We start from the raw sequence: 57671 nt of genomic DNA, 5'->3' as shown, positions 1-57671 counted from the left end.
CCTCCGACAGCATCATCACCGCCTACGGCTGCGAGCCGCAGAACCCGCTGATCCCGGGCAACACCAACGAGACCTGCGGCGGCAACCCGATCGATCTGCTGTTCGCCAAGCTCGTTGCCTTCGATGCCGAAGGCAACGCCGAGAACGAGGTCGCCGAGTCCATCGAGGCCAACGAGGACAACACCGAATACACCATCACCCTCGAGGACGGCTGGACCTTCACCGACGGCACTCCCGTCACCGCCGAGTCCTTCACCAAGGCCTGGAGCTACGTGGCCAACGCCGCCAACGGCCTGGTCAACTCCGGCTTCTTCAACATCATCGAAGGCTATGAGGCCCTGCAGGACACCGCGAACCTCACCGGCGACGAGCAGCTCTCCGGCCTGACCGTGGTGGACGACACCACCTTCACCGTCAAGCTCACCGAGCCGAGCTCCACCTTCCCGATTCAGGTGGGCTACACCGCCTTCGCCCCGCTGCCCGAGTCCTTCTACGACGACCCGGAGGCCTTCGGCGAGAACCCGGTGGGCAACGGCCAGTACAAGCTGGACCACTGGACGCACGACTCCGAAATCGCCCTCGTCAAGAACGACGACTACAAGGGTACGCAGCCCGCTCAGAACGACGGCGTGACCTTCAAGGTCTACACCGACGTCGAGGCCGGCTACGCCGACGTGCAGGCCGGCAACCTCGACGTGATGGAGACCGTGCCGTCCTCCGCCACCGCCACCTTCGAAACCGATGAGACCGTCCAGGCCTACAACGAGGCCGGCTCCGTGATCCAGACCTTCACCTTCCCGTCCGATCTGGAACACTTCGCCGACGACGAGGAAGGCCACCTGCGTCGCCAGGCCATCTCCCGCGCCATCGACCGTCAGAACATCGTCGACAAGGTGCTCAACGGCGTCGGCACCCCCGCCACCGACTTCACCGCTCCGGCGATGCCGGGCTACTCCGATTCCCTCGAAGGCAGCGAGGTGCTCACCTACGACGCCGACGCCGCCAAGGAGCTGTGGGAGCAGGCCAACGCCATCAACGCGTGGGACAACGACAACGACAAGCTCACCATCGCCTACAACGCCGATGGTGGTGCCAAGCCGATCTACGACGCGATCGTGAACTCCATCACCAACGCTCTGGGCATCCAGTGCGAGACCAACCCGATCGCCACCTTCTCCGAGTTCCGTGAGTCCATCTCCAACCGCACCATGGAATCCGCCTTCCGCACCGGTTGGCAGCCCGACTACCCGTCCGCCGAAAACTACCTCAAGCCGCTGTACACCACGTCCGCGGCCGACGGTCTGGGCTCGAACGACGGCGACTACAAGAACCCCGAGTTCGACGCGCTGATCACCGAGGCCGCCTCCGCGACCGACACCGAGTCCGCCAACGCCCTGTACCAGCAGGCCGAGCAGATCCTCTTCGAGGACATGCCCGCCGTCCCGCTGTACTACAGCAACGCCAACGGCGTCGCCGCCCTCGGCGTGAACGGCCTGGCCTTCAACTGGAAGAACCTGCCGATCTACTACCAGCTCACCAAGTGAGTTGAAGCCGTCTAGGCCCTGATTTCAAGGCCTGACGACAACCATCAGAAAACCAAAACGGGGAGATGAGGATTGTCCTTGTTTCCCCGTTTTGGGTTTTCGCAGTTTCATACGTCCTATGAACTGGTACACTTTCATGCAGTCAATGGCTGGCCGCCGTCATGCGGGTCACGCGTTCCATGGAGGAACGCGCGGCATGCATGGGACGGTCATCCGATCCACTTACGACATCATGTGAAAAGGAGAGGGCCCATGGGCAGATACCTCCTGCGGCGCATTCTGCAGATGATTCCGGTGGTGCTGGGCACCACGCTGCTGATCTACGCGCTGGTCTTCGCGCTTCCCGGCGATCCGGTGGCCGCGATGTTCGGCAGCAAGCCGGTGAACGAAGCCGTCGCCGCGCAGATTCGAGCCGAATACAATCTCGACAAGCCGTTCGTCATCCAATACCTGCTGTTCCTCAAGAACGCGCTGACGCTCGACTTCGGCAAGACGTTCTCCGGACAGCCGGTGATCAGCGAGATCGGCCGCGCGTTCCCCGTCACCATCAAGCTAGCGCTTATGGCCTTCGTCTTCGAGGCGATCTTCGGCGTGGTCTTCGGCATCATCTCCGGCCTGAAGAAGGGCAAGTGGTACGACACCGTCATCCTCGTCGTCTCCCTGCTGCTCATCTCCGTGCCGACCTTCGTCACCGGCTTCGTGCTGCAGTACTTCGTCGGCGTCAAGTGGGGCCTGCTGCCCGTGACCGCCGGCAGCGACCCGGGCTTCATCGACCTGCTCATGCCGGCCATGGTGCTCGGCTCCGTGTCGATGGCCTACATCATCCGACTGACCCGCACCGAGGTCTCCTCCAACATCGCCGAGGACTACGTGCGCACCGCCCGTGCCAAGGGCATGAGCAACAAAAGCGTGATCGCCCGCCATATCCTGCGCAACTCGCTGATTCCGGTCGTCACCTATCTGGGCGCCGACCTCGGCGCGTTGATGGGCGGCGCGATGATCTCGGAGACCATCTTCAACATCCATGGCGTCGGCTATCTGCTCTACCAGAGCATCCTCAAGGGCGAAAGCAACATCGTGGTCTCCACGGTGACCCTGCTGGTGCTCATCTTCGTGGTGTGCAACCTGATCGTCGATATGCTCTACGCGGTGCTCGACCCGCGCATCCGGTACGCGTGACAAGGGGAGGAACAATGACGGACGAAACCATGAACAATTCGACTTTCCCCTCCGCAAGCAAGGCTCTGCCCGGACAGGAGCGCTATGTGGCACCCATCGACGAGACCCCGCTGCAGCAGGTCGACTCCGTGGACGAGTCCGCGCCGGCCACCAGCATGTGGGCCGACGCGTGGCGCACGCTGCGTAAGAACCCGCTGTTCATCATCTCGGGCATCCTGATCATCTTCATCCTCATCGTGGCGCTGTTCCCGCAGCTGTTCACCAAGCAGGACCCGACCTACTGCGATCTGAACTTCTCGCAGGATCCGGCCTCGGCCGGTCATCCCTTCGGCTATGACCTGCAGGGCTGCGACGTGTACTCCCGCGTGATCTACGGCGCGCGCACCTCGGTGAGCGTCGGCATCCTGACCACGATCATCGTCGCCATCGTCGGCGGCGTCATCGGCGCCCTCGCCGGCTTCTTCGGCGGATGGGTCGACGCGCTGCTCAGCCGCATCACCGACATCTTCTACGCGATTCCGTTCCTGCTGGGCGCCATCGTCGTGCTGCAGATGTTCCGCACCTCCTCCTCGATCTGGAAGGTCGTGCTCGTGCTGGCGCTCTTCGGCTGGGTGTCGTTCGCCCGCATCGCCCGCGGCTCCGTGATGGAGGCGAAGAACCTCGAGTTCAACACGGCCTCCACGGCGCTCGGCTCCACGCCGCTGCGCAACCTCGCGCGCCATGTGGTGCCCAATTCGCTGGCGCCGGTCATCGTGATCGCCACCACCTCGCTCGGCTCCTACATCGTCTCCGAAGCCACGCTGAGCTTCCTCGGTCTGGGCCTGCCCACCACCGTGGTCAGCTGGGGCGCCGACATCTCCAGCGCCCGCAGCCTGCTGCGCACCAACCCCGCCGTGCTGTTCTACCCGTCCGCCGCGCTGGCCATCACCGTGCTCGCCTTCATTATGATGGGCGACGCCGTCAAGGACGCGCTGGATCCCAAGAGCCGTACGGCCTGATCGGAGGAAACGATGAGCGAAACAACACGCAACACCAAGAACGCCATCACCATCGAGGAGCTGCAGCGCCAGCAGGGCCCCCTGCTCGAGGTCAAGGACCTTCAGGTCGACTTCACCACCGACGACAAGCGCTCCGTGCACGCCGTGCGCAACGCCTCCTTCAGCGTCTATCCGGGCCAGTGGGTGGCCATTGTGGGCGAGTCCGGCTCGGGCAAGTCCACCTCGGCCATGGCCGTGCTGGGCCTGCTGCCCGGCACCGGCAAGGTGGTCGGCGGTTCCATCAAGCTCGACGGCCAGGAGATCTCCGGCTTCAAGCAGAAGGAATTCGACAAGCTGCGCGGTTCCAAAATGGGTCTGGTGCCCCAGGATCCGATGAGCAACCTTAACCCGGTGTGGCGCATCGGCACCCAGGTCAAGGAGGCGCTCACGGCCAACGGCATGGACGTGGCCCACGAGAAGCGCGCCGCCCTGGCCCAGGCGCTGGCCGGCGACGAGGTCGAGATCCAAGGCAACGACGACGAGACCTTCATCGGCTCCAAGGAGCTGCCCGCGCTGATGGAGGCCGCCAAGGCCGCCATCGCCGAAGTGGGCCTCACCGGTGAACGCGCCGAGAACTCGATGAAGTACTTCGCCGAGGAATGGGTTCCGGGCTCCGAAACCCGTTGGCGCGTGGCCGACGACCTCATCAAGGCCGGCGTGGCCGATGAGAAGGCCTGGGCCATCGCCAAGCAGTATGTGACCGGCTCCACCATGGAGGACCGCATCGCCGGCCTGCTCTCCGAGGCCGGCCTGCCCGACGCGGCCACCCGCGCGCGCCAGTTCCCGCACGAGTTCTCCGGTGGCATGCGCCAGCGCGCGCTGATCGCCATCGGCCTGGCCTGCCGCCCCGATCTGCTGATCGCCGACGAGCCGACCTCCGCGCTCGACGTGACCGTGCAGAAGCGCATCCTCGACCACCTGCACGATCTGACCGACTCGCTCGGCACCGCCGTGCTGTTCATCACCCACGATCTGGGACTCGCGGCCGAACGCGCCCAGCACATCGTCGTGATGTACAAGGGCCAGGTCGTCGAATCCGGCCCCTCCCTGGAGGTGCTGCAGCATCCGCAGCATCCCTACACCAAGCGTCTGGTCGCGGCCGCCCCCTCGCTCGCCTCGCAGCGCATCATCTCCGCGAAGGAACGCGGCGAGGACGCGTCGAAGCTAATGGAGCACCACGTCACCGACGAGGCCCAGCTCGAGAAGAGCGAGAACATCATCGTCGTCGACCATCTGACCAAGGAGTTCAAGCTTCCGCGCAAGAAGGAGCTGTTCAAGGCGGTGGACGACGTGTCGTTCTCCGTCAAGCGCGGCACCACCATGGCCATCGTGGGCGAGTCCGGCTCGGGCAAGTCCACCGTGGCGAACATGGTGCTGAAGCTGCTCGAGCCCACGGCCGGCACCGTGACCTACGAGGGACATGACATCGCCGGATTCAAAGGCAAGGAGCTGCTGGACTTCCGCCGCCACGTGCAGCCGGTGTTCCAGAACCCCTACGGCTCGCTCGACCCGATGTATTCGATCTACCGCTCCATCGAGGAGCCGTTGCGCATCCACGGCATCGGCGACAAGAAGAGCCGCCGCGACCGTGTTCGCGAGCTGCTCGACATGGTGGAGATGCCCGAGTCCGTGATGGGACGCTACCCCAACGAGCTGTCCGGCGGCCAGCGCCAGCGCATCGCCATCGCGCGCGCCATGGCGCTCGACCCGGATGTGATCGTGTGCGACGAGGCCGTCTCCGCCCTCGACGTGCTCGTGCAGGACCAGGTGCTGCGCCTGCTCAACGACCTGCAGGCCGAAAAGGGCCTGAGCTACCTGTTCATCACCCACGATCTGGCCGTGGTGCGCCAGATCGCCGATGAGGTCGTGGTGATGCAGCACGGCAAACTCGTCGAGCACGCCACCACCGACGAGGTCTTCGAACATCCGAAGATGCAGTACACGCAGGATCTGCTCGACGCCATCCCCGGCGGCAAGCTCCAGCTCGGTCTGGACTGATCCGCCCGGCCAGGCGTCTTCTGACGGACCCCGGTTCCTCGATTGGAGGAGCCGGGGTCCGCTCGTATCCGCGGCCGGTATCGCGTCTCGCTGCTAAGGTCGTGTGCCATGATCACCATCACCACTTCGAATGTGAACGGCATCCGCGCGGCCCGGCGCAAAGGCATCGAGGAATGGGCGGAGCGCAACACGCCCGACGTGTGGTGCATGCAGGAGGTGCGTGCGCCGCAGGAGGAGATTGATCCGATCTACGACGCCTTCGCCTTCGGATACATGGCTGCCGGGCGCATAGCCGCTCCCGGCGAACTCACGCGCGTCAACGAGGTGTGCCGCGTCAAAGGCCGCGCCGGAGTCGGCCTGCTGAGCGCCCTGCCCGTCACCGACACCCGGTACGGACTCGCCGGACTGGACGAGGATGTGGACTCCGGACGATGGATCGAGACGGACGTGACCACGCCGCAGGGCTATGGGCTGACCGTCGCCTGCGTGTACGTGCACGCCGGCAACACGGATGATCCGGTCAAAATGGAGCAGAAATACCGCTTCCTCGACGCGATGCTCGCGCGTCTGGGCGAACTGCGCGACGAGGCGGCCGGCGGCGGCAGGCAGGCCGTGCTGTGCGGTGACTTCAACATCGCCCACACGCCGCTCGACATCAAAAACGCGAAGGCCAACGAAAAGCACGCCGGATTCCTGCCCGAAGAGCGCGCCTATGTGGACCGTTGGCTGGGGGAGTACGAGTTCGTGGATGTGATGCGCGACCTTGCCGGCGAGATCCAAGGCCCGTACACGTGGTGGAGCCAACGCGGACGCGCCTTCGACAACAATGTGGGCTGGCGTCTCGACTACCAGTTCGCCACGCCGGAGCTCGCGCAGACCGCGCGCGGCTTCGTGATCGATAAGGCTCCCACCTACGAGGCCCGCTGGTCCGACCACGCGCCGTTGAGCGTCACCTACGACGTGTGAGAACCGTTCCCGACGACGCTGTAACCACATGGACCTTCAAACGTCGGGATTCCGTCGGCGGCGATGCCGAAATGGTCAAAGCGTTGTGACGATGGATGAATATTCAGGTGTTTCCAAGCGTAAGTGCTAGGCTTGTCACGGTTGCACCACACCGCCCTACTGAAACGAGGATAACCAATGGGACTGTTTGGATTCGGCAAGAAGAAGGCCAAGGATGACGCGGTCGTCGACGATGAGGTGAAGGCCGACGACGAACTGGCCGAGGACACCGAACCCGAAGGCGGCGAATCGGTCGACGGCATCGTCGTGCTGCCCGAGCCCTCCGCGTTCTACGAAGGCCGCGGCGAGACCCGGGGCCCATGGGACGTGAACGACGAGGACGTGCCCGACTACGACGACTACCTCGACTTGGGCGCCTACTATCTGCCGTTCCTCAAGGGCATCGAACTGCGCATCAAGGCCAACCGCTCCTCGAAGCAGATCCTCGGCGCCACCATCACCTACGGCTCCTCCAGCTTGGAGATCGAAGCCTTCGCCGCGCCCAAGAGCATGGGATTGTGGGACGAGGTGCGAGCCGACCTTCTGGAGGCCAACTCCACCGCCAGCGAGGCGGAGGGCGTATTCGGCACCGAACTGAAGCTTCCCGTCCATGTCAAGGGCGGACGCACCGTCACCACCCGCATCGTCGGCGTGGACGGCCCGCGTTGGATGCTGCGCGGCATCTTCTCCGGCAAGGCCGCCGTCGACGCTGACGCCGATGAGACCGAAGCCCTGAACCGTTTCTTCGCCGACATCGTGGTGGAGCGCGGCGAGGAGCCGCTCGCCCCGCGCGACCTCATCCCCATGCATCCGCCCGTCTCCCCGGCCGAACGCAAGGCTGCCAAAGCCAAGGCCGAAGGAGAGGAGGGCGAGAACGCGGACGACAAGCATCTCAAGAACATCCCCGACCAGCCCAAGGGCCCGTTCGACCAGGACCAGCAGACCGAAGTGAAAACCACCCTGTCCCGCGGTCCGATGTTCTCCGAAATCCGCTAGGCGATATGGCTGAAACGAAACGCACCGGCTTGGGCGCGTTGGCGAGCGCCGACGCCGACGAGGACTTCTCCGTTCTCGACGCGATCGGCGGCCCCCGCGGCGTCGTGGAGTCGATGCTGCCGGGATTCGTGTTCGTCGTGCTCTTCGTGGTGACCTCCGACCTGAATCTGACGATCGGCGTCTCCGCGGCTCTGGCCGTGGTGCAGGTGATCGTCCGTCTGATCCAACGCCAGTCCGTGATGGGCGCGGTCAGCGGCATGGTCGCGGTGGGCATCTGCCTGATTTGGGCGTGGCGCACGCATGAGGCGCGCGACTACTACATGTTCGGCTTTCTCACCAACGCGGTGTACGCCGTGCTGTTGGCGGCGTCGCTGATCGCCCGGGTTCCGGGACTTGGACTGGTGGTCGAATTCATCCGCCAGTTGCCCACCGAGCATTTCCGCGCGTGGTTCCACGACTGGATGGACGATGCCGCGCTCAAACGCGCGTATATGATCGTCACCGCCCTGTGGATGGGACTGTTCGTCGCACGGCTGGCGGTGCAGGTGCCGTTGTATCTGACGAATAACGTGGCGCTGCTGGGCACCGCCCGACTGCTGATGGGCATCCCCTTCTGGGCGTTGGCCATCTGGGTGTCCTATCTCATCATCGCCACGCCCCTGCATCGGCACAACGCCAAGGCATCGGCGGCGCCACCCGTCGCCGATGAGGCCGAGACCTCCGACTGACCACCACGACAAGACGCTTCCGCCTCATACGCATATGCGGCGAAGCGCTGAGAGGGAAAACCTATGGAAGCCGAAATCCGAATCGAACGATACGCCGATCAGGGCCGTTGCGTCGGCCATATCGATGGACGCGTGGTCTTCGTGCGTTTCGCCCTGCCCGGCGAACTGGTGCGGGTGAAACTCGACGAGCCCTGCGACCGCGACGAGCGGTTCTGGACCGGCGAGGTCGTCGACGTGATCGAAGCCAGCAAGGACCGCGTCGAACCGGTCTGGCCTTTGGCCGGGCCGTTGGCGATGGGCGGCGGCTGCGGCGGCGCGGATCTGGTGCATGTGGGTCTGGAAGGGCAGCTCACGTGGAAGGCCGTCACCGTGTCCGAGCAGATGAGCCGTCTTGGGCATGTGGAGGTGGCGGTGCCCATCGAACGCGCGGAAGGCGACGAGGAGCTGGGCGGACTGCATTGGCGCACTCGCATCGAAATGATCGCCGACGAGAACGGCATGCCCTCGATGCGCCGGCGAGGCACGCATGTGCGCGTGCCGTTGAACACCATGCCGTTGGCCACTAAAACGCTGCTCGACGTGGCCCAGGCGGAGCATGTGTGGGACGGCGGCTACGAGCCGGGCGCGCAGATCCGCCTCTCGGTGCCCGAACCGCGTATGGAGAACGCCGTGGTCGGGTCGAACTACGCCGTGCTCGTCGACGGCGAACTGGCCGCCGGATCGCGTACGCTCACCGAAATCGCCCGCATCGACGGGCATGACTTCGCCTATGAGGTCGACGCCAACGGCTTCTGGCAGGTGCACCGCCAGGCGCCGGTGGCGCTCGCCAACCATGTGATCGATCTGGTCAAGCGGGAGTTGGATGGCGCGACCGCCGCCTGCCTGTGGGATCTGTACTCCGGCTCCGGCCTGTTCACCCTTCCGCTGGCCACGCGCATCGCCGAACGCACGCGCGTGCTCAGCGTCGAAGGCGCGAAAACCGCGGTGAAGCATGCGCAACGCAACCTGCGTCGTATGAATCTTTCCGATGTCGACGCCCGATGCGGCGACGTGACGGCCACTCTGAACCGGGTCCCCGCGCATCTGGAACATCCGGATGTGGTGGTGCTCGACCCGCCGCGCGCCGGCGCGCGAGCCAAAGTCTGCCGGCAGATCGCCGCGGCCGGCCCACGGGCCATCGTCTACGTGGCCTGCGATCCGACCAGCCTCGCCCGCGACACCGCCACCCTGATCGAACAAGGCTACCGTCTGGCGGATATCCGCGCCTACGACATCTATCCGATGACGCACCATGTCGAAACCGTCGCCCTATTCCGCAGGTGATCATGCGTGCCATAGCAGCGATCAGACGAATCCTCGGAACATCGGCGTGCGCGGCCGCGGCGCTGTCGTTGGCCGCCTGCGTGCCGCCGAACGCCGCGGTCGGCGACGCCAAGGAAACGGAGCCTCGAGTGGAGCATGACGCGAACCGGCGGGCCGACACCAAAGCCGGACTGGTCGGCAGCGGCGACATCGCCACGGACCGGCTGGTGCTGGACGCGTTGGATACGGGCGGCATCGCCACCGCGTACGCCTCCGTGGAATCCGTGAACGACACCACCCAGACCGCGCAGGACGCCGTGCTCGATATGGTCGCCCGCGCGGTCGACGTGGTGGTGGTCAGCGGCTTGGCCGTCACCGACGAGACGGCGCAATCATGGGACGAGGTCTTAGGCCAGGCCCGCGAGGCCGGCATCCCCGTGGCCCTGCTCAACCCCCAGCAGCCGCCCGCCGACGAGACCCTGTACGCGGTCGCGTGGAAGGTCAACGACCGCGCCGCGGACGCCACGCCCATCGACGAGGCGCTGATGACCATCGTGCGTGACGATCCGCACGAACGCGAACTGATGGTCACCACAAATCTCGAGCAGTGATGCCCCTATCATGAGAATCCGCCCATAGGCTGATAGCTGAGACGTCCGACACACGCTAGGCTGGAGTCATGAGCGCAAGTCTTTCCATGCCCCAGACGGACCAGAGCGGCCTGAGCTCGGCCGAAGTCGCCTCCCGCGTCGAATCGGGACAGTCGAACAAGGTGAAAACCTCCACCTCGCGGTCGGTGCTCGACATCGTGCGGGCCAACGTGTTCACGCTGTTCAACGGCATCATCCTCACCGCGATGGTGCTGGTGCTGATCACCGGGTCGTGGAGGGACGCGGTGTTCGGCTTCGTCATCATCGTCAACACGGGCATCGGCATCGTCACCGAACTCAAAGCCAAACGCACCCTCGACAGGCTGTCGATTCTCGTGGCCTCCGATTTTCTGGTCCGCCGCGACGGGCGGGACGTCGAAGTGCCGCACGATGAGATCGTGCTCGACGACCTCATGTGGATCCGCTCGGGCGAACAGGTGCCGGCCGACGCCGAAATCATACGGACCTGGGGGCTCGAACTCGACGAATCGATGCTCACCGGCGAATCGCGCACCGTACGCAAATCGGAAGGCGAACAGGTCTATTCCGGTTCCACCGCGGTCTCCGGCCTGGCGCTCGCGCGTGTGAACGCGGTCGGCGAACACTCCTACGCGGCCACGCTCACCGCGCAGGCGAAGGTGTACAAGAAAACCGTCTCCGACCTCAACAAGGGCATCAACACCATCCTGAAATTCATGACCTTCCTGGTGGTGCCGCTGTGCGTGCTGCTGGTCTGGTCGCAGATCGGCACCGTCGGCGGATGGCAGACGGCGCTCGCCACCGGCGAATGGCGGCAGGCCGTCGTCTCCGCGGTGGCCGGTGTGGTCGGCATGATCCCCGAGGGATTGGTGCTGCTCACCTCGCTGAACTTCGCGGTGGCCGCCATGCGCCTGGCCTACAAGAACACGCTGGTGCAGGAGTTGGAGTCGGTGGAGACGCTGGCGCGCGTGGACTGCCTGAACCTCGACAAAACCGGCACCATCACCGACGGCGGCATCGCCTTCTCCGAACTCGTCATGCTGGGCGATCGCGCCGAAACGGATAAGCGGGCGGCCATGCAGGCGCTCTACGATCTGGCCAACGAGCAAAGCCCGAACGGCACCGGACAAGCCGTGCTGGCCGGGCTGGGGGAGCGGGGCTACACGGCCGGCGAAGTCTCCGAACGGATCCCGTTCTCCTCGGAGCGCAAATGGAGCGCCATCGTCAGATCCTTCGACTCGTCCCGGAACCTCACCTGGACTATGGGCGCGCCCGAGGTGCTGCTCTCCGCGTTGGACGGCGACCACGGCGACATCCTCGCCCAAGTCAACGAATATGCCGACGACGGCAACCGTGTGCTGCTTATCGTACGCTCCGACTCGGCCGTCCCCGCCGACTTCGGGGAGAATCCGCGCCTCGACCCCGCCGGCGTTCCCGTCGCGCTGGTGCTGTGCTCCGAACGCGTCCGCTCCGATGCCGCCGAAACGCTCGCATGGTTCCGCGAGCAGGGTGTGCGCTGCCGTGTGATCTCCGGCGACAACCCGGTCACGGTCGGCGCGATCGCCCGCAAGGTGCGCCTTACCGGAGATCGCGAACCGGTCGCCATGGACGCGCGCGACTTGCCCGCCGACACCGCCGAGCTCGCCCGCGTGCTCGAGAACGTCGACGTGCTCGGCCGCGTGCTGCCCGACCAGAAGAAGGCCATCGTCGAGGCGCTGCACCTGCAAGACCACGTCGTGGCGATGACCGGCGACGGCGTCAACGATTCGCTGGCGCTCAAAGAGGCCGATCTCGGCATCGCCATGGGCAACGCCGCCCCCGCCACCAAGGCCGTGGCCCAAGTGGTGCTCGTCGACTCCAAATTCTCCCATCTGCCCGACGTGGTGGCGCGCGGCCGTCAGGTGATGGCCAATATGGAACGCGTCGCCGGACTGTTCCTCGTCAAAACCGTGTACTCCGCGCTGATCTCGCTCGGCGTGGTGCTCACGGCGATTCCATATCCCTATCTGCCCCGCCACATCACCTATGTGGGGGCGCTGACCATCGGCATGCCCGCGTTCATCCTCGCGCTCGCGCCGAACACGCGCCGCTACATTCCCGGATTCCTCAAACGCGTCGTGCATTTCGCCCTGCCGGGCGGCGTGGCCACCGGCCTGTCGGTGCTGTGCGCGGCATGGTTCCTGCCTCCCATCATGGGATGGGACATCGTCAACTCCGACGCCGATCTGGCAGCCCTGCGATCCACCAGCGCGATCATCCTGTTCGTGATGGGCGTGTTCGTGCTCGCCCGGGTGGCGCAGCCGCTCAATAGTTGGCGAGGGGTTCTGGTCGTCTTCTTCGCCGCGGCCGGCGTGGTCGGCATGTTCATCCCCTTCGTGGCGAGCTTCTTCGCCCTGCATCTGCCCACCGGCAGCACGTTGGTCGCCACGCTGCTCGCGCTGGTGGGGGCGGCCATCATCTTCTTCCTCTGCCTGTTCGTCGCCCCGCATGTGGCCAGACTGGTGCCGAGGCATATGCAGATACGGGATGAGTAGGCGCGGGGATGAGCGGGCTGGTCTGCCTGTAAGACAGGTTGGTCCGCAAATGCGACTTCGTCGGATGAAGCCCGACGGGCCTTCCCGCTCCTCGCGCAGCATGCCCGTATTCCTCACGGAAAATGACGTGCAGTATCTCACATAACAAGCCGACACGCCAGAGGGTCGGTAACGTTCTTGTACCATCCGAAGCGGATAATCAACAGCATCACAGCCGTTAATTGAAGCTCGGAGGAAGCATGTCCGTTCGCGACGACCAGCTGTCGACTTTGAAGGTCGCAGGCAAGGATTTCGACTACTACCGCATCGACGACCTGCCTGGCGTCGACCACCTGCCCTACTCGCTGAAGGTGCTCGTCGAGAACCTCGTGCGCAACATCGACGGGGCCAACATCACCGACGAGCACGTCAAGGCGCTGCTCGACTGGGATCCGGACGCCGAGCCGAGCCATGAGATCCAGTTCACGCCCTCGCGCGTGGTGATGCAGGACTTCACCGGCGTGCCCTGCGTCGTGGATCTGGCCACCATGCGCGACGCCGTGTCCGCCCTCGGCGGCGACCCGGACGTGATCAACCCGCAGGTGCAGGCCGACATGGTCATCGACCACTCCGTGCAGATCGACAAGTACGGCGTGGCCGACGCGCTCGAGCAGAACATGGACATCGAATACCAGCGCAACGGCGAACGCTACCAGTTCCTGCGCTGGGGCCAGCAGGCGTTCAAGAACTTCCGCGTCGTGCCGCCGGGAACCGGCATCATCCACCAGGTCAACATCGAATATCTGGCCTCCGTGGTCATGTCCAAGGACTCCGGCCTTGACGACGGCCGCAAGCTTGCCTACCTCGACTCCTGCGTGGGCACCGACTCGCACACCACCACCGTCAACGGTCTGGGCGTGCTCGGCTGGGGCGTGGGCGGCATCGAAGCCGAGGCCGCCATGCTCGGCCAGCCGATCTCCATGCTTGTGCCGCGCGTCGTGGGCTTCAAACTCACCGGATCCATTCCCGAGGGCGTCACCGCCACCGACGTGGTGCTCACCATCACCGACATGCTGCGCCAGCACGGCGTGGTCGGCAAGTTCGTGGAATTCTACGGCGAGGGCATCGCCTCCGTGCCGCTGGCCAACCGCGCCACCATCGGCAACATGGGCCCCGAATTCGGCTCCACCTGCGGTATCTTCCCGATCGACGACGTCACGCTCGACTATCTGCGCTTAACCGGCCGCTCCGAGGAGCAGGTCGCGCTCGTCGAGGCCTACGCCAAGGCCAACAAGCTGTGGGGCGACACCACGGCCGAAGGCTATGTGGAGCCGCGATATTCCGAATACCTGGAGCTCGATCTGGGCGACGTGGTGCCATCCATCGCCGGCCCCAAGCGCCCGCAGGACCGCATCGTGCTCGCCGAATCCAAAGCGATGTTCGAGCAGACGCTGCCCGCCTACACCACCGAGCGCACCGTGAACGATCCGGTCGCCGTGTCCACCGACTTCCGCGGCGACTTCGACGTGAAGAACGGCGATGTGGCCATCGCCTCCATCACATCCTGCACCAACACCTCCAACCCCTCCGTGATGATCGCCGCCGGTCTAATCGCCCGCAACGCGGTCGCCAAGGGACTTAAGCCCAAGCCGTGGGTCAAAACCTCGCTGGCCCCCGGTTCCCAGGTCGTGGCCGACTATCTGAGGCAGGCCGGCCTGCAGGACGATCTCGACACGCTCGGCTACCAGCTCGTCGGCTTCGGCTGCGCCACCTGCATCGGCAACTCCGGCCCGCTGCTGCCCGAAATCTCCAAGGCCATCAACGAGAACGACCTGACCGTCACCGCCGTGCTCTCCGGAAACCGCAACTTCGAAGGCCGCATCAGCCCGGACGTCAAGATGAACTATCTGGCCTCCCCGCCGCTGGTCATCGCCTACGCGCTCGCCGGCACGATGGATTTCGACTTCGAAACCCAGCCGCTGGGCCAGGACAAGGACGGCAACGACGTGTTCCTCAAGGACATCTGGCCTTCCAACGCCGAGGTCGAGCAGGTCGTGGCCGACACCGTCAGCCGTGAGATGTTCGTCGCGGACTACGCCTCTGTATTCGACGGCGACGAGCGTTGGCGCGGCCTCGACGTGCCCGAAGGCGAGCTCTTCGCCTGGGACGACGCCTCCACCTACGTGCGCAAGCAGACCTTCTTCGACGGCATGAGCGCCCAGCCCGAGCCGGTGGCCGACATCCACGGCGCGCGCGTGCTCGCCCTGCTCGGCGACTCCGTCACCACCGACCACATCTCCCCGGCCGGCGCGTTCAAGGCGGAAAGCCCCGCCGGACGCTACCTGACCGAGCGTGGCGTGGAGCAGAAGAACTTCAACTCCTACGGTTCCCGCCGCGGCAACCATGAGATCATGGTGCGTGGCACCTTCGGCAACATCCGCCTGCGCAACCAGCTGCTTGCCTCGGTGGGCGAGGAGGTCACGCCCGGCGGCTTCACCTACGACTTCCTCGACGGCAAGCCGACCACGATCTTCGAAGCTGCGCAGCACTACATCGCCAACGAGGTTCCGCTGGTCGTGCTCGCCGGCAAGGAGTACGGCACCGGCTCCTCGCGCGACTGGGCCGCCAAGGGCACGGTGATGCTCGGCGTCAAGGCCGTGATCACCGAAAGCTTCGAACGCATCCACCGCTCCAACCTGATCGGCATGGGCGTGCTGCCGCTGCAGTTCCCGGCAGGGGAGAGCTACGCCTCCCTCGGACTGGATGGCACGGAAACCTACGACATCGCCGGCGTGGAGGAGCTCAACAGCGGCGTGACCCCGAAGACGGTTCACGTCACCGCCACACGTACGGATGGCTCCGTGGTCGAATTCGACTCCGTGGTACGCATCGACACGCCCGGCGAGGCCGACTACTACCGCAACGGCGGCATCCTGCAGTACGTGCTGCGCAACCTCATGCGCCAGTAGACCGGCGTGCAAACATACGGCGGATAGACGTGGGGCCATGGCTTCTTTCGGAGCCATGGCCCCACGTTTGTTGTGATGGCCGATGATGCGTTGGCTGTCTTGCGCGGTCATCATGCGTTGACAACGGGTGGGGAGAGGATGGGACTGCGTGGAAGAATGGTCTACGATGAACTCACCTTATGAAAGGACTGACATGGCCAACGAAGCCCTCAATGACGACACCTTCGACTGCGGCGACATGATGGACGACGCTCCCGCCGAGAAGCGGGATTTCATCGATGTGGTCAGCGACGCGATCTCCGGCGATGCGGAGGCGAAGAAGTCGGGTCTGATCGCGCTGGGTGTGCTTGGCGTGGCCCTCGCCTTCGTCGGCGCCTTCTACCACTGCGTCATCAAGTCGGCCGTCAAAGCAGCCCTGCGCGAAACCGGTGTTGCCCGAAAATGACAAGAAAGACAGCGCTCCTACAGTTTTCGTCTTGCGTGACAGCAGCCTTGTCTGAGGTGGGATTGCTGAAGGAAGGCGATCCGATTATCACCGATGTGTCGGATGAAGAACTCAAACAGATGCGGCGCGATTGGAGCACGGCGCGTTATCTACGGCATCTTGAGCACGATTGTCGAAAGGATATGACAAACACTGATGATGTGCGGTAGATAATGCAAGTAATGAGGCAGATAGTGCAACTGTTGACCGTTGCGGCGGGGGATTGTGCTAGGTAGAGTTGTGTGAGTCGATATACGTAAAACGATTGACATTCAACTGGCAAAGGAGCGTACAACAAGCCATGACCACGCAATCGATCCTCGAATTCACCAGCCAGCGCGAACGCATGCTCGCCGGCGAGCTCTACGTCGCCGACGATCCGCAATTGCAGGAGCTGAACATGCGCAAGCGTCGTCTGGTGCACGCCATCAACACGAGCGGTTACGACGCCTTCGACGAGCGCAAGGCCCTGTTCGCGGAGCTGTTCGGCTCATACGGCGAAGGCGCGTTCATCGAACCGCCGTTCAACTGCGACTATGGTTGCAACATCAGCGTCGGCAGGAACTTCTACGCCAATATGGACTGCATCTTCCTCGACGTGGCCCCGATCACCATCGGCGACCGCGTGTTCTTCGGCCCGCGTGTCAACCTGCTCACCCCGTACCATCCGATCGATGCCGCCGTGCGCTCGTCCGGGCCCGAAGGCGCGCTGCCCATCACCATCGGCGATGACGTGTGGTTCGGCGGCAACGTGACCGTCTGCCCGGGCGTCACCATCGGCAGCGACGTGGTGGTCGGAGCCGGTTCGGTGGTCGTCAAGGACATTCCCTCGCACAGCGTGGCCGTGGGCAACCCCTGCCGGGTCGTGCGCGAGATCGGCGACGCGGACCGCGAGTATTGGGAACGCAAGGCCGCCGAATATCACGCATGGAAGGATTCCGTCACGCCTTCCGACGCGTCGGAGGCCTGATTGTCAAGGGATTGCCGGCGGTATTGCGACGGCGTGACGCCCATAACGGTGCGGAACGTGCGTGTGAAGAAACTGGCGGAGGCGAATCCCGTCCGTGACGCGATGACGTTCACCGGCAGCGCGGTGGTCGTCAGCAGTCGCGCGGTGGCCCGAACCCGCACGTCGGTGACGAATTCGATCGGCGTGAGATCCAGATAACGGCGGAACACCGTCGTGCAGGCGGTACGGCCAAGCGAGCCAGCCTCGGCGATCTGGGCCAAGGTGATGGGTTGGTCGTAGTGGACATGCACGAATTCGACCATGGCGCTCAACGCGGCCAGATGCGGGTGCGCGCCGTCCGTCGGCCGCGCCGTTTGGGATAGGGCCAACACGTCCCTGACCAGCGCGTAGAAACCGCTGGTTACGGTCAGCGGCGACAGTTCGTCGGCGTACACGCGGCTTCTCAACAGCTGATCCAACGTCGCCAAAATCCGTCGCCCCTCCTCGCGTCCACCATCGACCACCAGATACGGCAGTCGTCGGTTCTCCATCAACGGCGCGATATACCGTTGCGTGAGTTGCGGCAGAACGCCGAAACGCAGCGGATTGAGCAACGTGCAGGCGAACTCGCAGTCCCGGCCGTCCAGGTCGAATCCGTAATGCAGCTGGCGTGAATTGACGAAGATGGCTTGCCCCTCATCGAGACGCACGACGTCGCCGTTGACGAAGAACCGCATGCTTCCCCGGATCACATGCAGAAATTCGAAATCGACATGCCAATGGCATTCGGCGCGCATATGCGGATACTGGCTGAGCAGCGAATGCTCGGTGAACGAGAAGAACATCGGACCGTCATACCGCACCACTTCGGCGCCGGTGGGCAGACGGTCGGCGGGCTCGACCGGAATCAACGGCAATGCTGCGGCAACGTCTCCTCCATCGGTTTGGGTCGCGGATTCCTTGTTCCGCGGCGAACTGTCGGTCGGGTGGTCCATCAGAGCTGCCTTCGGTAGATAATCCAATTCTTCAACAGTGCTTTCCTATCGTATCCGAAGCACTACGTACGTTTCTTCTATTGAGAGGGGTCTGTGCGATGTCTGATCCGCAATCCGCCGCCGGCGCGACGGTGGCGATGCCGCGACGGGAGTTTCTCACGCACGTGTTCACGCTGGCGTTGCCCATCGCGTTTCAGCAGTTCATGCTGGCGCTGTCGTCATGTGCGGACGGACTCATGCTCGGCGGCGTCGGACAGAACGAACTATCCGCCGTCTCGCTCGCCACGCAGTTCCAATTCATCTTCAATCTCATCCTCGCCGCGTTGATCCTCGGCATGAGCATGCTGGTGGCGCAGTATTGGGGCGCGCGGGACAGAGGAGCGGTGGAACGCGTGTTCGGTTTCGTGGTGCGGTATGCGGGACTGGTGGCCGCACTGTTCGCCGCGGCGACGCTGCTCGCGCCGGAACTCCTGATGTCGCTGATGACCAACGACGCCACACTGGTCGCGCTCGGAGCGCGGTACCTGCGCGTCTCCTCGGTCTCCTACCTGTTCATCGGCATATCGCAGATGGCCATCTGTCTGCTGAAGAATATCGGCGCGGCCGCGGCCAGCATGATGATCAGCACCGTGGGCGTCGTCATCCATGTGGCGCTCAATCTGCCGTTGATCTACGGTATGGGTGGATGTCCTGCGCTGGGCGTCGAAGGCGCCGCGGTCAGCACGGTCATCTCCCGCGGTATCGAATTGGCATGGTCGCTGCTGCTGATCCGGCGGATCGGCGTGGTCCGGTTGCGTTGGCGGCATATCGCACGGCCGGACGCGGCGTTGCGCAAGGATTTCTGGCGGTACACCATTGTGCTGTTGGGCAATGAGCTCGTATGGGGCTGCGGCTTCACCATGTACACCGTGATCATGGGGCATCTGGGTGCCGACGCTGTGGCCGCGAACGCGATCGCCAACATCGTCAAGGACCTGCTGGTGTGCATGTGCAGCGGTATGGGCAACGCCGGCAGCATCATGGTCGGCAATATGCTCGGACGCAACGATTTCGCCGGCGCGAGACTCGCCGGCCGACGCTTTTGCCTGCTGTCCGCGATCGTCGGCGTGCTGACGGGGCTGACGATCCTCGCCATCCGTCCGCTGGTGCTGGAACTGGCCTCGCTGACTCCGCAGGCCCACGACTACCTATCGGTGATGCTGCTGGTGTGCGCGTACTATGCGGCCTGCAAATCGATGACGGGACTGACCATCGGCGGCATCTTTCCCGCCGGCGGGGATGTGCGCTTCGGTCTGGCCTGCGACTCCATCGTGATGTGGGTGATCGTCGTGCCCATCGGCCTGCTGGCCGCGTTCGTCTGGCATCTGCCGGTGATATGGGTGTATGTGCTGCTCAACACCGACGAATGCATCAAGATGATCCCCGCCTTGCTGCACTACCGTCGCCATCGCTGGCTGCGCAACGTCACACGCTCGGCCCTGAACTCGTCGGATGCCGTGGAATAGGGTATGGCGGTGACCGGTGGAGGGTGCGGGATGCTGTTGGCTGCGCCGTCAGCGCCACAGGAATCCGAGGATGTACGCCAAGGCGGCCAGCGCCAGCGCGATGGATTTGATGATCTCCCGCCATCGGAACGGCTCTTCGAAGGTCTGCGCCTGAGGCCGCGGCGAAAGCTCGTGTTCCGGCGCGTGCTTCGCCAGCCGTTGGATCTGCTGCTCGCGGTCCTTGTTCGCCCGATGCACGCCTCGCAGATCGGCGAGCTCCTCGTCTTTCATCGCCTGATGCGTGGTGGGGATCGCATTGTTCAGGAATCCGAGGAACGGCGCGAGGATCAGACCGAACTGTCCGACCATCGTCAGTCCGTGCATACCCAGCTGCACCAGCATCAGGGTCGCGCCGGCGCATCCGAGCACGAACTCGATGCTGGGCAGGACGAGCATCGCCAGCACGGTCCAAAAGCCGCGTATCAACTCCGTCCACAGAATCACGATGGAGATCAAGGTGATGATCACCGTTGAGGAGAAGGTGCAGAAGTTCAGCACCAGCGTGTGGTCGCCGTCCTCGCTGAGCCCTTCGATCAGCACGAATGCGGTGCCGGCCACTGTGACGATGACCTGCACGGCCACCAGCCACCGGCATACCGTATCGCCCAGATCGTGCCTCTTATGCGTATGGTCCGCATGGTCCGTATGGTCCGCATGATCTTCCATGCGGTTCATCATAGCCGTGAGGGCGACGATGGTCGGTGGCGTGGATGATTGAACAGAAGGTGCCCATTCATCCACGTTGGCAAGGTGCTGAGCGTGGACGAATGGTCGGTTGCTGACGAATCGTCCACGTTGGCACGGTCCTCAGTGTGGGCGGATGGGTGGTAACTGACGGATCGTCCACGCTACTGGCCATCAACGTGGATGGATTGTCGGTGTATGTCGAAACGTCCACACTGACGGGGTGCTGAGTGTGGACGGATTGGCGGTGACTGACGGGTCGTCCACGCTGACGATCGGTAGCGTGGATGGAATGTCGGTTTATGTCGAAATGTCCACGTTGACGCGGTCCTCAGTGTGGGAGGATGGGTGGTAACTGACGGATTATCCACGCTGATGGTCATCAACGTGGATGGATTGTGGGTTTATGCCGAAACGTCCACGTTGGCACGGTCCTCAGCGTGGGCGGATGGGCAGCAAGTTCCGGATCATCTCCTCTGGCGGGATATTCGGATGTGGCAGAATGTTCGGTGGCGGCGCTCGCGTTGGCCTGCGCGATCGTCGGGCTTGCGATTGCGGTGTGCTCGCCGATCCGCGGCATCCCCAAGCCGGAACTCTGGGACCGTGTCACGTTGTGACTCGCCCAAACGCGTGCTTGCGTGGCTATGATGGTTGTTGGCAAGAAGGAGGCCGATATGGTACGCAAGGCATTGATCGTGGTGGATGTGCAGCCGACCTTTTGCGAGGGCGGAGAGCTCGGCGTGGAAGGCGGCGACGCGGTGGCCGGGCGCATCGCCGCGTATGTGGCGGCGCATCGCGACGAATACGCGTATATCGCCACCACGCAGGATTGGCATATCGAGCCGGGCGGGCATTGGTCCGACCAGCCGGACTTCGTGGACACCTGGCCGGTCCATGGCAAGGCGGGCACGCCGAACGCCGAACTGCATCCGGCCGTCAAGGCGCTGAACATCGAGCACCACTTCAAGAAAGGCCAGTATTCCGCGGCCTACTCTGGTTTCGAAGGCATCGAAGACAACACCGACCGCATCCAGACGCGCGACGAGGTCGCCGCCGAGGCCGAGGCGGGCAGAACTCTCGCCACCGCGCTCGCCGACGCCGACGTGACCCAAGTGGATGTGGTCGGCATCGCCGAATCGCATTGCGTCAAGGAGACCGCGCTCGACGCGCAACGCCTCGGCTATGATGTGCGCGTCTTCACCGACCTCACCGTGCCGGTCAGCGCCGAACTCGGTCAGGTCGCCCGCGAGGAGATGTCCGACAATGACATCGAACTCGTGCGCTCGTAATCGCAACATCGCGATCCGGGAGAGCTCGTGAGATGGGCGCGTGCGGGCTGTTATCCGGGCCCATCGCTGAGATATAGCGAATATGCTATGCTATATGCATGACATATATCGATGAACTCAAGGATGAGCGCATACGACGAGGCATCAGTCAAAAAGACATCGCCGAGGCGATGGGCACTACGCAGTCCGCCGTATCCCGAGCCGAACGCGAAGGCAATCCTAGACAGGATTTCCTTCGCCGATACCAGAACGCCCTGCGTCAGGTTGGCGCTACCGACAGCGTATTGGAACTAGCCACGATACGGATGGTCGTCTCTAAGGTCGCACGGCGGTACGGAATCGGTGAGATGTATCTGTATGGTTCCATGGCTCGGGGCGACGCCGACGCAGATTCCGACATCGACCTGATGTACCGATACCGGAAGGATACGCCGGGGCATCTCCCCGATATCGCACGGATGAAGACGGATTTGGAACGCATGCTGGGCCGCGAGGTGTCGTTGCTGTCGTTGGATTCTCTGGAAAAGCATGCGTTGACCAGTCGCGCGAGCCGTCGGTTCTACGAGTGCGCCAAAGCCGATATGGTCAAGGTCGCGTGATGGACATGCGACAGCATATCAATCAGGAATACCGTGATGTCACGGCATTGATTCGGCTGGTGGAACATCTGGAACGGGCTCATCAGGATGCCAGCGTGGTGAACTCGGCGGATGAACTTGAATCCGATCACATGCGATTCAACTCGGTCGCCATGGATATGATGCAGGTGCAGGAATCCGCGAAGAGACTGTCGCAGGAGTTCGTTGACGGTCATCCTGATTTACCGTGGAGTGAGATGCGGGCTCTACGTAACGTCATCGTCCATCAATACGACGAAATCGACGTGTATAAACTCTACGAATCAGCCACGGACGATGCCGAACGGCTGCTCGAACAACTCTTGCCGCATGCCGAGAGGTTGGATGGGTAGCATTCCGTTAGCGTGCGTGAGTTCAATCTGCGATTGTGTGTGATGTGCACTCGCGCTCATAGGCGGGCGGGGATGTCGGCGCGTTCGACCAAACGGGCCATCTGCACACGGCCCATGCTCAGCTTGTCGGAGGCCGATGAGAGGTGGGCTTTGGCGGTGCGTTCGGAGATGAACATGCGGGAGGCGATTTCGGCGTTGGTGTAGCCCTCCGCGGCGAGCACCACCGCTTCACGTTCGCGTTCGGGCGGCGAGTCCAACAGGGCACGCGCCTCATCGCGGCGCGACTGCGGCCGCTGTGCCGTCAGATCGCCGATCAGCTGACGCTGGCTCGCGGTGTTGAACTGGGGTGTTCCCTCGCACACGCCCAACACGCGTCGGATGATCTCCTCCGGCGCGTCGGTTTTCGACACGAATCCCTCCGCGCCCGCCTCGATCGCCCTTTCGACCGTGTTGGACGGGCTCAGCGACGTCAGAATCAGAACATGCGGCGCGGGGGAGAGGGTCCTTAACATGCGGGTCGCCTCGATGCCGTCCATGCCGGGCATGGCGATGTCCATCAGCACCACGTCGGGATGCTCGCTGCCCGCCCGCTCCACCGCGGTCGTCCCGTCGGTGGACGTGGACACCACATGGATGCGCCCCGAGGAATAGTCGGTAAGAATCAGACTCATTGCCTGGCAGATCATCGGATCGTCGTCGATGACGCTGACGCGTATGGGATCGCCTTGCTGCACTTCGCTCACAAGCATCCAGTCTAGCGGCGTGCCGACGCAATCCACGGCAGGCGTACGTCGAGGTGGAACACGAGCCGTTCGTCGAGCCCATACCGGCATGCGCCATGCGCGGAGGCGATGCGGGCCGTCAGTCCGGCGAGCCCGTTATGCGAATGTGATCCGTCATGCGGGGTGATGATGCGAGTCGGACGGGCGGAGTCCTGAATGACGGGAGATTGGGCGGGTGTCGTCTGCGATGCCGAAGACGAGGTCGCCCGTGTGGTGGAATCCGTCGCGCCGGTTTTCGCGGTGGCCGTCGGCGGTGCGGGATTGCTGACATGCACATGCACGCCATGCGTGGGGTTCGCGGTCACCTCCAATGAGACCGGAGCGTCCGGCGCGTGACGGCGCGCGTTGGTCAACCCCTCTTGGATGGCGCGATAGGCGATTTTGCCGATGCCCTCATCCAACGCGCTGAGCTGTTGGATGTCGATCCAGGTGTTGAGCCGCATGCCGGCGTTGCGCGCGTCGCCGACCAACGCGTCCAGGGAATCACGCGTCAATGCCGTCTCATCGGAGGGAATCAGCTGCTCCCAAGCCCGCTGCGGATGCCTCAGCATGTCGATGATCGCATGCGCCTCATCCAACGCGCCGGCCGCCTGCCTGCGGATATCCTCGCACTGGCGCACCAGCGGCTGCGTCTGCGCGGACGGCTCCAACTTGCCGGCTTCCGCCTGCAGCGCGCTCGCGTTCAGCGCCAACAACGACAGCGAGTGGGCCAGCGTGTCGTGAGCCTCCGCCGCGATGGCGTCGGCCAGCTGCTGGTTGTTCAGGTCGCTTTGCAACGTGGCCGCATGGCTCGTGGCCGCGTCGGCGCGCGCTTTGACGGTTTGCAGATTGGCTCTCGATCGGATATGCAGCCCGATCAACGTGGCGATCGCCACTTCGATCAGCGCCACGCACACCGCGGTGACGACCACCGGCGTCTCTCCGGTGAGCATCTCCAGCGGCACGCCGTTGCGACCGGTGTGCGGTTTGGCGAAGATCATGTGCCAGAGCGAGGACTCCGGCGTGTTGAGGGCGTCGCGCAGATGCGCCCCAACGGCGATGACGGTCGCCACGCCAACCACCCGCACCGTGCGTTTCGTGGAACTGCGACGGGCGAGCAGCGCGGTCAACGCCATCAACAGCAGCATCGGATCATAGGGGAATACCAGCACGACGGCGCAGCACAGCCAAAACACCAGCTCCGGATAGCGCGATCGGGCGACCAGCAGAAAGGGGAACACGAACGCCAACAGCGTGCTGACGATCATCCACACGTACATGCCGTTTTGGGGCTCGTCCATGTATCGCTGGGCGGCGAACGCGCATTGCATCAGGCAGCAGAACGCGGCGGCGGGAATCATCACGACGGTGCACCACAGTCGCGTGCGCACCGGCACCTCGTCGTCCGCGTCTTGCGACAGGCCGAAGACCCACGGCATGGAACGCCGAAGACGGCGGCTCTGCGAAGTCTGCGGCGGCGCTGCCGGCGGGCGGGGGAGTGGCGCTGATGAGGTCATGAGAACCACTGTATTGCCATGCGCGCCCTCGACGCCATTGGACATGCGGTCAAAATCGGCAGGCCATCGTTGCCCGAACAGGCAATCGCAAATGGCCGTTCGTACACTGACGCGCACGCGCGCGGGCCGATAGCGTCGGTATCGTACGAGATTCGCCTCGTCCGACACGAGAAAGAAGGATAAGATGACCACTCCCACCGCGCCCGTCCAACCCGCCGCGGGCATGCCCGGCGAGCCCGCGCCCGTCCAACCGCGCCGCACCACCACGGCCGGCATCGTCGCACTGGTATTGGGCGTCATCGCGCTGATATTGAGCTTCATCCCCATCATCAACAATCTGGCCGCCATCCTGGGCGTGATCGGCGCGGTGTTCGCCATCGTGGCCCTCGTGGGCACCTTCCGAGGCAAAAGACACGGCAAGGGACTGGCCATCGCGGCCGCGGTGGTGTGCGTGCTGTCCGTGGCGATGACGCTGGCCATCCAGTCGGCGACCGTCGGCGCCATCGACGACGCCGCCAAAGAGGCCAAAGGCATCGACACTTCGCAGAACGCCGGATCCGACGCCGACAATGGTTCCGACGACGCTGCCGACGCATCCGCCGGTGACGGAGCCGACGATTCCGCGGCGGCCAACGGCGAACAGGACGGGGAGGGCGATATCGAAGGCGCCCATGTGAGCATCGTCTCCGCCGCACGAAGCGGCAACGACTACGAAGGCAACGCCACCGTGCTGGTCACCTACGAGTGGACCAACACCACCGAGAAGAACAACTCCTTCGCGGCGTTGGCCAATCCACAGGTGTTCCAGAACGGCGCCGAATTGAGCACCGCCATCTACATGGACAATCCGGAAGGCTACGATTCCGGCTCGTATCTGGCCGAAGCGCAGCCGAACGCCACCACGAGGGTCACGCTCGGATACGTGCTGCAGGACGATTCGCCGGTCACCGTCGACGTCACCGCGCTTTTCTCCATCACTGACGACTCCAAGGTGACCCGCACCTTCACTTTAAGTTAGGCGGAAGGCCGGCCGTTGAGGCGCGTTCCCGGCCCCGAGACCATCGGGCCGGGAACGTTTCGCGCGCGACGAAGGAGGGCCGGACGCGTGATGAAACCGTGCGTGTTCGCCCCGAGCCGAGAGTTTTCATGGAATTGTAAGGCGGCGTCCACTACGATTGAGGCTAAGTCGACAAAAGGAGCGATTATGACATTCGGTCAGCAGCCCCAGCGCAACGGCAACCAGCCGCAGCAGTTCAACGGCCAGCAGTATGGCCAGCCCCAATACGGGCAGCAGTATTACCAGCAGGCGCCGCAATACGCGCAAAACCAGGGCCAGTACGCCTACGCCGCGAACGGCATGGGCGGCACCGCCACCATGGACGCGCAGATGGCCTACTCCTATGAGGAGGCCCGCCGCGTCTCCGTCACCAAGGCCTACGGCGAGATGACCATCGGCCTGATCGTCACCGCGGTGGTCGCTGTGCTCGGCCAGATGACCGGCGCGTACTATTCCTTCATCATGGCCACCGGTCTGATCGGCATCATCGGCCTGTGCGTCGCGCAGATCGCCCTGGCGGTGGTTCTCGGCGCGCGCATCATGAAGATGAAGGCCGGCACCGCCCGCGTCATGTTCTATGTGTACGCCGCTCTGATGGGCTTCACCCTGACCTCCATCTTCATGGTGTACGACCTCGGCTCGATCGGCATCGCCCTCGGCATCACCGCCGCGTTCTTCTTCGCGCTGACGATGTTCGGCATGACCACCAAGTTCGACATGCTCAAGGCCGGACCGATTCTGATGGTCGGTCTGATCGTGCTCATCATCTCGCAGGTGGTGCTCATGTTCCTGCAGGTCGACGGCATGACCCAGATCGTGTGCGCGCTCGGCCTGGTGCTGTTCGCCGGCATGACGATCTACGACGCGCAGAAGACGCGCGCGCTGTTCGCCGCCTATGAGACGCAAGGTCCGGAGATGATCAAGAAGATCTCGATCCTCTGCGCGCTGAACCTTTACCTCGACTTCGTGAACATGTTCCTGTACATTCTGCAGCTGCTGGGCAACCGCGACTAGTTCGCGGCCGATACCGGCCTGTCTTCGGCAAAGGCAAGCGGCCCGACGGATGGTTCCGTCGGGCCGCTTGCCGTATTCGAAACGATGGGAGGGCCTCTACAGGGATTCGCGTTCGACCAGCCGCATATGTTCGACGACGGTGGAGGGGCGTTCCCCGTCGATCATGCGCATCGCCAGGTCGGCGGCGATCTGTCCTTCCTCGTACAGCGGCTGGTGGATGGTGGTGAGCGGAGGCGTGGTGTCCTTCGACAGGGGATGGTCGTCGAATCCGATCACCGACACCTGTTCGGGCACCTCGATTCCGCTTTGCCGCAGCGCCTCCATCACGCCGACGGCGATGCGGTCCGAGCCCGCCAGCACCGCGTCGAAATCGTCGGTGAGATTCAGCATCTCCATCATCGAGGCGAATCCGGCGGAGGAATCCCATTGCGTGAACCGCACGCGCTCGTCGCCCAACGCCTCGCCGAACACCTGACGGTATCCCGCCAGACGGTCCGTGGAGGCGGGGTTGTCCGCGGGGCCGAGAATCGCGATGGGCCGCGTCCGACCGCGCTCCGCGACGGCTTGCGCGGCCAGCTGCGCGCCTTCGAAATCGTCGGAGAACACGATGGAGAAGATGCCTTCGTAGGGCTGGTCGTCCATTTGGCCGACGATCACGCCGGGGATGTTCAGATCGCGCATGGAATCCAAAACCTCGCTGCCTTTGTAGGGCGAGATGTCGATAACCGCGTCGAAGGCCCGGCGTTCGAGATGGTGGCGGAAACGCTCGCGTTCCGAAGGACGGGACGCCTGCAGCAGCACCGGCAGATAGGCCGATTCGGTGAGCCGTTCGGTGATTCCCCCGAGGAACGCGCTGTAGGTGGGATCGGCGAACAGTTCGTCGATCGGCTCGGTGACGATCACGGCGATCGTCTCGGTGCGGCCGACGGCCAGCGCGCGCCCCTGCGCGTTGGGAACGAATCCGATGCGTCGCGCCGCCTCCCTCACGTGTCGTTTGGTCTCCTCGCTGATGCGAGGCGAATCGTTGAGCGCGCGGGACGCCGTGGACCGGGAGACCTTCGCCTCCTCGGCGACGTCCGCGAGTGTGACCGACCCACGTTTGGCGATGCTCATAATCGATCCCTTCGTGACGGTGTTCCCGTCCAGCATAGTCGTTTTCAAGACGCCGTCTACGCGGCCATGAATATTCATACCTCGACACGCCCACGTTGAGCAACCGGTTGCACAAATGGCGAGACGGGATTATTGTGGAGGACAACCGGTTGCACAGCAATGGTGCTCACCAACTGTAACGCTGGTGAATGCGGCCCGGTCATGGCGCATCGATCCGCACGACACTGACCACCGACTGCGATCAACGTTCGATCGCGAAGGAGAGACTTCATGGAATCCACCCACGATTGGGAGAACCCCTCCCTGACAGGAAGAAACAGGCTGGCGCCTCACGCCTATTTCTTCGGCTACGAGACGCGCGATCTCGCAGCGACCCACAGCCGCGAGCTGTCCCGCGGCTACCGCGAGCTCTCCGGCCCGTGGTCGTTCCGCCTGTTCGACGCCCCGCAGGCCGTCCCCGGGCAGGCGCTGGCGCAGGCCGACCCCTCCTGGGATGTCGTCGAAGTGCCCCATCTGTGGCAGGTGGACGGCTACGGCCGACTGCAGTACACCGATGAGGGCTTCCCCTTCCCGGTCGAACAGCCGTTCGTGCCGGGCGACGATCCGACCGGCGTCTACCAGCGCGTCGTCGACCTCGCCGCTCCCGCCGACGGCGCGAGGATGATCCTGCGCTTCGACGGCATCGAAAGCTACGGCGAGATCTACATCAACGGCCAGTACGTCGGCATGACGAAGGGCTCACGTCTGAGCGCCGAATTCGACATCACCAACTTCGTGCGCGACGGCGCCAACCTCATCGCCGTCAAAGTGCTGCAATACTGCGACGGCACGTACATCGAGGACCAGGATATGTGGTGGGCGTCGGGAATCTTCCGCGACGTGTACCTGATGGAACGCCCCGCCGCGCGCCTGACCGATTTCGCCGTGCGCACCCACGTCACGGACGGATCGCACGCGCGGGTGAGCCTGGACGTCGAGACGCATGACGCGACCCGTCTGGTGTGGCGCCTCGCCCAGGCCGACGGCACCATCGTGGCCGAGACCTCGTTCGCGCCGGACGAGACCGCCGTCATCGAGCTCGACGACGCGCGCCTGTGGAATCCGGAGGATCCGTACCTCTACGAGATGACCATCGAGGTCGAGGGCGAGCACGGCATGAGCGAGATCGTGCCCCACCGTCTGGGTCTGGCCGAGGTGACCATCGAAAACGGACGCATGCTGCTCAACGGCACGTACTTCAAAATGCACGGCGTCAACCGGCACGACCACGACGACCGCAAGGGCCGCGCCGTGGGCGTCGAACGCATGCGCCGCGACCTCGAACTGATGAAGCGCCACAACATCAACGCGGTGCGCACCTCGCACTACGCGAACGATCCGCGCTTCTACGAACTGTGCGACGAATACGGCATCATGCTCGTCGCCGAAACCGACATGGAAAGCCACGGCTTCGAGAACATCGGCAACATCGCGATGGTCACCGACGATCCCGCCTGGCGGACCGCCTATGTGGACCGCATCGAACGCCTCGTCATGCAGGAGCGCAACCACGCGTGCGTCATCATGTGGTCGCTCGGCAACGAATCCGGATACGGCTGCAACATCGAGTCGATGTACGCCAAGGCCAAGGAGCTCGACCCCCGCCCCGTGCATTACGAGGAGGACCGCAACGCCGACACCGTCGACGTGATCTCCACGATGTACTCGCGTGTCTCGCAGATGAACGACTTCGGCGAGCATCCCGGCCCCAAGCCCCGCATCAACTGCGAATACGGACACTCCATGGGCAACGGTCCCGGAGGATTGAGCGAATACCAGAAGGTGTTCGAACGCTGGGACAACATCCAAGGCCACTTCATCTGGGAATGGTGCGACCACGGTCTGGCCGCCCACACCGAGGACGGCCGCCGCTACGACATGTACGGCGGCGACAACGGGGACTATCCGAACAACGGCAACTTCTGCATCGACGGCATGGTCTTCCCCTGGCAGGAGCCCAGCCCCGGCCTGACCGAATACATGCAGGTGATCTGCCCCGTCGGCCTCGAATACGACGCCGCGCGCGGGGAACTGACCGTACGCAACAAGCGCTGGTTCACCACGCTTGAGGACATCCGCATCGTCGCGACGACGATGGTCGACGGCGAGGCGGTCGCCAGCGTGAACGTCGAGCCCGGAGCCCTCGAGCCCGGCCAAAGCGTGGATTTCCCGCTCGCCGTCGCTCCCGCGGCGGTGGGGGAGACGCTGCTCACGGCATCCATCCATTCCACCAAGGCCACGGCGTGGGGGGAGGCGATGCGACGCATCGGCGTCATGCAGTTCCCCGTGGCGTCCGTCGTCCGTCCCGCGATCGCCGCGTCGCGACGTTCCGCCGCGACGGCGAGCGAGGACGGCCGCACGCTGGCCGTCGCCACACAAGGCGGCGAGATCCGGTTCGACCTGATCAACGGCGACATCGTCGCCTGGCGGTCCGCCGGACGCGACGTGCTCGCGGCGCCGGTGCGCGTGGGGTTCTGGCGTCCGCTGATCGACAACTACCAGCAGGAATACGACTCGCTGTGGCATCCGCGCAACATCCAGGTCATGCAGACCTCCACGCGTTCGGTCGACTGGCGTCAGGACGGCGGCTCCATCGTGGTGGAGGTATGCCAGCGGATCGCCCCGCCCGTGCAGGACTTCGGCATGCACACGCGCATGACCTACACCGTGCTGCCCTCCGGACGCGTCGACCTCGCCGTCGACGGCGAGCCGTACGGGTCGTATGACGACATCATCCCCCGCATCGGCGTGAGCTTCGAAGTGCCCGGCGTCGACCGCGGCGTCGAATGGTACGGACGCGGACCGGGCGAGAACTATCCGGACTCGAAGAGCGCGAATGTGGTCGGACGCTACCGCGCGAACGTCGACGACATGTTCACCCCGTACGTGGTCCCGCAGGACTGCGCCAACCGGGAGGACGTGCGCTGGGTCGCGCTGCGCTCGCCGCACGGCGACGGCCTGCTCGTCACCCGGCCGGACGGCGTGGACGCGAAGCCGTTCTCGTTCTCCGCATGGCCCTACACCTGCCAGGACATCGACGATGCCAAGCATGTGACCGACCTGACCAAGCGGGAAACCGTCACCGTCAACATCAACGACCGCGTCCTCGGCCTCGGCTCCAACTCCTGGGGGTCCGAAGTGCTGGACTCCTACCGCGTGCGTTTCGAGCGTTTCAGCTTCGCGCTGTCGCTGCGCCCGCTCGACTCGGCCGACCTCACCCAAGCCATCACCGCCATCAAGGAGGCGTGACATGCATCGCTACGACACCCGACATGATTTCGATGCCCAACTCTCAACGGTCAAGAAATGGATGCGCACCGGCCAGGCGCTCGACCTGGCGCCGACGCTGCCGCGCGATGTGGCGCACTCCATCGGCGACTCGCTCACCTACTGGTGGAACGACGCGGACAGGATGGGCGACGAATCGCTCGTCGGACACCGCCGCTACCTGACGGTGCTGTCGCCCTTCCATGGGGAGCTCACCGTCATGGTCGCGAACAAGCAGGTGCTGCACACCATCGAACGCTACAGCGATCTGACCGACCGCGAGCGTTTCGACGGTCCCGCGTCCATCGTCACGGTGCCCGAGGGAGGCGTTCTGGTGGTCGACATCGACGAGGCCGTCAAGATCATGCCCGCGCCTGACGTCCAGGTGACGCAGGTGCAGGTCACCGTCGAGGGATACAGCTTCCCGAACAAGTAACCCGCAATCATCCACGAATCACAATCAAACATCAATAAAGGAGTTTCCCATGAGTTCCGAGAAACGAGCGTCGATCGGCCAGGTCGCGCTGCTGGGCATGACGGTGTCGGCCGTGTTCGGCATCAAGAACGTCATCAACAACAACGTCGCGATCGGACTGTCCGCCGCGCCCGCCTTCTTCCTCGCCACCATCCTGTACTTCGTGCCGTTCACGCTGGTCGTGGCCGAGTTCGTGGCGCTGAACAAGGATTCGGAATCCGGCGTCTACCAGTGGGTGAAAACCTCGATGGGCGGCCGCTGGGCCTTCCTGACGGCCTTCTGCTACTGGTTCGTCAACCTGTTCTTCTTCGCCTCGATCCTGCCCAACGTGATCATCTACGCGAACTACCTGTTCTTCGGCGAGAACAAGGAGATCTCTCAGCTGTGGATCACCGTGTGCGAGATCATCATCTTCGCGATCGCCACCTGGGTGTCCACCAAGGGCGCCAAGTGGATCGGCTCGATCTCGTCCTTCGGCGCGATGGCGGCGCTTGGTCTGACCGCCGTGTTCATCGTGCTGTCGGTGGCCGCGCTGTGCGGCGGCGTGACTCCGGCGACCCCCGTGACCGCCGAGACCCTCTCGCCGGACTTCAGCTCCTTCGCCACCACATGGGCCTTCCTCGGCACGCTCGCCTGGATCATCCAGGGCGTGGGCGGCGCCGAATCGGTCGGCGTGTTCCTCAACGACCTCAAGGGCGGCGTCAAGGCGTTCGTGCGCGTCATCGTCGTCTCCGGCCTGGTCATCGGCCTGCTCTACGCGGCCGCCTCCCTGGTGATGAACGTGTTCGTCCCGGCCGGAAGCCTCGACCTGTCCACCGGCATCTTCGTGGTCATGGGCAAGGTCGGCGAGTGGGTCGGCATTCCGATGGCCGTCTCCACCCGCATCGTCGGTCTGATCCTGCTGGCCGCCACGCTGGGCTCGCTGATGATGTGGACCTCCGCTCCGGTCAAGGTGTTCTTCTCCGAAATCCCCAAGGGCGTGTTCGGCGGCAAGATCGTCGAACTCAACGAGCAGGGCATCCCGTGGCGCGCCGCCTGGCTCCAGTTCGCCATCGTCGTGCCGATCCTCATCATCCCGGCGCTCGGCTCCGGCAACGTCAACGACCTGCTGCAGATCGTGATCAACATGACCGCCGCCACCGCCCTGCTGCCTCCGCTGCTGATCCTGCTGGCCTACTTCGTGCTGCGCCGCAAGTTCGACGCCGTGGAACGCACGTTCCGCATGGGCGGCCGCGGCTTCGGCCTGGCGATCGCCACGTTCCTGCTGATCGTGTTCGCCTTCGTGTTCATCGCCGGCACGATTCCGCTGGACCAGCCGCTGTGGCTCACCCTGGTGTACAACGTGGGCGGCGTCGTGGTGTTCATCGGCTTGGCGATGATCTGGTACGAGCGCTACATCCGCCGACTCAAGGTCACCGACCCCGAAACCGCCGAGGCCGAGCTGCGTCCCAGCGCGCTCGATATGATGGCCGCGCAGAAGTGACGTCCCCCGTCCGCCCATAGGCCACGGCCCCATCCGTGCGGCCTGGCGAAAGGTAAGGGCCCCGTCGGGAACCGTTCCGAACCCCAAGTTCGGACCGGTTCCCGACGGGGCCCTTGCCTTTGTGATGGATCGTCAGCGCATGGTGCGTCGGTCCGGTCGGCGCAGCGCGTCCGGCACTTTGGCCGGCAGTTGGGCGAGAATCGTGCCGAGGAAGATCAGCGCGCAGCCGGCGTATCCCCGCGCGGTCATCGTCTCGCCGAGCAGCAGCGCCCCGCCCGCCGCGGAGAACAGCGATTCCAATGAGAGGATCACGGCGGAACGGGTGGGCGGCACCTGCCGCTGACCGACGGCCTGCAATGTGTACGCCACGCCCACGGAGGCGATGCCCGCATACAGGATCGCCACCCAGGATGAGGCGGCGCCCGTCCAATCGACGGAGCCTTCGATCGCGGCGCCTGCCCAACTCAATGCCGCGGTGGTGGCGAACTGCACGAAGGACATGCGGATCGGCTCCACCTTCGCACCCAGCGTGTCGATCGCGAGAATATGGGCGGCGAACATCACCGCGCCGAGGAAAACGGTCAGGTCGCCCTTGTTGATGGCGTCGAAGCCATCGGCGACGCAAAGCAGATAGAAGCCGACAAGCGCGATGATGACGCTGACGCCGGTCAGCGCGGTCACCCTGCGGTGCAGGAACAGACCGAACAGCGGCACCAGCACGATGTACAGGGCCGTGATGAATCCCGCGCGGCCGGCGGAGCGCCCCCAGAGGATGCCGTACTGCTGCAAGGTCCCGGCGGCGAACAGCAGCACGCCGCACAGCATGCCCGTGGCCACGGTCCGTTGGCGGCGGGAACGGCGTTCGGCGGGGGAGTCCGCGCGATCGGCGGTGTCCGCGCCTTCTCCCCGGCGCATCAGAGCGATCACCGGGACCAGCGAGCAGGCGCCCAGCGTGAATCTGGTCGCGTTGAAGAACAAGGGTGAGACCGCGTCCATGCTGGAGACCTGCGAGACGAACGAGAATCCCCAGATGATCGCCGTCAGCAGCAGGCACAGCATGCCCGTGAATTCCTGTCTCCTCATGAGCCGACATGCTAGACGGCCCATGAGACCGCGGGTCACTCGGTGGTTTTCGGGGTCTCCTCGACCTGCGGGGCGCCGTTGATGTCGCGGTGGATGTTCTGCATCTGCACCTCGATGTTCTGCAGGGAACGGGCGCAGTCGAGCAGCGTCTGCGAATGCTCGGCGAGCTTGTCGTCCGGCAGGTCGGTCTTATATCGCAGCGCGTGCTCCAGGCTCGCCCAATAATCCATGGCGATGGTGCGGAACTGCACCTCGACCGGCGTGTAGTGCGCGCCGGAGGAGAGGAACACCGGCACCGCGTAGATCACATGCAGCGAACGGTACCCGTTCTGCTTGGGGTTCTTGATGTAGTCCTTGACGCGCAGCACCTGGATGTCCGACTGCGAGGACAGATAGTTCGACACGGAATACACGTCGTCGCGGTAGTTGCAGATGACGCGGATGCCGGCCACGTCGAACAGGTTGTCTCGGATGGAGTTCACGCTCACCGGCAGTCCCTTGCGCTCCAGCTTGCCGACGATGGAGTTGATGGATTTGAGCCTGCGTTCCATATGGTGGATCGGATCGTGGCTGAACCGCACCTGGAACTCGCCGTCGAGGATCTCCAGCTTGGTGCTGATCTCGTACATCGCACCCTCGTAGACCTGCATCTGGTCGATGAAATTGGTGATGTCATCGACCCCGAACTGGCTTCCGCCCAGATCCACGGCTCTGAGACGGGCCTGCAGTTCGGATGAGCTCATGCGGTTGTGGCGGTCAAGTATCACGATCATCTCCGATTGTCGTCCGAGTGAACACGCTCGTTCCCAATATACCCGCCTTCCTGTAAATGAGCCGTGTGGTCGCTGAAGAGGCCGAGCTGACAAGCCCCGCCGATAGGATGGTGTGTCATGAACGAAGACATGATGACCGAAACCGAACGCAACGCCACCGCACAGGACGCGCCGACCGCGCGCATGGGGGAGCGGGGCAAGGGATTGTTCCAGATCCATACGCTCGGCTGCCAGATGAACGTGCATGATTCCGAGCGCATCGCCGGCGTGCTCGAGGCGGACGGCTACGTGCCGGCCACCGAGGAGCAGATCGACGGGCACGATGTGGATCTGATCGTGCTCAACACCTGCGCGGTGCGTGAGAACGCCGCCGAACGCATGTACGGCACGGTGGGCCTGTGGGCGGAGATGAAGCGCCAGCGGCCCAATCTGCAGATCGCGGTCGGCGGCTGCATGGCCCAGCTCGACCGCCAGCGGATCGCCGACAAGGCGCCGTGGATCGCGGCCGTGTTCGGCACGAAGAACATCGGCTCGCTGCCGCGCCTGCTCGAACAGAACCGTGTGACCGACCGGCCGCAGGTCGAGGTGGCCGACAAGCTCGAGTATTTCCCCAGCGACCTGCCCACGGCGCGCGCCTCGAAGGTCAGCTCGTGGGTGTCGATCTCCGTGGGCTGCAACAACACCTGCACCTTCTGCATCGTGCCCACCACGCGCGGCAAGGAGAAGGACCGCCGTCCCGGCGACATCCTCGCCGAGGTGCGCGACTGCGTCCAGTCCGGCGCCAAGGAGGTCACGCTGCTGGGCCAGAACGTGAACTCCTTCGGCTACGGCATCGGCGACCGCTACGCCTTCTCCAAACTGCTGCGCGCCTGCGGCGAGATCGAAGGGCTGGAGCGCGTGCGCTTCACCTCGCCGCATCCGGCCGCCTTCACCGACGATGTGATCGCCGCCATGGCCGAGACCCCGAACGTGATGCACCAGCTGCACATGCCCTTGCAGTCGGGTTCCGACAAAATCCTGCGCGCCATGCGCCGCTCCTACCGCACGGCCAAGTTCATGGACATCCTGTGCAAGGTGCGCGAGGCGATGCCGGACGCGCAGATTTCCACCGACATCATCGTCGGCTTCCCCGGCGAGACCGAGGAGGATTTCCAGGACACGCTGCGCATCGTCGAGGAGGCGCGCTTCTCGTCCGCGTTCACCTTCATCTATTCGCCGCGTCCCGGCACGCCGGCCGCCGAAATGGAGCAGGTACCGCATGATGTGGCGCAGGAGCGTTTCGAACGTCTGGTCGCGCTGCAGGAGCGCATCACCGAGGAGGAGCTCAAGAAGTTCGAAGGCACGGACGTCGAGGTGATGATCACCGGCACACAGGGCAAGAAGGACGCCGCCACGCACCGCGTGACCGGCCGCGAACGCACCGGCGTGCTTGTGCATATCGGCGTGCCCGAAGGCGAGCCGATGCCCGGAATCGGCGATTTCGTCACCGCCACCGTCACCCACGCCGGCCGTCACAACCTCATCGCCGACCCCGACCCGAAGGCCGGGCAGACCTATCATGTGCGCCACTAGCCCCTCCGTCGTCCCGGACGGCGGCCTTCCCTCCTCTCCCGTCATCCCGGGTGGAGACGCCTCCTCCTCTTCCGTCATCCTGAGCGGAGGCGGAGCCGTAGTCGAAGGATCCCCACGCGTCGTCTCCATCGTCGGGCCCACCGCCTCGGGCAAGACGGGGCTGGGCATCGCCATCGCGCGCCGGCTCGCCGAACGGGGGGAGCGGGCCGAAATCGTGAACGCGGACGCCTACCAGATGTACCGCGGCATGGACATCGGCACCGCCAAACCCAGCGCCGAGGAGCAGGCCGCCGTGCCGCATCATCTCATCGACGTCATCGACCCCGACGACACGATGACCGTGGCCCGTTTCCAGACGCTCGCCCGCGAAACCATCGCCGATCTTAAATCGCGTGGCATCCGGCCGATTCTTGTGGGAGGCTCCGGCCTGTACGCGCGCGCCGCCATCGACGACATCTCCTTTCCCGGCACGGATCCGGAAATCCGCGCGAGGCTTGAGGAACGCGAACGGACCGAAGGCGCGGGCGCGCTGTTCGCCGAGCTGCGCGACAAGGATCCCGTCGCCGCGGCGAATATGGACGCTCGCAACGCCCGGCGCACCATCCGCGCGCTGGAGGTCATCGAACTGACGGGCCGCCCGTTTTCGGCCACGTTGCCGCGCTACCGGTATGTGATTCCCAGCGTGCAGATCGGCCTTGATCTGGACCGTGGGGAGCTCGACCGCCGCATCGACATCCGCACCAGGCGGATGCTGGATGAGGGATTCGTCGACGAGGTGCGGCGGTTGCGTCCGCGGTTGGGCGTCACCGCAGGTCGCGCGCTCGGATACCAGCAGGTCATCGACTTCGAGGACGGGCTGATCGACGAGGAGGAGCTCTTCTCCGACATCGCGCAGAAAACCAAGCGGCTGGCCCGCAAGCAGATGGGCTGGTTCGGCCGCGACCCCAGAATCCACTGGCTTGAGGCGCTGAACCCGCGTCTGGTGGACAACGCGATGGCGATCATCGCCCACGCCGACGCCGGCGACTACGATCCCATCGACGCGCGCGCCGACGAGTACGTTCAGCATCATCTGGGCGACATCGGCTAGCGTCGGAATTCCGTCGAAGCGAGCGTGCCGCATGCCGGATGACAAGCGGCACGCCCATGTGTTCCGCTTGTCATCCGCCGTGCAAGGTCTTCGACACGCGTCCGGAACCGCGGAGCGCGGTCTCATGGTCGGCGTCGCGGGCCGTCAGTGCGCCGGCCCCTGGTCCCAGCCGGCGATCAGGAACACGCGGGCCGTCAGTGCGCCGGACCTTGGTCCCAGCCGGCGATCAGGAACACGCGGGTCGGATTCGCCGGACGGACGATGCCCGCGAACATGCGTTCCAGCGCGTCGGTGTCTCCGCGATAGGCCGCGTGTTTGGCTGATTTGTATCCCTCACGGGTCACCGAACCCCAGTCGAGATCCCAACCGGCGTCATGCGCGAGCCGCGATCCGAACATGCGTAGCACCATCGCGTTGCCGCCCTTGAACGGATGCAGATATCCCAACTCGTCGTAGATCCTTGTGAACTCGCGCACGAACACGTCGCGGTCCAACACCTGCAGATTGCGTTTGTCCGCCAGTTCGGTGGCGATGTTCAACGCGCCCGTCTCGATCAGCGCGGCGGGGAAGAACGCTTCGGGATTCCTAGCGCGGGCTTTGTCGTCCGTCGCCTCGCGCGTCGTGTCGCTGGTTCGCAGCGCGCCCGCGTCCGCGAACACGCCTTCGAACAATCCCCTATGGATGGCGGTCAATTCGGCCAGATCCCCGGAGGCGGGCCATCGGCGTTCGGCAAGCAGCACCGTGCGGGCGAACACGCTGTCCGCATGGTCCGTGGCATGGTCGTCCAGGCTGCCGTCGGCGAGACGGCCGTTGCTTTGGATCTTTCGGGCGGTGGATTCGTCGGCGATCTCGATCAGCCGGGCGACGTCGATGTCTCCCCGCTCGTAGTCCGCCGCGGCGCGCATCGTCGCGTCGCCCGGCGTCATCGCTTCCAACGCGCAGTTCTTCGATGCAAATGCGACTGCGCTCGCACGCTCTGCTGGAGTCATATCACGATGATAGCCGGCTTGCCTTGCGCAAAGGCGCATCCTCGCGATATTTCGAATGCCGGTGTCGGCCGACGCGGTGCGAATCCGCGTGGTATGGCGCGATATCGTGTGCGGCGGACGTCCTTCGGATCCCAAGGTGTGAGGGTCGGGTGTCGTTGCGCGGCAAAACTTGGCGTCGCTGCCGACCATAGGCCCGCCGTGGCGTAGAATCGGGAACCGTTATGGCACGATCATCATCTTCGAAGAGTTCAGCGAAGTCCCGTAAAACCACCGGCGGGTCAGGCGCCCGCGACGGCAAAACCGCGATCCAGCCCGAATTCGGGGATGTCGCGGAGCCGATGTGGAAGAAAATCCTGCTCGCGATTCCGCGGGCCCTCGGCACCGCGGTGCGCTCGATCACCGGTGTGGGGGAGTACGATCCCGCATACCGCCGCGACGGCCTGTGCTTCCTGCTGATGGTGCTGGCGGTGCTGTTCTGCGCCTCCGAATGGGTGCGTGTGGACGGCCCCTTCGGACAGTTCCTGCACGCCGTCGCCTCGGGCGTGTTGGGCGTGATGAGCGTGGTGCTGCCGGTATTGCTGTTCTATGTGGCCGTGCGTCTGATGCGCAACTCCGGTAGGGAGTCGAACAATCCGCGCGTGGTGACCGGCTGGGTGCTGCTGCTGTGGTCCATCTGTTCGGTGATCGACGTGGCGCTCGCCGCCGAATCCACGCAATTCGACATCGCCGTGCTGCAGAAGGCCGGCGGCCTGTTTGGTTTCTTCCTCGGCTCGCCTTTGGCCTGGGGCCTGTCCAACGCGTTCGCGATCGCCGTCTTCGTGGTGGTGGGCCTGTTCTCCCTGCTGATGATCACCGGCACGCATGTGACCGACCTGCCCGAAGTGCTGGCGCGTGCATGGGCCAGACTGCGCAACAAGCCGTACCGGCCGGCGGGCGAGGAAGAGGGAGCGGCCGACCAGTTCCCCAACGAGGTGCGTGTCGGCGACGGCACGCTCGCGTTCGCCGACGGCGTTCCCTCGCACGACGGCGACGAGACGGCCGAGGAGCAATCCGAGCGCAAACCCGGCTTGTTCGCGCGCCTGTTCCGTCGCGCCAAGAACGTGGATGACGGCGGCCTGGAACGTTACGAAGCCGACGATCCCTTCGCCACCGCGGCGTCCCGGCATGGCGATGCCGCCGAAACATCGCTTATCGAACCGGCCGGCATGCCGGCGATGGATTCCGCGACGCAGGTCATGGGAATGGAATTCCCCTCGACCGACGCTCCCACCACGGCGATGTCCGGTCCGAGCGGCGACGTGGAAGGCGGCACGGTGACGATGCCCGCGCTCGCAGATCCCGAACACGACCCGTGGGCGCCTATCGCCACCGGCGTCATTCCGGCCGTCTCCGCTGACGGCGAAGGCTCCACCGTGGCCCTCGGTGCGTCCGACTCCGCCCTTGCGGGCGAGTTCGACGACGCCGGCACGGACGACGAGCAGGACGACTCCGATGACGCGCTGAAGCCCTACCAGCTGCCCAATCTCAACATCCTGTCCAAAGGACAGCCGCATGCGATGCGCACCCCGGCCAACGACAAGGTGATCGCAGCGTTGACCTCCACCTTCCAGCAGTTCAATGTGGACGCGAAGGTGATCGGCTTCCTGCGCGGCCCATCGGTCACCCAATACGAGGTGGAGCTCGGCGCGGGCGTCAAAGTCGAGAAGGTCACCAACCTGCAGCGCAACATCGCCTACGCGGTGGCCAGCTCCGACGTGCGCATCCTCTCGCCGATCCCCGGCAAATCCGCCATCGGCATCGAAATCCCCAACGTCGACCGCGAGATCGTGCATCTGGGCGACGTGCTGCGCTCCGACAAGGCCATGAACGACCCCAATCCCATGGTCACCGGCGTCGGCAAGGACGTGGAGGGCCACTTCGTGACCGCCGACCTCGCCAAAATGCCGCATCTGCTGGTGGCGGGCGCCACCGGATCCGGCAAGTCGAGCTTCATCAACTCGATGCTCACCTCGATCATCATGCGAGCCACCCCCGAACAGGTGCGTCTGATCATGGTGGATCCCAAACGCGTGGAGCTCTCCGCCTACGCGGGCATCCCGCATCTGCTCACGCCGATCATCACCGATCCCAAAAAGGCCGCGCAGGCCTTGGAATGGGTGGTCAAGGAGATGGACGCGCGCTACTCCGACCTGGAGTTCTTCGGCTTCCGCCACATCAAGGACTTCAACGAGGCCGTGCGTGCCGGCAAGGTGCACGCCCCCCTCGGATCCCAGCGCAAGGTGGCCCCATACCCGTACATCCTCGTGGTCGTCGACGAGATGGCCGACCTGATGATGGTCGCGAAAAACGATGTGGAAAGCTCCATCCAGCGCATCACCCAGCTGGCGCGCGCCGCCGGCGTGCACCTCGTGCTCGCCACCCAACGTCCGTCCGTGGACGTGGTCACCGGTCTGATCAAAGCGAACATCCCCTCGCGACTGGCCTTCGCCACCTCCTCGGCCACCGATTCGCGAGTCATCCTCGACACGGTCGGTGCCGAGGCGCTGATCGGCCAGGGCGACGCGCTGTTCCTGCCGATGGGCTCGGCCAAGCCGATCCGCGTGCAAGGCTCGTGGGTGTCCGAATCGGAGATCCGCAAGGCCGTGGAATTCGTGCGCACCCAACGCAAGCCGCGCTATCGCGACGACATCGAACAGATGGCGCAGGAGTCGGAGAAGAAGGCCGTCGAACCCGACGAGGAGATCGGCGACGATATGGACGTGCTGCTGCAGGCGGCCGAACTGGTCGTCACCACGCAGTTCGGCTCCACGTCGATGCTGCAGCGCAAGCTGCGCGTCGGATTCGCCAAAGCCGGGCGTCTGATGGACCTGCTGGAATCACGCGGCGTGGTCGGCCCCTCCGAAGGGTCGAAAGCCCGCCAGGTGCTGGTCCAACCCGCCGACCTGCCGGCCGTGCTCGCCTTCATCCGCGGCGAAACCGACTCCCTGCAGTCGTCCGCCGCCCAGCAGGGCACGCTCGATTCGTGATGCCATCAGCGTTCCCCCAGCCGGCATCCACCTCTTCGGTAGAGCATGTGCGGTAACGTGTGCTGTATGACTGAGACTCAAACATCCAAGAAATCGTCGCTGCTGGACGGATGGAACGCCCCTCCGAATCTGGTCACCTACTCGCGCATCGTGCTGGTGGTGGTGTTTCTTGTGCTGGCGGCGCTCGCCGGCCCGTGGGGCGCGGACAATCTGACGATGCGTTGGGTCGCCGCCGTGCTGTTCATCATCGCCGCCTCCACCGATAAGATCGACGGCTGGATGGCCCGCAAATACCATATGGTCACCGAGCTGGGCAAACTGATGGATCCGATCGCCGACAAACTGCTCACCTGCGGCGCGCTGATCCTCGCCTCCATATTCGGCGAACTCGGCTGGTGGGTGACCATCCTGTTCCTCGTGCGCGAGATCGGCATCACCGTGATGCGCTTCTTCGTCATCGACACCGGCGGCAAGGTGATCGCCGCCGAATGGCCCGGCAAACTGAAAACCGTGTTCCAGTGCGTCGGCTTGTCGATGCTGCTGCTGCCGATGTGGTCGCTGGACGCCGGGCAGACGACTCCGATGTGGATGAGCGTCTACTATTTCCTCACCTACGCGATGATCTACGTGGCGTTGGTGCTGTGCCTGTATTCGGGCGGCGTCTACCTGTACAACACCTTTGCCGGCGGCAGGAAGCAGCAGTCCGCCGGCGAGGCCGAATCCTGACGCGATGACTCGACGGAACGACGCGTGCGCGGCCCCCTCATCCGACGACGAGTCCGGTCCGGCCATGGCCGAAACGGCATGCGTCGGTGAAAGGGGCCGTTCGTCCTCGGACGAGGAGAAGGCGACTCGGGAACGATGCGACGCGCTCGCGGCCCGTGTGCTGGCGTATTGCGAGGAGCGCAGGCTGAAGATCGCCTGCGCCGAATCGCTTACCGGGGGATTGCTGTCCGACGCGTTCGTGCGGATTCCCGGCGCCTCGAACGTGCTGCTGGGGTCGGCGGTCACCTACGACATCAATGCCAAGGCCTCCATACTCGGTGTGGACGGCTCGTTGCTTGAACGCGAGGGCGCGGTGCATCCCGATGTGGCGAAGCAGATGGCCGAGGGCGCGGCGCGGCTGTACGCGCAGCCGCAATACGGCGACCGGGTGATCGGCCTGGCCACCACCGGCGTCGCGGGCCCCGGTCCGGACGGCGACAAACCGGCCGGACTGGTGTATATCGGCGTTTCGCTGCCATCCTGCGCGTGCGACGGGCGCGATGAGCGCCGCGCCGAAGCCGTCGAACTGCGGTTATGCGGCACTCGCGAGGAGGTCCGTCGCCTGAGCGTCGCACGCGTTTTGGAAAACTTGAGCCAACTCCTAGCAATTTTTCAGGAATAAAAACCCGGTGACGTCGTGTTGACAAGAGTAGATGTTCCGATACACGACGCAAGGGATGGAATTATGGAGACGCTGACCCGCAACGAACAGCAAGTGGAGATTCGCGCCGCGGCGCCGGCTATGGTGCGTCCGGGCACCGCGCGCATGCGCGAGCTGACCCCGGCCCAGCGCCGCGCGGTGATGTTCGCGCAACAGCAGGTGATCAAGGCGCGCGCCGCCAAGAAGGCCAAGGACGAACGCCAGGCGGCGCTCACTCGGATGTGGCAGGAGGAGGACGCCGACGTCAAGCCGCGCTCCACCGCGCGAGTCCGTGAGGAATCCAAAGCGAACGAGCGGTTGTCGCTGCGCGAGGCCATCGGTCAGGTGCTGCGCGACCTGCGCACGCGCGACCATAAGACCCTGCGCGAGGTCAGCGAGAAGGCCGGCGTGTCGCTGGGATACCTCTCCGAGGTGGAACGTGGGCAGAAGGAGGCCAGCTCCGAGCTGCTCACCTCCATCTCCGAAGCGCTGGGCGTGAGCACCGCGCAGATGCTGCGCATGGTCGCCGACCATCTCGAAGAGGCCGGCGCGTAAGGCGTATCGGTCGAGCCCGGCCCGTATCCGCGTTTTGTCGGATGCGGGCCGGGCGTTGTCATGTTTGGGGCATGGCGGTAGATTGGTCTGTTATGCGGGAACGGGAATTCTGGGAATTGCTCGAAGAGGTGTTCGGGCGTGTCTATGGCCGTAGTCTGTCGCGCGACCAGCGGCTGGACCGTCTGGGCGGCATGACCGTGGTCGAGGCGTTGGAGGCCGGTGAGGAGCCCCGCACGATATGGAACGTGCTGTGCGACCAGATGGAGGTGCCGGACGGCGAGCGGTGGGGCAGGGATCATAACGCACCGCCGATGCCGTATGCTTCCGGACGATAGTATGGCGCGTTGGCGCGGTGGCCGTTGTCGTCACCTGGACGGAGTGGCGTCCATGCGATTTGGTTTCCGATGCGTCGCGTCTGTGCGGGAGCGGGCCGCTGGCGGACGCTAGCGACAAGGCCATAGCGCGATGCGTCGCGTCTGTGCGGGAGCGGGATTCGTGACGCGCCGACTGGGATGTCGGCGTGTCCTTTCGAAAAATCGAACAAATGTTCGTATCTGGGGGTATAGTGGTCCGCAGTGACGACGGCAGACTCGGCGAGTGGGTTTGCGCCGACCGATGCGAAAACCTTGCTATGACAAGGAAAATCGCCGGTCGGGGTCGCGCGGGGCGGAGGCTCGGACCACATAGGTCGATTCCGCTTGCCTTACGCGACATAACACCCATACGGTGGAATGACGTATTCGCCGCACGACGATGAAGGAGGCCATCATGGCACAGCAGACGAAGCCCACCGTGCAGGAGGCAACAGGCGGGAACTCCGCCAAGCCCGAACTCGATCCCCTGCGCAAAGCCGCGCTTGACACCGCGCTGGCGCAGGTGGAGAAGAATTTCGGCAAAGGTTCGGCCATGCGTTTGGGCGATCGCGTCGAACAGGACGTCGAAGTCATCCCCACCGGCTCTCTGGCCCTTGACATGGCCCTCGGCATCGGCGGCCTACCCCGTGGCCGCATCGTGGAGATCTACGGGCCGGAATCCTCCGGCAAAACCACGTTGGCGCTCCACGCGGTCGCCAACGCGCAGCGTAACGGGGGAGTGGCGGCCTTCATCGACGCCGAGCATGCGCTCGATCCGGTGTACGCGCGCAAACTCGGCGTCGACACCGATTCACTGATCGTCTCCCAGCCCGACAACGGCGAACAGGCGTTGGAGATCTCCGATATGCTGATCCGCTCCGGCGCGCTCGACATCATCGTCATCGATTCCGTGGCCGCCTTGGTGCCCAAGGCGGAGATCGAGGGCGAGATGGGCGACAGCCATGTCGGTCTGCAGGCCCGTCTGATGAGCCAGGCGCTGCGCAAAATGACCGGCGCGCTCGCACAGGCCGGCACCACCGCCATCTTCATCAACCAGCTGCGCGAGAAGATCGGCGTGTTCTTCGGCAATCCCGAAACCACCACCGGCGGCAAGGCGCTGAAGTTCTACTCATCCGTGCGTCTCGACATCCGTCGCGTGCAGACCTTGAAGAACGGCGAGGAGGCCGTGGGCAACCGCACGCGCGTCAAGGTGGTCAAGAACAAGATGGCGCCGCCTTTCAAATCCGCCGAATTCGATGTGCTGTACGGCGAGGGCATCTCCCGCGAGGGGTCCGTGCTCGATATGGCCATTCAGGTGGGCGTGGTCAAGAAATCCGGTTCCTGGTTCACCTACGAAGGCGATCAGCTGGGGCAGGGCCGCGAGAACGTGCGCAGGTTCCTCAAGGACAATCCGGCCGTCACCGAGGAGATCGAGAACAAGGTCAAGATGGAGTTCGGGCTGATCGAACCGACCGACCAGTTCGCCGAGGACGAGGCCACCAAGACGGCCGCCGAAGCCGCCAAGGGCGGTGAATCGCCCGCGGCGAGCGAAACGAACGCGACCGGTTCGAAATCGTCGAAGGCCGCGAAGTAGCGAGTCTTCGTAGATGATTCACACTCTTCACGGAGGTGGGTTCGCATGATTGGCGCGGAAGCGTTTCTGGCTGAGCATGGCGTGGCGATTCCGGTATCCGAAGCGGACGTCGCCCGCCATGCCCAGACCGGCCGTCGCCCTGCTGGCGACCGCGTCCTGTCCGACAGACCCGCCTCGGTCGACAGTTCCGTCTCGACCGGCCGTCGCACAGGCGGCTGCGTTGTGGATGGCGGTCGTGTCTTGGAGGACGGCCATGTTTTGGCCGATGGTTCCGTCTCGGCCGACGTTCGTGTTGTGTCCGACAGTGGTGCCGTGGACGGTGGTCGTGTCATGGCTGATGATCCCGTCTTGGTCGATTGTTCCGTTTCGTCCGGCCGTCGAAACATCTGCACTGTGGATGGCGGTCGTGTCGTTGTTGATGGTTCCGCTTTGACTGATCGTCGTATGTCGGCTGACCGTCATGCGTCGACTAGCCGTCACTCGTCGACCGGCCGCCATGGCTTTGCCGAGCCTCTCACCTGTGCCGATTCGGGTGTGCGGAGACATTCGGCGCGCCCGTCCGTCGCGTGCGCCGGCGACGAGGTGGACGGACTGGATCTCGATGCCTGCCGCGAGGCGGCATTGCGTCTGCTCGACGCGGCTCCCCGCGCGTCGGGTGCGTTGCGTACCCGCCTGCTTGACAAGGGATACGCGGACGGAATCGTCGACGAGGTCATCGAACGGCTCACCCGCGTGCAGCTGCTTGACGACGAAGCCTATGCCCAGTCGGCGGTGCGTTACTGTGCGGGCCGTATGATGGGCCGGCGGGGCACCATGATGGAGCTGGTCCGCAAAGGCGTAAGCCGCTCCATGGCCGAGCATGTCTGCGCCGAAGCCGAATCCAGCGGCGTGTTCGAGGAATCGGCATGGGAATTGGGACGTTCCGTCGCACGTAAAACCCGCGGTTTCGAACCACAAACACGCAAACGCCGCTTCTGGAGCGCAGGGGGTCGCAAAGGCCACAATCCGGAAACCCTACGCGCCGTAGCCGCCGAACTCTTCACCTGAACCGCACAACCCTAATGCGTCCTTCTCTGCCATCAACCGTCGGAGGGTCTGGACGCTGCACATGGCAGGTGTCTCTCGTCGCCATCATCCGGCGGATGGCCATGGCCGACGCATATGGCGGACTGGAACGTCGTGGATTTCGCAGTTCGACGGACCTTGTGCGAAATCCACGACGTTCGACGTCCCTCAAACGTCGTCGATTTCGCACACCCTTCGTTGAACTGCGAAGTTTACGACATTGGATGTGAGGGATGGTGACGCACCACTATCGTCAACCAGGATGAGGCCGGTTGCGACTCGACGGAGAGGATGCGCGCAAAGGGACGTTGTGGTTGCGGTTCATCACAACTATTCGGATAAAGAGGTCTGAACATGAACGAGCTGTTTGCGGATGCCGAAAAGGCCGGACGGTGCGTCGTCGGAGAGGACGACACGACGCGTGCGAAACTCAGGCGCCGGGTGAAGTCGGGCGAGGCGGTGTGCCCGTATCGCACCCTATATGCGCGTGCTGAATATTGGAACGGGCTTAACGCGGTGGAGAAGACGCAGCATGTCGTAGCCTCGTTGGCGAGGCGGCATACCCAGTGGGTCTTCGCCGGTTTGAGCGCTGCGGCGATGTTGGGAATCGACCATTCCTGGTCCCTTCATGATGATGGCGCGGTGACTATAGCCACGCAAGGGTCCTGCCATAGCGTCAAAGGATATCGAAAGCTGCGACGCATATATATGCCATCGATTCCCACACAGGAAGTCCTGTACCGCGGGCAGAAGATTCATGTCACCACCGTGGCGCGCACGTTGGTCGACTGCGGATTATCGATGCCTTTCATGTTCGCGTTGGCGTTGTTCGATTCCGCATTCCGCCGCCAGCTGGTCACGGAAGACGAGATAGTGGCGGTATGCGACGGCAAGAAGGATGCGTGCGGACCGGTGTTCCGTTTGTTGCATTATGCCGATCCGCTCAGCGAAAACGGTGGGGAGTCGTTGTGCAGGGCGGTGATTATCGAGGAGGGGTTTGCGATTCCCGAGCTGCAGCATGTGTTCGTGGATCCGGATAATCCCATAAACCAGTATCGTGTGGATTACGTGTGGCATTGTCCGGATGGGAGAATCGTCGTTCTGGAATACGACGGCGTGCGCAAGTACGTAGACGGCTCGATGACGCGGGACAGAACCGTCGCTGAGCTGGTCTCCAATGAACGCTCTCGGGAGATGGGGTTGCGACGGGCGGGAGTCCATGAGATTGTGCGTGTGTTTCACCATGAGGTGGTCGATCGGACATCACTGGTGATGAAACTTGAGCGGGCGGAGGTTCCGCACGCGGATATGCGGTATTCGTTGTACGAGCGTCAGGCATAGGTTTCATCACCGTTGAAAGGGCGACGCGTGGACGGTCCGAACGATCCACACCTGCCGTGATGCAGGTGGCCAAGCCGAGGACTGAGGTGGCGTAGAGCTCGAAGTTTCGACCCGTGTGTCTGAACATGTGATGCCGGCGAGGCTGGAACGTCGTGGATTTCGCAGTTCGACGGACCTTGTGCGAAATCCACGACGTTCGGCGTCCCTCAAACGTCGCAAATTTCGCACACCCTTCGTTGAACTGCGAAGTCGACGACGTTTCGAGGTGGTTGGCCGCGTCTGGTCGGAAAGCGCCGTATGCGGGTGGAGACGGTTGAGCGTGACGCGCGTGGGTGGAGGAGGGGCTGGGCATGGTGCGCGTGGGTGGAGATGGGTGGATATGGCTGGAAGAGGGGTGGATATGGATGGAGGAGGAGTGATTGGGGCCGTGCGGCGGGATTTGTTGGGATGGGTCTGCGGCGGTATGGGCGAGGTTGGAGGTGATTGGGATGATACGCGGCGGGTTCGTTGCGGATATGTCCCGCCGGCAAAAGCGTGGGATGGGGGAGGAAAGTGAGACCTCTTATACCCCGGGTTCTGTCACGCGCGCCGAAACGCGCGCGGATGGCCATCCATCTCGACCTGACGTCGCCGTCAGGCTCTAGCAGCCTACCCGATGACACGGGCGAGCAGCCCTTGCCGTCATCTGCTTGGCCTTGCTCCCGATGAGGCTTGCCATGCGGTCCCTGTTACCAGGTCCCCGGTGGTCTCTTACACCGCCGTTTCACCCTTACCCGTCGAGGACGGGCGGTCTGTTCTCTGTTGCGCTATCTCTCAGGTCGCCCTGGGCGGACGTTATCCGCCATCGTGCTCTGTGGAGCCCGGAAGTTCCTCAGCCGATCCCAATGAAGATCACGGCCGCGGCCATCAAGAGGTCTCAAATGCACAACTATACCAGTGGATAGGGAATATCGACGCGCCATGATCTTTGGGAAAACTTCCCGCGCGTTTTCCCGTCGTTCGCGCATCGGTTGGGTACAATGGGGCGTACCCGAGCGGTGATGACGCTGTTCGGAACACATATAGCGGGCAACCGCTTGAGTCAAGGGAGGTCCACATGGAAATCGTCGTTACCGGACGCCACACGCAGATCAAGCAAAGGTTCCGTGATGTCGTCGAAAGCAAGATGAATCGTGTGACCGCTATCGCCCCCGACGCCCAGCGCGCGCAGATCGTGCTGACGCATGAGGGCAACCCCCGTCAGGCGGATACCGCCAAGCGGGTGGAAATCACCATCATCGCCGGTCGTACCGTGGTGCGCGCCGAGGCTTCCAGCACCGATGAGTTCAGCGCGCTGGATATGGCTTTGGACAAGCTGACCCTGCGTCTGCGCCGCACGCGCGACCGCCGCAAGGACCATCGTCGCGGATACTCGAATCCGCTGCCGGTCGATTTGGGCGAGGTCGCTCCCGTCGCGGTGGAAGAGCCGGAGGAGGAGCCGAACAACAGCCCGGAGGCCGCCGTCGCCTCGGATCTCGGTCCGGGCGAGTCGGTGGAGGTCCAGGTTGGGGACACGCCGATCGTCATCCGCCGCAAGCTGCATATCGCGGAGCCGATGAGCATCGACGAGGCGCTGTATGAGATGGAGCTTATCGGACATGACTTCTTCCTGTTCGTGAACAAGGAGACCAACCGTCCGTCCGTGGTGTACCACCGTCACGGCTGGAGCTACGGCGTGTTCGAGATCGACACTCCGGAGAACATTCAGTAAGACGCTCCGTCGATAGTCTGATCGCTGGCCCGCAGTCCCGTTTGGGATTGCGGGCTTTTCGTTGTGGCAGCACGGCTGGCCGTCGGATATGCACAAAGTTGCGTAATTTGGTCGAAGTGAGGTCGTGTCATGGAGGAAACGCGACTATGCTCGGTAACGGTCCACACGAACGACAGAGGAGTGACACGTGGTAGACATTGTTGACAAAGCCCTGCGCATGGGCGAAGGCCGACAGATCAAGAAGCTTGAGAACGTGGCGAAGGCCACCAACGCGTTGGAGGAGGAGATCTCCGCGCTCTCCGACGAGGAGCTCAAGGCCCAGACCGCGAAGTTCAAGGAACAGGTCGACAACGGCAAGAAGCTGGACGACATCATGCCCGAGGCCTTCGCCACCGTGCGCGAGGTGTCCAAGCGCACGCTCGGCCAGCGTCACTTCGACGTGCAGCTGATGGGCGGCGCCGCCCTGCACTGGGGCAACATCGCCGAAATGAAAACCGGTGAAGGCAAGACGCTGGTCGCCACCCTGCCGAGCTACCTCAACGCGCTCGAGGGCAAGGGCGTGCACGTGGTCACCGTCAACGACTATCTCGCCAGCTACCAGAGCGAGCTCATGGGCCGCATCTACCGCTTCCTCGGCCTGAACGTCGGCTGCATCATCACCGACCAGAAGCCGCCGGAGCGCCGCAAGCAGTACAACGCCGACATCACCTACGGCACCAACAACGAATTCGGCTTCGACTATCTGCGCGACAACATGGCGTGGGAGAAGGGCGACCTGGTGCAGCGCGGCCACCACTACGCCATCGTCGACGAGGTCGACTCCATCCTCATCGACGAGGCCCGCACCCCGTTGATCATCTCCGGCCCGGCCGAAGGCGACGTGACCCGCTGGTACCGCCAGTTCGCGCGTCTCGTCGTCAAGCTGGTGCGCGACGAGGACTACGAGGTCGACGAGAAGAAGAAGGTCGTCGGCATCCTCGATCCGGGCATCACCAAGATCGAGGACTTCCTTGGCATCGACAACCTGTACGAGCCGGCCAACACCGCGCTGATCGGCTATCTCAACAACGCGATCAAGGCCAAGGAGCTCTTCCTGCGCGACCGCGACTACGTGGTGACCCACGGCGAGGTGCTCATCGTCGACGAGCACACCGGCCGCATCCTGCCGGGCCGCCGCTACAACGAGGGCCTGCACCAGGCCATCGAAGCGAAGGAAGGCGTGGAGGTCAAGGCCGAGAACCAGACCTTCGCCACCATCACCCTGCAGAACTACTTCCGTATGTACGACAAGCTCGCCGGCATGACCGGTACCGCCGAAACCGAGGCGGCCGAGTTCATGAGCACCTACAAGCTGGGCGTGCTGCCGATCCCCACCAACCGCCCGATGATCCGCAAGGACCAGGACGACTTCATCTTCCGCACCAAGAAGGAGAAGCTCGCCGCCATCATCAAGGACGTGGCCGGACGCCACGCCAAGGGCCAGCCGGTGCTGCTCGGCACCGCCTCCGTGGAAAGCTCCGAGATCGTCTCCTCGCTGCTCGACGTGGCGAAGATCCCGCATCAGGTGCTCAACGCCAAGCAGCATGAGAAGGAGGCCGCGGTCGTCGCGGTCGCCGGACGCAAGGGCGCCGTCACCGTGGCCACCAACATGGCCGGCCGCGGTACCGACATCATGCTCGGCGGCAACGTCGAGTTCCTCGCGGACGCCAAGCTCAAGGCCGAGGGCTACTCGCCCGAGGACACTCCGGAGGAGTACGAGAAGCGTTGGCCGGGCACCCTCAACGAGGTCAAGGCCCAGGTCAAGGACGAGCATGAGGAGGTCACCGAACTCGGCGGCCTGTACGTGCTCGGCACCGAACGCCACGAATCCCGCCGTATCGACAACCAGCTGCGCGGCCGTTCCGGCCGTCAGGGAGATCCGGGCGAGTCCCGCTTCTACCTGTCGCTGGAAGACGACCTGATGCGTCTGTTCAACACCCAGCTGGTGGCCCAGGTCATGGCCAAGGGCATGCCGGAGGGCGAGCCGATCCACGCCAAGTCCGTCACCAAGGGCGTGCGCACCGCGCAGAAGGCCCGCGAGTCGCAGAACTTCGAGATCCGCAAGAACGTGCTCAAGTACGACGACGTGATGAACAAGCAGCGCACGGTGATCTACGCCGAGCGTCAGGCCGTGCTCAAGGGCGAGGATATCCATGGCGATATCGAGCGCTTCATCAGCGAAACCGTCGAATCCTACGTGCGCGGCGCCAACAAGGGCTCCGACAAGCCGGCCGATTGGGATTGGGAAGGCCTGTTCAAGGCCCTCGCCGCCGTGATCCCCACCAAGGTGGAGATGGACGACGCCAAGGAGGCCGTGGGCAAGCTCAAGGGCGACAAGGCCGTCGAGGCCGTGCGCGATCTGATCGTGGACGACGCCAAGGAGCAGTACGCCAAGTTCGAGGAACTGCTCGGCGAAGAGGGACTGCGCCAGCTGGAGCGCCGCGTGGTGCTCGCCGTGCTCGACCGCAAGTGGCGCGAGCACCTTTACGAGATGGACTACCTCAAGGACGGCATCGGCTTGCGCGGCATGGGCCAGCGCGACCCGCTGGTCGAATACCAGCGCGAGGGCTTCCAGATGTACAACTCCATGGTCGAGGCCATCAAGGAGGAAAGCGTCCAGCTGCTCTTCCATGTGGATGTCCAGCAGGTCGCCAAAACCGAGGACCTCACCTCCGAGAAGGACGAGGACGCCGCCGTCGAGGCCACCGAGGCCGCGCTGGGCATCGAATCCGCCGGCGAAGGCATCGAGGCCGCCGAAGTCTCTTCCGAGTCCGATGAATCGGAGGCCGAGTCCGGCGAAGCGACCGAAGGCGAGTCGGCCGAGGCCGTCGAAGAGGGCGATGAGGCGGACGACGTGACCCGCGACGAGAACGGCAATCCCGTGATCGTCGGTCCCGCGCCGATCAGCCACGCCGAAGGCAAGGTGCCCGCCAACAAGCGCCCGAAGAGCGAGGAGCTCAAGACCCCGTGGGCCGACGGCAAGACCTATCCCGGCACCGGCAAGAACGCCGAATGCCCGTGCGGTTCCGGCCGTAAGTACAAGATGTGCCACGGCCAGAACGAAGAGTGAGCCGCCGGCGATGCCAAAGGCATCGCCATAAGCGGCTCACCCGAGGAGCGGAAAGCCTAGTGGGCTTTCCGCGACGAAGGCATCCTTATGACGTGCCGACCGCATCATCGTGCTGCATGACGGGCGTGTCGAAGTGGCTTTCCGCGACGAAGGCATCCTTATGACATAACGTCATTCGGACGAGCGTAATCGACGTGAAAGGGAGCCGACCTGATGGTCGGCTCCCTTTCACGCATTCGGGACGATCCATGCAGGGCGAGACCATCCGTGATACGGACGTGCCGACTGGCGATAACGCAAGGCGATTACAATGGCGGACGGAACACAACAACGACGTGGCATGCGTCAAGGAGGGCATCATGGCCGAAATCACTTGGAAGTCGATCCTCACGAAACTGGTTGGGGGCAACCATCTGACCGCCGAGGAATCCGAGTGGTTCGTCGACGATCTGATGCGGGGCAACGCCGATCCGGCGGCCGTGGGCGCCGTGCTCGCCACCCAGCAGCAGCTGGGGCTGACCGCCGACGAGGTGCGCGGCGCGGCGAAGGCGATGGTCGCGCACGCGGTGCCTCTGCATGTGTCGGGGGAGACCACCGACATCGTCGGCACCGGCGGCGACGGCGCGGCCACCGTGAACCTGTCCACCATGGCGTCGGTCGTCGCGGCCTCCACCGGTGTGAAGATCGTCAAGCACGGCAACCGCGCGGCCTCATCCAAAAGCGGCGCGGCCGACTGCCTCGAGGCGCTGGGTCTGCCGCTGGAGCTCGATCCCCAGGCCGTGGGGGAGATCGCCGATGAGGTGGGCATCACCTTCGCGTTCGCCAAAACCTTCCATCCGGCCATGCGGTTCGTCGGACCGATCCGCGCAGCGCTCGGCGTGCCCTGCGTGTTCAACGTGCTCGGTCCGCTGACGAATCCGGCCACGCCGAAGCATATGGCCATCGGCTGCGCCAACCGCGCCATGAGTCCGATCATGGCGGCCGTCTATGCGGCCAATGGCCAGAGCGGCATGGTGTACACCTCGCAGGAGGGTCTTGACGAGCTCGCCCCGACCGGCCCCGTCTCCGTGTGGGAGTTCAAGGACGGGCAGGTGAGCGAAACCGAATTCGATCCGATCGGGGAACTGGGACTGGCCAAGGTCTCCCTCGACGATCTTCGCGGCGGAGAGCCGGAATACAACGCCCAGGCCGCGCGTGACTTCTTCGCCGGCAAGGATGTGCCGTTCCGGACCACCGCGCTGTTGAACGCCGCCTCCGCCATCGTGGCCGATGGTCGTCAGGTGCCGGCCGACGCCTCGCTCGCCGAGCGTTTCAAGGTGGCCTACGGCATCGCCGAACAGGCCGTCGACTCCGGCAAGGCCGAGGCGTTGCTGAACAAGTGGATCGAGGCGGCCAAGGCGCGCGCATAGAACGGTTCTCAATAACGTTCGTGCGACCCTGAATTTGGGCGCAAACGAACATCGCGGGCGGAGTTTCGTTGAAACTCCGCCCTTTTCGTGTTCTCGCATCCGAAACGCCATGTTCGTTTCATGTGCGGAAAAGTCGCACGGGGCGGCCGCTCCATGACGGCCGTGCGACCCCGACCATGGAAACCCTTGGCAACATCTTCCTCCCCGCCGCATTCGGTGCTGTAGCCTGAACGCATCAATCAACAACCGGACGGCCCTGCTCGCCAGGGTCTAGGTCAGTGCGCTCTGATGCCGGTTGCCGGTACGGAAGAGGCAAAGATGACAACGGCGAATGGTGTCAAACCGGGCAAGGTGCTGCTGGTCGGCGAGCCCATGGGATTGTTCTCCGCCAACCAGGAAGGGCCGCTCAGCGAGGTGGGTGTGTGGGCCGCTTCGGTGGCCGGCGCCGAGCTCAATGTGGCGATCGGCTTGAAAAGGCTTGGTCAGGACCCGCTGTATATGACCAAAATCGGCGACGATCCTTTGGGCGAGCGCATCATGGCGTTTCTGAGCGCCAATGGTTTGGACACCTCGCTGGTGCGGGTGGACGGCGGACACCACACCGGTTTCATGATGAAGTCCCGCGTGAGCGAAGGCGATCCGAAAACCTTCTATTACCGTAAAGATTCGGCGGCTTCGACGCTTGACGCCGACGACGTGGAGAAGCTTGATTGGACCGGCATCTCCCTGACCCATATCACCGGCATCCTTCCGCCGCTGAGCGATTCCACGTTGGAGGCCGCCTATGCGCTGGTCGACCAGTCCCGGGCGCACGGCGCGTTCGTCAGCTTCGACCCGAACCTGCGTCCCGCCCTGTGGAAGAGCGAGGACGTGATGAAGTCCACGCTGCGTCGGCTGGCCGCGCGCGCCGATCTGGTGATGCCGGGCATCGGCGAAGGGCAGGTGCTGTTCGGAGCGAGCACCGTGGAGGACACCGCCAAGGCGTTTCTGGACAACGGCGCGAAAATCGTCATCGTCAAGGACGGTCCCCGAGGCGCCTACGCGTCCGACGGGTCGGTCGAGATCCGTGTGCCGGGCTTCGTCGTCGACCATGTGGTCGACACCGTCGGAGCCGGCGACGGTTTCGCCGCCGGAGTGCTGTCCTCGCTGTTGGAGGGTGGATCCCTCGCCGACAGTATGGAACGCGGATGCGCGTTGGGCGCCATCCAGACGCAGCAGGTTTCGGACAACGAGGGGCTGCCCACGCCCGATCAGCTCGCGGCGTTCACCGCCGGCCATCGGCGGGCCTTCTGAGGCCACGTCGTCACGCGAATCGATACGGAAAAGGAAAGGACATCGAATCATGAGCATCGCACGAACCAATGAGGAGACCATCGCCTACCTCGGCGAGCTGGGCATCGTGCCGTTGGTCACCCTGCATTCCGTCGAGGAGGCCGTGCCGCTGGCCCGCGCCCTTGAGGAGGGTGGCGTGCCTGTCGCGGAGGTCACCTTCCGTTCCCCGTATGCGATCGAGGGAATGAAGGCGATCGCCGCCGAAGTGCCCGGCGTCACGCTGGTGGCCGGCACCGTGCACGACGTCGACCAGGCCAAGGCCGCCGTCGAGGCCGGATGCGTCGGGTTGGTGACCCCCAGTTTCGACGAGGCCGTGGTCGATTGGGCCCTCGCGAACGATGTGCTGGTGCTGCCCGGCACCGCCGTGCCCTCCGATGTGGAGAAGGCCTACGACCGTGGTCTCAGGCATGTCAAGTTCTTCCCCGCCGAGGCCTATGGGGGAGTCAAGACGTTGAAGGCGTTGAATGGCCCGTTCGCCGATGTGAGGTTCCTGCCCACCGGTGGTGTGAGCCTCGCCAACGCGCGGGATTATCTGTCGCTGGAGAACGTGTTCGCCATCGGCGGTTCCTTCCCTGTGCCGTCGGAGGCCCAGAAGTCCCATGATTGGGCCGCCGTCGTCCAGGCGTGCAAGGATTCCCGCGCCGTGGTGGAACAGGTCCGCTGAGGCGGTTTTCTCATACGCGGTTTCGGCCGCGCCGCGCTGGCTTGTTTCGCGTGGCGCGGCCGAAACTCGTTGTGGGGAGATTTGAAGCCGAGTGTCGGTGCAACACGGCGTGGAATCGTTTGCATTTTGTTTCAATAATCCTTACACTGGATTTCGGCATTGCGGTTGACCGAGAAGATTATGGAAACGAGATGCAATGAGTGACGCAACGATTCAGGATGTGGCGCAGGCGGCGGGGGTGTCCGCCGCCACGGTGTCCAGGGCCTTGAACAACGGTTCGGTGAAGCAGGCGACGCGCGACCGCGTGCGCAAGGCCGCCGACAGGCTTGGGTATAAGCCGAACGCCGCGGCACGCGATCTGATCGCGGGGAAAAGCGGCAAGGGGAATATCGCGGTGTTCGTCACTGACGTCGGCAATTTCTATTTCACCGATCTGTTCAAAGGCCTGTTCGCGCAGGCTCAGTCTCTGGGATATCGTCTGTTCGTGGCCGATCTCGAGCTGACCAACGATGTGGAGCGGACCGTCGGCGATGTGGTGTCCAGCTGCGAAGGGCAGGTGGTGGTGTCCCCGCGTATTTCGGACACGCTGATCCGCCGCTTGTTCCCCCAGCGCAACACCGTGCTGGCGAACCGTCAGATCGAGGGGTATACGGATGTCTGCATCGACGACCGTTCGGGTATCATGCAGGCGGTGCGCCACCTCGCTTCGCTGGGGCATAAACGCATCGCCTATATCTCCGGGCTGTCGCATTCGTGGAGCAACCGCGCCCGTATCGATGCGGTTTCGCGGGGATGCGAGGAATTCGGCGTTGAATGCGTGGCCATCGGGCCCTTCGAGCCCACCTACGGCGGCGGTGTGAACGCGGGCGATGCGCTGATGCTGGAGGAGGGCGTCACCGCGGTGATCGCGTTCAACGACCTGGTGGCCTCCGGCGTGGTTTCGCGCCTCGTTGAACGGGGATTGTCCATTCCGGAGGATATCAGCGTGATGGGCATCGATGATTCCGTGCTGTCGCGCGC

Annotated in this window: 48 protein-coding genes and 1 other RNA gene (2 of these 49 only partly in view); 39 read left to right on the top strand and 10 right to left on the bottom strand. The window is 64.1% G+C overall.

The window, feature by feature from the left end; translation table 11 throughout:
• The 13 genes from BL8807_RS11765 to BL8807_RS11705 all read left to right on the top strand — a co-directional run.
• Window positions 1-1544, top strand: the 3' portion of a protein-coding gene (locus BL8807_RS11765; protein WP_072725252.1) for a peptide ABC transporter substrate-binding protein. 91 nt of this gene lie to the left of the window's left edge; only the last 1544 of its 1635 coding nucleotides appear in the window; its start codon lies off the left edge, out of view; it ends in the stop codon at window positions 1542-1544.
• A 252-nt stretch (window positions 1545-1796) separates the two neighbouring features.
• Window positions 1797-2723, top strand: coding sequence for an ABC transporter permease (locus BL8807_RS11760; RefSeq protein WP_072725253.1), 927 nt, complete (start codon window positions 1797-1799; stop codon window positions 2721-2723).
• Window positions 2724-2737: 14 nt separating this feature from the next.
• Entirely contained in the window at window positions 2738-3721 is a 984-nt protein-coding gene (locus tag BL8807_RS11755; RefSeq protein ID WP_072725255.1) for an ABC transporter permease, read from the top strand.
• A 12-nt stretch (window positions 3722-3733) separates the two neighbouring features.
• Window positions 3734-5758, top strand: a complete 2025-nt coding sequence (locus tag BL8807_RS11750; RefSeq protein ID WP_072725257.1) for a dipeptide ABC transporter ATP-binding protein — start codon at window positions 3734-3736, stop codon at window positions 5756-5758.
• 108 nt (window positions 5759-5866) lie between these two features.
• Window positions 5867-6724 carry an exodeoxyribonuclease III gene (locus BL8807_RS11745; RefSeq protein WP_072725259.1) on the top strand — a complete coding sequence of 286 codons (858 nt, stop codon included), beginning with the start codon at window positions 5867-5869 and terminating at the stop codon, window positions 6722-6724.
• 177 nt (window positions 6725-6901) lie between these two features.
• Window positions 6902-7759 carry a DUF3710 domain-containing protein gene (locus tag BL8807_RS11740; protein ID WP_072725261.1) on the top strand — a complete coding sequence of 286 codons (858 nt, stop codon included), beginning with the start codon at window positions 6902-6904 and terminating at the stop codon, window positions 7757-7759.
• 5 nt (window positions 7760-7764) lie between these two features.
• The gene (locus BL8807_RS11735; RefSeq protein WP_072725263.1) at window positions 7765-8487 is read left to right on the top strand and encodes a DUF3159 domain-containing protein; all 723 of its coding nucleotides are present in this window, start codon (window positions 7765-7767) and stop codon (window positions 8485-8487) included.
• Window positions 8488-8550: 63 nt separating this feature from the next.
• Window positions 8551-9810 carry a class I SAM-dependent RNA methyltransferase gene (locus BL8807_RS11730; RefSeq protein WP_072725265.1) on the top strand — a complete coding sequence of 420 codons (1260 nt, stop codon included), beginning with the start codon at window positions 8551-8553 and terminating at the stop codon, window positions 9808-9810.
• A gap of 2 nt (window positions 9811-9812) precedes the next feature.
• Window positions 9813-10400 (top strand): hypothetical protein, encoded by a 588-nt coding sequence (locus BL8807_RS11725; protein ID WP_072725267.1) that lies wholly within the window; start codon window positions 9813-9815, stop codon window positions 10398-10400.
• A gap of 68 nt (window positions 10401-10468) precedes the next feature.
• Window positions 10469-12952, top strand: a complete 2484-nt coding sequence (locus BL8807_RS11720) for an HAD-IC family P-type ATPase (RefSeq protein WP_072725269.1) — start codon at window positions 10469-10471, stop codon at window positions 12950-12952.
• Between the two features lie 239 nt (window positions 12953-13191).
• Window positions 13192-15900, top strand: coding sequence for an aconitate hydratase AcnA (gene acnA / locus BL8807_RS11715; protein WP_072725271.1), 2709 nt, complete (start codon window positions 13192-13194; stop codon window positions 15898-15900).
• Between the two features lie 193 nt (window positions 15901-16093).
• Complete coding sequence (locus BL8807_RS11710; protein WP_072725593.1) at window positions 16094-16345, top strand: hypothetical protein; 252 nt, start codon at window positions 16094-16096, stop codon at window positions 16343-16345.
• 340 nt (window positions 16346-16685) lie between these two features.
• Complete coding sequence (locus BL8807_RS11705) at window positions 16686-17354, top strand: sugar O-acetyltransferase (RefSeq protein ID WP_072725591.1); 669 nt, start codon at window positions 16686-16688, stop codon at window positions 17352-17354.
• Here the strand turns inward: BL8807_RS11705 and BL8807_RS11700 are convergent.
• Complete coding sequence (locus tag BL8807_RS11700; protein WP_072725589.1) at window positions 17306-18328, bottom strand: AraC family transcriptional regulator; 1023 nt, start codon at window positions 18326-18328, stop codon at window positions 17306-17308. The genes BL8807_RS11705 and BL8807_RS11700 overlap by 49 nt on opposite strands.
• A gap of 137 nt (window positions 18329-18465) precedes the next feature.
• On the opposite strand from BL8807_RS11700, the gene BL8807_RS11695 reads away from it, so the two are divergent.
• Window positions 18466-19833, top strand: a complete 1368-nt coding sequence (locus BL8807_RS11695) for an MATE family efflux transporter (RefSeq protein WP_094725188.1) — start codon at window positions 18466-18468, stop codon at window positions 19831-19833.
• A 48-nt stretch (window positions 19834-19881) separates the two neighbouring features.
• Here the strand turns inward: BL8807_RS11695 and BL8807_RS11690 are convergent, their stop codons facing one another.
• Window positions 19882-20538 carry a hypothetical protein gene (locus BL8807_RS11690; RefSeq protein WP_072725585.1) on the bottom strand — a complete coding sequence of 219 codons (657 nt, stop codon included), beginning with the start codon at window positions 20536-20538 and terminating at the stop codon, window positions 19882-19884.
• A gap of 512 nt (window positions 20539-21050) precedes the next feature.
• Between BL8807_RS11690 and BL8807_RS12140 the strand changes: the two genes are divergently transcribed.
• From BL8807_RS12140 to BL8807_RS11675, 4 genes are all read left to right on the top strand, one after another.
• Window positions 21051-21173 (top strand): hypothetical protein, encoded by a 123-nt coding sequence (locus BL8807_RS12140; protein ID WP_264298320.1) that lies wholly within the window; start codon window positions 21051-21053, stop codon window positions 21171-21173.
• 57 nt (window positions 21174-21230) lie between these two features.
• Window positions 21231-21845 (top strand): isochorismatase family protein, encoded by a 615-nt coding sequence (locus BL8807_RS11685; protein ID WP_072725583.1) that lies wholly within the window; start codon window positions 21231-21233, stop codon window positions 21843-21845.
• Between the two features lie 98 nt (window positions 21846-21943).
• Window positions 21944-22444, top strand: coding sequence for a nucleotidyltransferase domain-containing protein (locus BL8807_RS11680; RefSeq protein ID WP_072725581.1), 501 nt, complete (start codon window positions 21944-21946; stop codon window positions 22442-22444).
• Window positions 22444-22815, top strand: a complete 372-nt coding sequence (locus BL8807_RS11675; protein WP_226847382.1) for a HepT-like ribonuclease domain-containing protein — start codon at window positions 22444-22446, stop codon at window positions 22813-22815. The genes BL8807_RS11680 and BL8807_RS11675 overlap by 1 nt, the downstream gene beginning before the upstream one ends.
• A 56-nt stretch (window positions 22816-22871) precedes the next feature.
• On the opposite strand, the gene BL8807_RS11670 is transcribed toward BL8807_RS11675, so the two are convergent.
• Window positions 22872-23558: a response regulator transcription factor gene (locus BL8807_RS11670; protein WP_072725637.1), complete on the bottom strand. Its 687-nt coding sequence runs from the start codon at window positions 23556-23558 to the stop codon at window positions 22872-22874.
• An 11-nt stretch (window positions 23559-23569) separates the two neighbouring features.
• Complete coding sequence (locus BL8807_RS11665) at window positions 23570-24937, bottom strand: sensor histidine kinase (RefSeq protein WP_083570205.1); 1368 nt, start codon at window positions 24935-24937, stop codon at window positions 23570-23572.
• Between the two features lie 340 nt (window positions 24938-25277).
• Here BL8807_RS11665 and BL8807_RS11660 point away from each other — a divergent pair, with 340 nt between their 5' ends.
• Together BL8807_RS11660 and BL8807_RS11655 are read left to right on the top strand one after the other, a co-directional pair.
• Window positions 25278-26111, top strand: coding sequence for a DUF5067 domain-containing protein (locus tag BL8807_RS11660; protein WP_072725574.1), 834 nt, complete (start codon window positions 25278-25280; stop codon window positions 26109-26111).
• 186 nt (window positions 26112-26297) lie between these two features.
• Window positions 26298-27164 carry a Bax inhibitor-1/YccA family protein gene (locus BL8807_RS11655; protein WP_072725571.1) on the top strand — a complete coding sequence of 289 codons (867 nt, stop codon included), beginning with the start codon at window positions 26298-26300 and terminating at the stop codon, window positions 27162-27164.
• Between the two features lie 96 nt (window positions 27165-27260).
• On the opposite strand, the gene BL8807_RS11650 is transcribed toward BL8807_RS11655, so the two are convergent.
• The gene (locus tag BL8807_RS11650) at window positions 27261-28277 is read right to left on the bottom strand and encodes a LacI family DNA-binding transcriptional regulator (protein WP_072725635.1); all 1017 of its coding nucleotides are present in this window, start codon (window positions 28275-28277) and stop codon (window positions 27261-27263) included.
• Window positions 28278-28547: 270 nt separating this feature from the next.
• On the opposite strand from BL8807_RS11650, the gene BL8807_RS11645 reads away from it, so the two are divergent.
• From BL8807_RS11645 to BL8807_RS11635, 3 genes are read left to right on the top strand one after another with little or no spacing between them, the layout of a single operon-like run.
• Window positions 28548-31565 (top strand): glycoside hydrolase family 2, encoded by a 3018-nt coding sequence (locus BL8807_RS11645; protein ID WP_072725569.1) that lies wholly within the window; start codon window positions 28548-28550, stop codon window positions 31563-31565.
• 1 nt (window position 31566) lies between these two features.
• Window positions 31567-32019: a NanQ anomerase/TabA/YiaL family protein gene (locus BL8807_RS11640; RefSeq protein ID WP_072725567.1), complete on the top strand. Its 453-nt coding sequence runs from the start codon at window positions 31567-31569 to the stop codon at window positions 32017-32019.
• Between the two features lie 49 nt (window positions 32020-32068).
• The gene (locus BL8807_RS11635) at window positions 32069-33541 is read left to right on the top strand and encodes an amino acid permease (protein ID WP_072725566.1); all 1473 of its coding nucleotides are present in this window, start codon (window positions 32069-32071) and stop codon (window positions 33539-33541) included.
• Window positions 33542-33673: 132 nt separating this feature from the next.
• Here BL8807_RS11635 and BL8807_RS11630 read toward each other — a convergent pair whose 3' ends face one another.
• Window positions 33674-34600 (bottom strand): DMT family transporter, encoded by a 927-nt coding sequence (locus tag BL8807_RS11630; RefSeq protein ID WP_072725563.1) that lies wholly within the window; start codon window positions 34598-34600, stop codon window positions 33674-33676.
• A gap of 59 nt (window positions 34601-34659) precedes the next feature.
• On the bottom strand, window positions 34660-35397 hold the full coding sequence (locus BL8807_RS11625; RefSeq protein ID WP_072725561.1) for a GTP pyrophosphokinase: 738 nt from the start codon (window positions 35395-35397) through the stop codon (window positions 34660-34662).
• A gap of 117 nt (window positions 35398-35514) precedes the next feature.
• Here BL8807_RS11625 and miaB point away from each other — a divergent pair, with 117 nt between their 5' ends.
• Together miaB and miaA are read left to right on the top strand one after the other, a co-directional pair.
• Window positions 35515-36969: a tRNA (N6-isopentenyl adenosine(37)-C2)-methylthiotransferase MiaB gene (miaB, locus tag BL8807_RS11620; protein ID WP_072725559.1), complete on the top strand. Its 1455-nt coding sequence runs from the start codon at window positions 35515-35517 to the stop codon at window positions 36967-36969.
• Window positions 36956-38059: a tRNA (adenosine(37)-N6)-dimethylallyltransferase MiaA gene (miaA, locus tag BL8807_RS11615; RefSeq protein ID WP_083570201.1), complete on the top strand. Its 1104-nt coding sequence runs from the start codon at window positions 36956-36958 to the stop codon at window positions 38057-38059. Before miaB ends, miaA begins: the two co-directional genes overlap by 14 nt.
• A 194-nt stretch (window positions 38060-38253) precedes the next feature.
• Here miaA and BL8807_RS11610 read toward each other — a convergent pair whose 3' ends face one another.
• Window positions 38254-39048, bottom strand: coding sequence for a Fic/DOC family protein (locus BL8807_RS11610; protein WP_072725557.1), 795 nt, complete (start codon window positions 39046-39048; stop codon window positions 38254-38256).
• 221 nt (window positions 39049-39269) lie between these two features.
• Here BL8807_RS11610 and BL8807_RS11605 point away from each other — a divergent pair, with 221 nt between their 5' ends.
• From BL8807_RS11605 to recA, 6 genes are all read left to right on the top strand, one after another.
• Window positions 39270-42074, top strand: a complete 2805-nt coding sequence (locus BL8807_RS11605; RefSeq protein ID WP_072725555.1) for an FtsK/SpoIIIE family DNA translocase — start codon at window positions 39270-39272, stop codon at window positions 42072-42074.
• 66 nt (window positions 42075-42140) lie between these two features.
• A complete protein-coding gene (gene pgsA, locus BL8807_RS11600; protein ID WP_072725553.1) occupies window positions 42141-42800 on the top strand; it encodes a CDP-diacylglycerol--glycerol-3-phosphate 3-phosphatidyltransferase in 660 nt (219 codons plus the stop codon).
• 4 nt (window positions 42801-42804) lie between these two features.
• Window positions 42805-43461, top strand: coding sequence for a CinA family protein (locus BL8807_RS11595; protein ID WP_370737548.1), 657 nt, complete (start codon window positions 42805-42807; stop codon window positions 43459-43461).
• A gap of 63 nt (window positions 43462-43524) precedes the next feature.
• Window positions 43525-44034: a helix-turn-helix domain-containing protein gene (locus BL8807_RS11590; protein WP_072725551.1), complete on the top strand. Its 510-nt coding sequence runs from the start codon at window positions 43525-43527 to the stop codon at window positions 44032-44034.
• A gap of 92 nt (window positions 44035-44126) precedes the next feature.
• On the top strand, window positions 44127-44369 hold the full coding sequence (locus BL8807_RS11585; RefSeq protein ID WP_072725549.1) for a DUF3046 domain-containing protein: 243 nt from the start codon (window positions 44127-44129) through the stop codon (window positions 44367-44369).
• A 433-nt stretch (window positions 44370-44802) separates the two neighbouring features.
• The gene (gene recA, locus BL8807_RS11580) at window positions 44803-45981 is read left to right on the top strand and encodes a recombinase RecA (RefSeq protein ID WP_094725162.1); all 1179 of its coding nucleotides are present in this window, start codon (window positions 44803-44805) and stop codon (window positions 45979-45981) included.
• Window positions 45982-46008: 27 nt separating this feature from the next.
• Here the strand turns inward: recA and BL8807_RS11575 are convergent, their stop codons facing one another.
• Complete coding sequence (locus BL8807_RS11575; RefSeq protein WP_072725547.1) at window positions 46009-46443, bottom strand: hypothetical protein; 435 nt, start codon at window positions 46441-46443, stop codon at window positions 46009-46011.
• Here BL8807_RS11575 and BL8807_RS11570 point away from each other — a divergent pair.
• Window positions 46426-47028, top strand: coding sequence for a regulatory protein RecX (locus tag BL8807_RS11570; protein ID WP_083570199.1), 603 nt, complete (start codon window positions 46426-46428; stop codon window positions 47026-47028). The genes BL8807_RS11575 and BL8807_RS11570 overlap by 18 nt on opposite strands.
• A 372-nt stretch (window positions 47029-47400) precedes the next feature.
• The gene (locus tag BL8807_RS11565; protein WP_226847380.1) at window positions 47401-48387 is read left to right on the top strand and encodes a CTP synthase; all 987 of its coding nucleotides are present in this window, start codon (window positions 47401-47403) and stop codon (window positions 48385-48387) included.
• A gap of 549 nt (window positions 48388-48936) precedes the next feature.
• On the opposite strand, the gene rnpB is transcribed toward BL8807_RS11565, so the two are convergent.
• Window positions 48937-49306, bottom strand: an RNA gene (gene rnpB / locus BL8807_RS11560) — RNase P RNA component class A.
• 177 nt (window positions 49307-49483) lie between these two features.
• On the opposite strand from rnpB, the gene hpf reads away from it, so the two are divergent.
• The 6 genes from hpf to BL8807_RS11530 all read left to right on the top strand — a co-directional run.
• On the top strand, window positions 49484-50137 hold the full coding sequence (gene hpf, locus BL8807_RS11555; RefSeq protein ID WP_072725545.1) for a ribosome hibernation-promoting factor, HPF/YfiA family: 654 nt from the start codon (window positions 49484-49486) through the stop codon (window positions 50135-50137).
• A 187-nt stretch (window positions 50138-50324) separates the two neighbouring features.
• On the top strand, window positions 50325-53246 hold the full coding sequence (gene secA, locus BL8807_RS11550; RefSeq protein ID WP_072725543.1) for a preprotein translocase subunit SecA: 2922 nt from the start codon (window positions 50325-50327) through the stop codon (window positions 53244-53246).
• Window positions 53247-53605: 359 nt separating this feature from the next.
• Complete coding sequence (trpD, locus tag BL8807_RS11545) at window positions 53606-54655, top strand: anthranilate phosphoribosyltransferase (RefSeq protein WP_072725540.1); 1050 nt, start codon at window positions 53606-53608, stop codon at window positions 54653-54655.
• 318 nt (window positions 54656-54973) lie between these two features.
• A complete protein-coding gene (locus BL8807_RS11540) occupies window positions 54974-55948 on the top strand; it encodes a sugar kinase (protein ID WP_072725538.1) in 975 nt (324 codons plus the stop codon).
• Between the two features lie 49 nt (window positions 55949-55997).
• A complete protein-coding gene (gene eda, locus BL8807_RS11535) occupies window positions 55998-56651 on the top strand; it encodes a bifunctional 4-hydroxy-2-oxoglutarate aldolase/2-dehydro-3-deoxy-phosphogluconate aldolase (RefSeq protein WP_072725536.1) in 654 nt (217 codons plus the stop codon).
• 196 nt (window positions 56652-56847) lie between these two features.
• Window positions 56848-57671 carry the 5' portion of a LacI family DNA-binding transcriptional regulator gene (locus BL8807_RS11530; protein ID WP_072725534.1) on the top strand. 181 nt of this gene lie beyond the right edge of the window, so the window shows 824 of its 1005 coding nt (coding positions 1-824); its start codon is at window positions 56848-56850; its stop codon lies beyond the right edge, outside the window.

Source organism: Bifidobacterium lemurum (assembly GCF_014898175.1).
Taxonomy (GTDB): Bacteria; Actinomycetota; Actinomycetes; order Actinomycetales; family Bifidobacteriaceae; genus Bifidobacterium; species Bifidobacterium lemurum.
This window is presented reverse-complemented; position numbering and strand designations above follow the sequence as displayed.

Excerpts from the sequence above, each read along its gene's own strand:
- BL8807_RS11760 (WP_072725253.1), top strand. The coding sequence starts at position 1,797 with ATGGGCAGATACCTCCTGCGGCGCATTCTGCAGATGATTCCGGTGGTG.
- BL8807_RS11755 (WP_072725255.1), top strand. The coding sequence starts at position 2,738 with ATGACGGACGAAACCATGAACAATTCGACTTTCCCCTCCGCAAGCAAG.
- BL8807_RS11750 (WP_072725257.1), top strand. The coding sequence starts at position 3,734 with ATGAGCGAAACAACACGCAACACCAAGAACGCCATCACCATCGAGGAG.
- BL8807_RS11745 (WP_072725259.1), top strand. The coding sequence starts at position 5,867 with ATGATCACCATCACCACTTCGAATGTGAACGGCATCCGCGCGGCCCGG.
- BL8807_RS11740 (WP_072725261.1), top strand. The coding sequence starts at position 6,902 with ATGGGACTGTTTGGATTCGGCAAGAAGAAGGCCAAGGATGACGCGGTC.
- BL8807_RS11735 (WP_072725263.1), top strand. The coding sequence starts at position 7,765 with ATGGCTGAAACGAAACGCACCGGCTTGGGCGCGTTGGCGAGCGCCGAC.
- BL8807_RS11730 (WP_072725265.1), top strand. The coding sequence starts at position 8,551 with ATGGAAGCCGAAATCCGAATCGAACGATACGCCGATCAGGGCCGTTGC.
- BL8807_RS11725 (WP_072725267.1), top strand. The coding sequence starts at position 9,813 with ATGCGTGCCATAGCAGCGATCAGACGAATCCTCGGAACATCGGCGTGC.
- BL8807_RS11720 (WP_072725269.1), top strand. The coding sequence starts at position 10,469 with ATGAGCGCAAGTCTTTCCATGCCCCAGACGGACCAGAGCGGCCTGAGC.
- acnA (WP_072725271.1), top strand. The coding sequence starts at position 13,192 with ATGTCCGTTCGCGACGACCAGCTGTCGACTTTGAAGGTCGCAGGCAAG.
- BL8807_RS11710 (WP_072725593.1), top strand. The coding sequence starts at position 16,094 with ATGGCCAACGAAGCCCTCAATGACGACACCTTCGACTGCGGCGACATG.
- BL8807_RS11705 (WP_072725591.1), top strand. The coding sequence starts at position 16,686 with ATGACCACGCAATCGATCCTCGAATTCACCAGCCAGCGCGAACGCATG.
- BL8807_RS11700 (WP_072725589.1), bottom strand. The coding sequence starts at position 18,328 with ATGGACCACCCGACCGACAGTTCGCCGCGGAACAAGGAATCCGCGACC.
- BL8807_RS11695 (WP_094725188.1), top strand. The coding sequence starts at position 18,466 with ATGCCGCGACGGGAGTTTCTCACGCACGTGTTCACGCTGGCGTTGCCC.
- BL8807_RS11690 (WP_072725585.1), bottom strand. The coding sequence starts at position 20,538 with ATGGAAGATCATGCGGACCATACGGACCATGCGGACCATACGCATAAG.
- BL8807_RS11685 (WP_072725583.1), top strand. The coding sequence starts at position 21,231 with ATGGTACGCAAGGCATTGATCGTGGTGGATGTGCAGCCGACCTTTTGC.
- BL8807_RS11680 (WP_072725581.1), top strand. The coding sequence starts at position 21,944 with ATGACATATATCGATGAACTCAAGGATGAGCGCATACGACGAGGCATC.
- BL8807_RS11675 (WP_226847382.1), top strand. The coding sequence starts at position 22,444 with ATGGACATGCGACAGCATATCAATCAGGAATACCGTGATGTCACGGCA.
- BL8807_RS11665 (WP_083570205.1), bottom strand. The coding sequence starts at position 24,937 with ATGATTCCCGCCGCCGCGTTCTGCTGCCTGATGCAATGCGCGTTCGCC.
- BL8807_RS11660 (WP_072725574.1), top strand. The coding sequence starts at position 25,278 with ATGACCACTCCCACCGCGCCCGTCCAACCCGCCGCGGGCATGCCCGGC.
- BL8807_RS11655 (WP_072725571.1), top strand. The coding sequence starts at position 26,298 with ATGACATTCGGTCAGCAGCCCCAGCGCAACGGCAACCAGCCGCAGCAG.
- BL8807_RS11650 (WP_072725635.1), bottom strand. The coding sequence starts at position 28,277 with ATGAGCATCGCCAAACGTGGGTCGGTCACACTCGCGGACGTCGCCGAG.
- BL8807_RS11645 (WP_072725569.1), top strand. The coding sequence starts at position 28,548 with ATGGAATCCACCCACGATTGGGAGAACCCCTCCCTGACAGGAAGAAAC.
- BL8807_RS11640 (WP_072725567.1), top strand. The coding sequence starts at position 31,567 with ATGCATCGCTACGACACCCGACATGATTTCGATGCCCAACTCTCAACG.
- BL8807_RS11635 (WP_072725566.1), top strand. The coding sequence starts at position 32,069 with ATGAGTTCCGAGAAACGAGCGTCGATCGGCCAGGTCGCGCTGCTGGGC.
- BL8807_RS11630 (WP_072725563.1), bottom strand. The coding sequence starts at position 34,600 with ATGCTGTGCCTGCTGCTGACGGCGATCATCTGGGGATTCTCGTTCGTC.
- BL8807_RS11625 (WP_072725561.1), bottom strand. The coding sequence starts at position 35,397 with ATGATCGTGATACTTGACCGCCACAACCGCATGAGCTCATCCGAACTG.
- miaB (WP_072725559.1), top strand. The coding sequence starts at position 35,515 with ATGAACGAAGACATGATGACCGAAACCGAACGCAACGCCACCGCACAG.
- miaA (WP_083570201.1), top strand. The coding sequence starts at position 36,956 with ATGTGCGCCACTAGCCCCTCCGTCGTCCCGGACGGCGGCCTTCCCTCC.
- BL8807_RS11610 (WP_072725557.1), bottom strand. The coding sequence starts at position 39,048 with ATGACTCCAGCAGAGCGTGCGAGCGCAGTCGCATTTGCATCGAAGAAC.
- BL8807_RS11605 (WP_072725555.1), top strand. The coding sequence starts at position 39,270 with ATGGCACGATCATCATCTTCGAAGAGTTCAGCGAAGTCCCGTAAAACC.
- pgsA (WP_072725553.1), top strand. The coding sequence starts at position 42,141 with ATGACTGAGACTCAAACATCCAAGAAATCGTCGCTGCTGGACGGATGG.
- BL8807_RS11595 (WP_370737548.1), top strand. The coding sequence starts at position 42,805 with ATGACTCGACGGAACGACGCGTGCGCGGCCCCCTCATCCGACGACGAG.
- BL8807_RS11590 (WP_072725551.1), top strand. The coding sequence starts at position 43,525 with ATGGAGACGCTGACCCGCAACGAACAGCAAGTGGAGATTCGCGCCGCG.
- BL8807_RS11585 (WP_072725549.1), top strand. The coding sequence starts at position 44,127 with ATGCGGGAACGGGAATTCTGGGAATTGCTCGAAGAGGTGTTCGGGCGT.
- recA (WP_094725162.1), top strand. The coding sequence starts at position 44,803 with ATGGCACAGCAGACGAAGCCCACCGTGCAGGAGGCAACAGGCGGGAAC.
- BL8807_RS11570 (WP_083570199.1), top strand. The coding sequence starts at position 46,426 with ATGTCGGCTGACCGTCATGCGTCGACTAGCCGTCACTCGTCGACCGGC.
- BL8807_RS11575 (WP_072725547.1), bottom strand. The coding sequence starts at position 46,443 with ATGACGGTCAGCCGACATACGACGATCAGTCAAAGCGGAACCATCAAC.
- BL8807_RS11565 (WP_226847380.1), top strand. The coding sequence starts at position 47,401 with ATGAACGAGCTGTTTGCGGATGCCGAAAAGGCCGGACGGTGCGTCGTC.
- hpf (WP_072725545.1), top strand. The coding sequence starts at position 49,484 with ATGGAAATCGTCGTTACCGGACGCCACACGCAGATCAAGCAAAGGTTC.
- trpD (WP_072725540.1), top strand. The coding sequence starts at position 53,606 with ATGGCCGAAATCACTTGGAAGTCGATCCTCACGAAACTGGTTGGGGGC.
- BL8807_RS11540 (WP_072725538.1), top strand. The coding sequence starts at position 54,974 with ATGACAACGGCGAATGGTGTCAAACCGGGCAAGGTGCTGCTGGTCGGC.
- eda (WP_072725536.1), top strand. The coding sequence starts at position 55,998 with ATGAGCATCGCACGAACCAATGAGGAGACCATCGCCTACCTCGGCGAG.